The organism is Citricoccus sp. NPDC079358 (genome assembly GCF_040702545.1).
GTDB lineage: Bacteria > Actinomycetota > Actinomycetes > Actinomycetales > Micrococcaceae > Citricoccus.
The window spans coordinates 113,430-170,099 of the sequence record NZ_JBFBLI010000005.1; the positions used below are offsets into that span (position 1 = coordinate 113,430).

52 protein-coding genes and 1 tRNA gene (1 of these 53 cut by a window edge) are annotated in these 56,670 nt (G+C 69.2%); 24 read left to right on the forward strand and 29 right to left on the reverse strand.

Annotated features, from left to right (window positions below; genetic code table 11):
• Positions 1–13: 13 nt before the first annotated feature.
• Positions 14–664, reverse strand: coding sequence for a GtrA family protein (locus AB0333_RS08155; RefSeq protein ID WP_366218188.1), 651 nt, complete (start codon positions 662–664; stop codon positions 14–16).
• A 170-nt stretch (positions 665–834) separates the two neighbouring features.
• Here AB0333_RS08155 and AB0333_RS08160 point away from each other — a divergent pair, with 170 nt between their 5' ends.
• Genes AB0333_RS08160 through AB0333_RS08170 form a run of 3 tightly spaced genes read left to right on the forward strand, consistent with a single transcriptional unit; the run spans position 835 to position 4,267 of the window.
• Positions 835–2,064: a 5-(carboxyamino)imidazole ribonucleotide synthase gene (locus AB0333_RS08160; RefSeq protein WP_366218190.1), complete on the forward strand. Its 1,230-nt coding sequence runs from the start codon at positions 835–837 to the stop codon at positions 2,062–2,064.
• Positions 2,061–2,633, forward strand: coding sequence for a 5-(carboxyamino)imidazole ribonucleotide mutase (gene purE / locus AB0333_RS08165; protein WP_366218191.1), 573 nt, complete (start codon positions 2,061–2,063; stop codon positions 2,631–2,633). The genes AB0333_RS08160 and purE overlap by 4 nt, the downstream gene beginning before the upstream one ends.
• Entirely contained in the window at positions 2,633–4,267 is a 1,635-nt protein-coding gene (locus tag AB0333_RS08170; RefSeq protein WP_366218192.1) for an LCP family protein, read from the forward strand. Before purE ends, AB0333_RS08170 begins: the two co-directional genes overlap by 1 nt.
• Before the next feature lie 130 nt (positions 4,268–4,397).
• Here AB0333_RS08170 and lhgO read toward each other — a convergent pair whose 3' ends face one another.
• Positions 4,398–5,606: an L-2-hydroxyglutarate oxidase gene (gene lhgO, locus AB0333_RS08175; protein ID WP_366218193.1), complete on the reverse strand. Its 1,209-nt coding sequence runs from the start codon at positions 5,604–5,606 to the stop codon at positions 4,398–4,400.
• A gap of 110 nt (positions 5,607–5,716) precedes the next feature.
• Here lhgO and AB0333_RS08180 point away from each other — a divergent pair, with 110 nt between their 5' ends.
• Together AB0333_RS08180 and manA are read left to right on the forward strand one after the other, a co-directional pair.
• Positions 5,717–6,427 carry a GntR family transcriptional regulator gene (locus tag AB0333_RS08180; protein WP_366218194.1) on the forward strand — a complete coding sequence of 237 codons (711 nt, stop codon included), beginning with the start codon at positions 5,717–5,719 and terminating at the stop codon, positions 6,425–6,427.
• A gap of 158 nt (positions 6,428–6,585) precedes the next feature.
• Positions 6,586–7,929, forward strand: coding sequence for a mannose-6-phosphate isomerase, class I (gene manA, locus AB0333_RS08185; RefSeq protein WP_366218195.1), 1,344 nt, complete (start codon positions 6,586–6,588; stop codon positions 7,927–7,929).
• 116 nt (positions 7,930–8,045) lie between these two features.
• On the opposite strand, the gene glpX is transcribed toward manA, so the two are convergent.
• A complete protein-coding gene (gene glpX, locus AB0333_RS08190; RefSeq protein ID WP_366218344.1) occupies positions 8,046–9,011 on the reverse strand; it encodes a class II fructose-bisphosphatase in 966 nt (321 codons plus the stop codon).
• Between the two features lie 212 nt (positions 9,012–9,223).
• On the opposite strand from glpX, the gene AB0333_RS08195 reads away from it, so the two are divergent.
• From AB0333_RS08195 to AB0333_RS08205, 3 genes are all read left to right on the forward strand, one after another.
• Positions 9,224–9,850 (forward strand): DUF4245 domain-containing protein, encoded by a 627-nt coding sequence (locus AB0333_RS08195; protein ID WP_366218196.1) that lies wholly within the window; start codon positions 9,224–9,226, stop codon positions 9,848–9,850.
• A 30-nt stretch (positions 9,851–9,880) separates the two neighbouring features.
• Positions 9,881–10,552: a carbonic anhydrase gene (locus AB0333_RS08200; protein WP_366218197.1), complete on the forward strand. Its 672-nt coding sequence runs from the start codon at positions 9,881–9,883 to the stop codon at positions 10,550–10,552.
• 244 nt (positions 10,553–10,796) lie between these two features.
• Complete coding sequence (locus AB0333_RS08205) at positions 10,797–10,970, forward strand: hypothetical protein (RefSeq protein WP_366218198.1); 174 nt, start codon at positions 10,797–10,799, stop codon at positions 10,968–10,970.
• Positions 10,971–10,982: 12 nt separating this feature from the next.
• Here the strand turns inward: AB0333_RS08205 and AB0333_RS08210 are convergent, their stop codons facing one another.
• The gene (locus tag AB0333_RS08210; RefSeq protein WP_366218199.1) at positions 10,983–11,489 is read right to left on the reverse strand and encodes a MarR family transcriptional regulator; all 507 of its coding nucleotides are present in this window, start codon (positions 11,487–11,489) and stop codon (positions 10,983–10,985) included.
• Between the two features lie 138 nt (positions 11,490–11,627).
• Here AB0333_RS08210 and AB0333_RS08215 point away from each other — a divergent pair, with 138 nt between their 5' ends.
• From AB0333_RS08215 to AB0333_RS08225, 3 genes are all read left to right on the forward strand, one after another.
• Positions 11,628–11,765: a hypothetical protein gene (locus AB0333_RS08215; protein WP_366218200.1), complete on the forward strand. Its 138-nt coding sequence runs from the start codon at positions 11,628–11,630 to the stop codon at positions 11,763–11,765.
• Positions 11,766–11,767: 2 nt separating this feature from the next.
• Positions 11,768–12,436 carry an NAD(P)-binding domain-containing protein gene (locus AB0333_RS08220; RefSeq protein ID WP_366218201.1) on the forward strand — a complete coding sequence of 223 codons (669 nt, stop codon included), beginning with the start codon at positions 11,768–11,770 and terminating at the stop codon, positions 12,434–12,436.
• 67 nt (positions 12,437–12,503) lie between these two features.
• Entirely contained in the window at positions 12,504–13,547 is a 1,044-nt protein-coding gene (locus tag AB0333_RS08225; RefSeq protein ID WP_366218202.1) for an LLM class flavin-dependent oxidoreductase, read from the forward strand.
• Positions 13,548–13,590: 43 nt separating this feature from the next.
• Here the strand turns inward: AB0333_RS08225 and AB0333_RS08230 are convergent, their stop codons facing one another.
• The gene (locus tag AB0333_RS08230) at positions 13,591–14,343 is read right to left on the reverse strand and encodes a response regulator transcription factor (protein WP_366218203.1); all 753 of its coding nucleotides are present in this window, start codon (positions 14,341–14,343) and stop codon (positions 13,591–13,593) included.
• Entirely contained in the window at positions 14,340–15,749 is a 1,410-nt protein-coding gene (locus tag AB0333_RS08235; protein WP_366218204.1) for a histidine kinase, read from the reverse strand. The genes AB0333_RS08230 and AB0333_RS08235 overlap by 4 nt, the downstream gene beginning before the upstream one ends.
• A gap of 158 nt (positions 15,750–15,907) precedes the next feature.
• Here AB0333_RS08235 and AB0333_RS08240 point away from each other — a divergent pair, with 158 nt between their 5' ends.
• From AB0333_RS08240 to AB0333_RS08250, 3 genes are all read left to right on the forward strand, one after another.
• A complete protein-coding gene (locus tag AB0333_RS08240) occupies positions 15,908–17,065 on the forward strand; it encodes an ABC transporter permease (protein ID WP_366218206.1) in 1,158 nt (385 codons plus the stop codon).
• Positions 17,066–17,204: 139 nt separating this feature from the next.
• Entirely contained in the window at positions 17,205–17,885 is a 681-nt protein-coding gene (locus AB0333_RS08245; RefSeq protein WP_366218207.1) for an ABC transporter ATP-binding protein, read from the forward strand.
• Positions 17,886–17,896: 11 nt separating this feature from the next.
• Positions 17,897–19,333 (forward strand): class II fumarate hydratase, encoded by a 1,437-nt coding sequence (locus tag AB0333_RS08250; protein ID WP_366218208.1) that lies wholly within the window; start codon positions 17,897–17,899, stop codon positions 19,331–19,333.
• 168 nt (positions 19,334–19,501) lie between these two features.
• On the opposite strand, the gene AB0333_RS08255 is transcribed toward AB0333_RS08250, so the two are convergent.
• Positions 19,502–20,008: a prepilin peptidase gene (locus AB0333_RS08255; protein ID WP_366218209.1), complete on the reverse strand. Its 507-nt coding sequence runs from the start codon at positions 20,006–20,008 to the stop codon at positions 19,502–19,504.
• Positions 20,009–20,066: 58 nt separating this feature from the next.
• Between AB0333_RS08255 and AB0333_RS08260 the strand changes: the two genes are divergently transcribed.
• The gene (locus tag AB0333_RS08260) at positions 20,067–20,714 is read left to right on the forward strand and encodes a rhomboid family intramembrane serine protease (RefSeq protein ID WP_366218210.1); all 648 of its coding nucleotides are present in this window, start codon (positions 20,067–20,069) and stop codon (positions 20,712–20,714) included.
• Between the two features lie 790 nt (positions 20,715–21,504).
• On the opposite strand, the gene AB0333_RS08265 is transcribed toward AB0333_RS08260, so the two are convergent.
• Complete coding sequence (locus AB0333_RS08265; protein ID WP_366218211.1) at positions 21,505–22,620, reverse strand: AI-2E family transporter; 1,116 nt, start codon at positions 22,618–22,620, stop codon at positions 21,505–21,507.
• A gap of 115 nt (positions 22,621–22,735) precedes the next feature.
• Here AB0333_RS08265 and cls point away from each other — a divergent pair, with 115 nt between their 5' ends.
• Together cls and AB0333_RS08275 are read left to right on the forward strand one after the other, a co-directional pair.
• Positions 22,736–24,214, forward strand: a complete 1,479-nt coding sequence (cls, locus tag AB0333_RS08270; protein ID WP_366218212.1) for a cardiolipin synthase — start codon at positions 22,736–22,738, stop codon at positions 24,212–24,214.
• 2 nt (positions 24,215–24,216) lie between these two features.
• A complete protein-coding gene (locus tag AB0333_RS08275) occupies positions 24,217–24,873 on the forward strand; it encodes a GAP family protein (RefSeq protein ID WP_366218213.1) in 657 nt (218 codons plus the stop codon).
• 127 nt (positions 24,874–25,000) lie between these two features.
• On the opposite strand, the gene AB0333_RS08280 is transcribed toward AB0333_RS08275, so the two are convergent.
• Together AB0333_RS08280 and AB0333_RS08285 are read right to left on the reverse strand one after the other, a co-directional pair.
• A complete protein-coding gene (locus AB0333_RS08280) occupies positions 25,001–26,299 on the reverse strand; it encodes a PhoH family protein (RefSeq protein WP_366218345.1) in 1,299 nt (432 codons plus the stop codon).
• Between the two features lie 518 nt (positions 26,300–26,817).
• Positions 26,818–27,591, reverse strand: coding sequence for an isoprenyl transferase (locus tag AB0333_RS08285; RefSeq protein ID WP_366218214.1), 774 nt, complete (start codon positions 27,589–27,591; stop codon positions 26,818–26,820).
• 292 nt (positions 27,592–27,883) lie between these two features.
• On the opposite strand from AB0333_RS08285, the gene AB0333_RS08290 reads away from it, so the two are divergent.
• The 3 genes from AB0333_RS08290 (at position 27,884) to AB0333_RS08300 (ending at position 30,238) form a co-directional block, all read left to right on the forward strand.
• Entirely contained in the window at positions 27,884–28,531 is a 648-nt protein-coding gene (locus AB0333_RS08290) for a hemolysin III family protein (protein WP_366218215.1), read from the forward strand.
• Positions 28,532–28,621: 90 nt separating this feature from the next.
• Positions 28,622–29,437: an MOSC domain-containing protein gene (locus AB0333_RS08295; protein ID WP_366218216.1), complete on the forward strand. Its 816-nt coding sequence runs from the start codon at positions 28,622–28,624 to the stop codon at positions 29,435–29,437.
• Between the two features lie 135 nt (positions 29,438–29,572).
• The gene (locus AB0333_RS08300; RefSeq protein ID WP_366218217.1) at positions 29,573–30,238 is read left to right on the forward strand and encodes an NAD(P)-binding domain-containing protein; all 666 of its coding nucleotides are present in this window, start codon (positions 29,573–29,575) and stop codon (positions 30,236–30,238) included.
• A gap of 76 nt (positions 30,239–30,314) precedes the next feature.
• Here the strand turns inward: AB0333_RS08300 and AB0333_RS08305 are convergent, their stop codons facing one another.
• Positions 30,315–30,755: a hypothetical protein gene (locus tag AB0333_RS08305; protein WP_366218218.1), complete on the reverse strand. Its 441-nt coding sequence runs from the start codon at positions 30,753–30,755 to the stop codon at positions 30,315–30,317.
• A gap of 130 nt (positions 30,756–30,885) precedes the next feature.
• Positions 30,886–31,806: a mycothiol conjugate amidase Mca gene (mca, locus tag AB0333_RS08310; RefSeq protein ID WP_366218346.1), complete on the reverse strand. Its 921-nt coding sequence runs from the start codon at positions 31,804–31,806 to the stop codon at positions 30,886–30,888.
• Positions 31,807–32,112: 306 nt separating this feature from the next.
• Here mca and AB0333_RS08315 point away from each other — a divergent pair, with 306 nt between their 5' ends.
• The 4 genes from AB0333_RS08315 (at position 32,113) to AB0333_RS08330 (ending at position 36,740) form a co-directional block, all read left to right on the forward strand.
• Entirely contained in the window at positions 32,113–32,580 is a 468-nt protein-coding gene (locus AB0333_RS08315; protein WP_366218219.1) for a DUF4307 domain-containing protein, read from the forward strand.
• 266 nt (positions 32,581–32,846) lie between these two features.
• Positions 32,847–33,338 carry a transcription elongation factor GreA gene (gene greA / locus AB0333_RS08320; RefSeq protein WP_366218220.1) on the forward strand — a complete coding sequence of 164 codons (492 nt, stop codon included), beginning with the start codon at positions 32,847–32,849 and terminating at the stop codon, positions 33,336–33,338.
• A gap of 340 nt (positions 33,339–33,678) precedes the next feature.
• The gene (locus AB0333_RS08325; RefSeq protein WP_366218221.1) at positions 33,679–34,323 is read left to right on the forward strand and encodes a GPP34 family phosphoprotein; all 645 of its coding nucleotides are present in this window, start codon (positions 33,679–33,681) and stop codon (positions 34,321–34,323) included.
• A 386-nt stretch (positions 34,324–34,709) separates the two neighbouring features.
• Positions 34,710–36,740: an HNH endonuclease signature motif containing protein gene (locus AB0333_RS08330; RefSeq protein ID WP_366218222.1), complete on the forward strand. Its 2,031-nt coding sequence runs from the start codon at positions 34,710–34,712 to the stop codon at positions 36,738–36,740.
• Positions 36,741–36,788: 48 nt separating this feature from the next.
• Here AB0333_RS08330 and ilvA read toward each other — a convergent pair whose 3' ends face one another.
• From ilvA to AB0333_RS08415, 17 genes are all read right to left on the reverse strand, one after another.
• Entirely contained in the window at positions 36,789–38,009 is a 1,221-nt protein-coding gene (ilvA, locus tag AB0333_RS08335) for a threonine ammonia-lyase (RefSeq protein ID WP_366218347.1), read from the reverse strand.
• Between the two features lie 80 nt (positions 38,010–38,089).
• A complete protein-coding gene (locus AB0333_RS08340) occupies positions 38,090–39,910 on the reverse strand; it encodes an AI-2E family transporter (RefSeq protein WP_366218223.1) in 1,821 nt (606 codons plus the stop codon).
• Positions 39,907–41,025 carry an aldose 1-epimerase family protein gene (locus tag AB0333_RS08345; RefSeq protein ID WP_366218224.1) on the reverse strand — a complete coding sequence of 373 codons (1,119 nt, stop codon included), beginning with the start codon at positions 41,023–41,025 and terminating at the stop codon, positions 39,907–39,909. The genes AB0333_RS08340 and AB0333_RS08345 overlap by 4 nt, the downstream gene beginning before the upstream one ends.
• A gap of 89 nt (positions 41,026–41,114) precedes the next feature.
• The gene (locus AB0333_RS08350; RefSeq protein ID WP_366218225.1) at positions 41,115–42,029 is read right to left on the reverse strand and encodes a Bax inhibitor-1/YccA family protein; all 915 of its coding nucleotides are present in this window, start codon (positions 42,027–42,029) and stop codon (positions 41,115–41,117) included.
• Between the two features lie 191 nt (positions 42,030–42,220).
• Positions 42,221–42,294 (reverse strand) — tRNA-Leu (locus AB0333_RS08355).
• Positions 42,295–42,373: 79 nt separating this feature from the next.
• Entirely contained in the window at positions 42,374–43,795 is a 1,422-nt protein-coding gene (locus tag AB0333_RS08360; RefSeq protein ID WP_366218226.1) for an FAD-dependent oxidoreductase, read from the reverse strand.
• Between the two features lie 102 nt (positions 43,796–43,897).
• On the reverse strand, positions 43,898–45,436 hold the full coding sequence (locus AB0333_RS08365; RefSeq protein ID WP_366218227.1) for a S8 family serine peptidase: 1,539 nt from the start codon (positions 45,434–45,436) through the stop codon (positions 43,898–43,900).
• A complete protein-coding gene (locus AB0333_RS08370) occupies positions 45,433–47,154 on the reverse strand; it encodes a DUF501 domain-containing protein (RefSeq protein WP_366218228.1) in 1,722 nt (573 codons plus the stop codon). The genes AB0333_RS08365 and AB0333_RS08370 overlap by 4 nt, the downstream gene beginning before the upstream one ends.
• A gap of 53 nt (positions 47,155–47,207) precedes the next feature.
• Positions 47,208–48,188 (reverse strand): septum formation initiator family protein, encoded by a 981-nt coding sequence (locus AB0333_RS08375; RefSeq protein WP_366218229.1) that lies wholly within the window; start codon positions 48,186–48,188, stop codon positions 47,208–47,210.
• 230 nt (positions 48,189–48,418) lie between these two features.
• Positions 48,419–49,705: a phosphopyruvate hydratase gene (eno, locus tag AB0333_RS08380; RefSeq protein ID WP_115933066.1), complete on the reverse strand. Its 1,287-nt coding sequence runs from the start codon at positions 49,703–49,705 to the stop codon at positions 48,419–48,421.
• A 116-nt stretch (positions 49,706–49,821) separates the two neighbouring features.
• On the reverse strand, positions 49,822–50,625 hold the full coding sequence (locus tag AB0333_RS08385; RefSeq protein WP_366218230.1) for a MazG nucleotide pyrophosphohydrolase domain-containing protein: 804 nt from the start codon (positions 50,623–50,625) through the stop codon (positions 49,822–49,824).
• Positions 50,622–51,851, reverse strand: coding sequence for an adenosine deaminase (locus AB0333_RS08390; protein ID WP_366218231.1), 1,230 nt, complete (start codon positions 51,849–51,851; stop codon positions 50,622–50,624). The genes AB0333_RS08385 and AB0333_RS08390 overlap by 4 nt, the downstream gene beginning before the upstream one ends.
• Positions 51,844–52,500 (reverse strand): DedA family protein, encoded by a 657-nt coding sequence (locus tag AB0333_RS08395; protein WP_366218348.1) that lies wholly within the window; start codon positions 52,498–52,500, stop codon positions 51,844–51,846. The genes AB0333_RS08390 and AB0333_RS08395 overlap by 8 nt, the downstream gene beginning before the upstream one ends.
• A 183-nt stretch (positions 52,501–52,683) precedes the next feature.
• Complete coding sequence (locus AB0333_RS08400) at positions 52,684–54,072, reverse strand: thymidine phosphorylase (protein WP_366218232.1); 1,389 nt, start codon at positions 54,070–54,072, stop codon at positions 52,684–52,686.
• Entirely contained in the window at positions 54,069–54,509 is a 441-nt protein-coding gene (locus AB0333_RS08405) for a cytidine deaminase (RefSeq protein ID WP_366218349.1), read from the reverse strand. Before AB0333_RS08405 ends, AB0333_RS08400 begins: the two co-directional genes overlap by 4 nt.
• A gap of 157 nt (positions 54,510–54,666) precedes the next feature.
• The gene (locus tag AB0333_RS08410; RefSeq protein ID WP_366218234.1) at positions 54,667–55,986 is read right to left on the reverse strand and encodes an ABC transporter permease; all 1,320 of its coding nucleotides are present in this window, start codon (positions 55,984–55,986) and stop codon (positions 54,667–54,669) included.
• Positions 55,983–56,670, reverse strand: partial view of an ABC transporter permease gene (locus AB0333_RS08415; RefSeq protein ID WP_366218235.1) — the 3' end only. 752 nt of this gene lie beyond the right edge of the window; the window shows 688 of its 1,440 coding nt (coding positions 753–1,440); the start codon falls outside the window, past its right edge — the gene reads right to left on this strand; the stop codon is at positions 55,983–55,985. Before AB0333_RS08415 ends, AB0333_RS08410 begins: the two co-directional genes overlap by 4 nt.

Below are 56,670 nucleotides of genomic sequence, written 5' to 3' on the forward strand. Positions count from 1 at the left end.
TCTCAGTAAGGGGTCAGCGGGGCTCGGCGGGCGTGCGGGCCGACGGCGCGGACGGGCCCTGCAGCGCTGTCCGCGCCGGTGGCGCGGCCGGCCCCGAGACCGGCCCGACGGTCGACGAGGTGGCACCCCTGCGGTGGCGGCGCGGGGTGTCGGCCGTACGGATGACCGGCAGCTCACCGGTGAGCCGTTCGCGGTCGTCCTTGAACTTGGGATCCGCGTCCAGTTCCTCGGTGAACACCCAGAACCGGTAGGCGAAGAAACGGAAGATGGTGCCCAGGACCAGCCCGACCACGCTGCCGGCGATGAAGATTCCGGCGGTCGAGGTGACGCCCAGCCCGTACTGCGCCACGAACACGCAACCGGCCTGGATGCCCATGCCGATGACATTCATCACGGCGAACAACACGAACTCGCGCATGAGGTTGTTCTGCCGGCGGTGGCGGAACGTCCAGAGGCGGTTGGCCACATAGGAGAAGATCGTGGCGACCACGCTGGCCACGATCTTGGACTTGACGTTACTGCCCTCCATCGGGCCGTGCATGAGCCACAGGAAGATCGCCGAGTCCACCACGAAGGCGGCCGCACCGACCGCCCCGAACTTGGCGACCTCGCGCCAGAGCATGGCGACCAGGGCCACGAAACGCTGCCACAGGTTGCTGATCATGGGGGTGGGTGGACTCCTTGTGACGAGCAGACGTTGCGGGCAGAAGACGGGCCGAGAACCGGCAAATGTCTTTGCATACCCTAGACCGGTTTCCTCCCCGTTTCCTGACAACTGGAGGCTGCCGGGCGGTTCTGCCGGGTTGGGGCGGATCCGCTGGTTACCCTGGGTCCGTGAGTTTTCCTGTGATCGGAGTAGTGGGCGGCGGCCAATTGGCGCGCATGATGGCCCCGGCAGCAACGGCCCTAGGCGTGCGGCTGAGAGTCCTGGCCGAGGGCCCGGACGTCTCGGCCACCACGGCGGCCCCCTCCACGGTGGGCGACTACCGGGACCTCGAGGCACTGAAGGCCTTCGCGGCCGAGGTGGACGTGGTGACGTTCGATCATGAGCACGTGCCGCCGGAGCACCTGCGGGCCCTGGAGGCGGCCGGTGTGAACCTGCAGCCCGGGCCGGAGGCCCTGCAGTATGCCCAGGACAAGCTGCTCATGCGCCAGGCCTGTGACCGCCTGGGACTGCCGAACCCGGCATGGGCCGCCGTGTCCTCCGTAGCCGAGCTACTCGACTTCGGGGACCGGACCGGCTGGCCCGTGGTGCTCAAGACTCCCCGCGGCGGCTACGACGGCAAGGGTGTGCGGGTCCTGCGCTCGCCCGAGGCCGCCGAGTCCTGCGGCGACTGGTTCGAGCTGGGCTTCGAGGCATTGCTGGCCGAGGAGATGGTGGACTTCAACCGCGAGCTCTCCGCCCAGGTGGCCCGTAGCCCCTCGGGTGCGACGGCCCCTTACCCGGTGGTCGAGTCGATCCAGACGGACGGGGTGTGTGACGTGGTCACCGCCCCGGCCCCCGGTCTGGACTCCCGGACGGCCCGCGCGGCCCAGGAGGCCGCCGTGACCCTGGCCGAGGGACTCGGCGTGACCGGCATGCTGGCCGTGGAACTGTTCGAGACCCCCGGCATCGGTCCCGGCTTCATGGTCAACGAACTGGCCATGCGCCCCCACAACTCGGGCCACTGGTCCATGGACGGTGCCGTCACCGGCCAGTTCGAGCAGCATGTCCGTGCGGTGCTCGACCTGCCCCTGGGGTCCACGGCCCCTCTGGGCGCCTACACCGTGATGAAGAACTACCTCGGTGGAGCCAACGAGGACCTCTACGCGGCGTTCCCGAGCGCCATGACGGCCTTCCCCGAGGCCAAGATCCACGCCTACGGCAAGTCCGTTCGTCCCGGCCGCAAGATCGGTCACGTCAACGTCACCGCGGCCACCCCCGAGGACCTGGCCTCCGCCCGCGCAGCCGCCGAGGGAGCAGCCGCGATCATCAGCGAGGGACCGCAGACCGGTCCAGACACCGGTCCGGGCACCGGCGCTCCGGCCGGATCGCGGGCCGCCGATCAGCAGGAGCAGTCATGACCCCCAGCCCCGCACCCGCAACCACCGACCAAGCCGGCACGGCCCCCGCCCGGGTGGCCGTGATCATGGGTTCCGACTCCGACTGGCCCGTGATGGAGGCCGCCGCAGCGGCGCTGGAGGAATTCGGGATTCCCTACGAGGCCGGCGTTGTGTCCGCCCACCGCATGCCGCACGAGATGGTGGCCTTCGGCACCGAGGCGCACGAACGCGGGATCCGGGTGATCATCGCCGGTGCCGGTGGCGCCGCGCACCTGCCGGGCATGATCGCTTCCACCACTCCCCTGCCGGTCATCGGCGTGCCCGTGCCGCTCAAGACCCTCGACGGCATGGACTCCCTGCTGTCCATCGTGCAGATGCCCGCCGGCGTCCCGGTGGCCACCGTGTCCATTGGCGGCGCCCGCAATGCGGGACTGCTGGCCGTGCGGATCCTCGCGGCGGGAACCGACCCGGAGGCGGCGGAGCTGCGCGAGAAGCTGGTCCAGTTCGCCGGCGAACTGCGCAACACGGCCAGCGCCAAGGGTGAACGGTTGCAGGAGTCGCTGGCCGGCCGGCCCGGATACCGCCCGTGATGGCGGGCCAGGTTCCCCAGCGGCGCCCCTCCCTCCTGCACGGCCCGCAGGGCGCTGGCGCCGGAGGGCCCGACCCGGTCCGTGACCCGCAGAGCGCCCCGTCTCCTCAACGCACCAAGCGGGCCTGGATCCTGCTGCTGCTCACCCTGTTCGTCCCGGGCGGCGCCCAGGTGGTGGCCGGCAATCGTGCGCTCGGCCGTGCCGCGCTGCGGGTGACCCTGACCGTGTGGCTGCTGGTCGTCGTCGCGCTCGTGCTGCTGGTGGTCAATCGGGATCTGCTGGTCCAGGCCTTCGCCAACACGTGGGTGCAGCTGGCCGCCGTCGTGGTCCTGGCAGCCCTGGCCATCGGCTGGGTGGTGCTCTGGATCGACACCTTCCGGCTGCTGCGGATCAGGCTGGTGGCCCCCGGGATGAAGCCGCTGCTGGCCTTCTCCACGGTGCTGCTGCTCGTGGCCACGTCCGGCGTACTCGGTTACGGCTCCTTCGCCGTGAACGCGGGGCGCAACGCCCTGAACGAGATCTTCGCGCCCGGCCCCGCCATCGAGCCGGTGGCCGGCCGCTACAACTTCCTCCTCATGGGTGGCGACGCCGGTGAGGGCCGGGTCGGGCTGCGGCCGGACTCCATCCATGTGGCCTCTGTGAATGCCGAGACCGGCAGCACGATCCTGTTCTCGATCCCCCGCAACTTCCAGAACGCCCCCTTCTCCGAGGACTCCCCCCTGTGGGGCGCCTACCCGGAGGGCTTCAGCTGCGGCGACGAGTGCATCATCAACGCCCTCTACGTGGACGTCATGGAGAACCACCAGGACCTCTATCCCGGTGCGGAGGATCCCGGCGCGGAGGCGATGATGGATGCCGCCGGCGGCATCCTCGGCCTGGACATCCAGTCCTACGCGATGGTGGACATGGGCGGGTTCTCCCAGCTCATCGACTCCATGGGCGGCGTCACGATCACCTCCGGCGGCTGGACCACCTACCGCGGCCCCCGCCCGGACGGGGAATGGGGCAACGCCTGGTGGGGCCCCGGAACCTACGACTTCAGCGGCGAGGAGGCCCTGGCCTTCGCCCGCTCCCGCCACTTCTCCACGGACTATTCGCGCATCCGCCGCCAGCAGTGCATCCAGTCCGCCATGCTGGCCCAGTTCAACCCCCAGACCCTGGTGACCCGATTCCAGGGCATCCTGGACGCCGGCGAGCAGATCGTGGAGACCGACCTGCCGGGACAGCAGCTGGGCACGTTCGTGTCCCTGGCCACGAAGGGCCAGTCCCAGGGCATGGGTCGGCTGACCATCGGCCCCCCGGATTTCGAGGGCGAGGACGGCCGGTTCACCACCTACCCGGACTTCGACGAGATCCATACCCGGGTGGACGGCATGCTCGCCGAGGACGGCACCCCGAACGCCGCCGGCACGTCCCCCGCCCCGCTGCTGTTCGTGAATGCCACCGCCGCCCTGATGGCTTCCGCCTCGCAGGAGACCGGCACCAGCGACGATCCCGCTGACTGGCCGGCCCCGCCGACCCAGCCGGACGGATCCGAGATCACGCAGGAGTATCTGCAGCACCTGGAGGACACGGGCCAGACCGGTCTGCTCGAGGACGCCGCCTCCACCAACCACCTCTGTGCGGCTGGCTAGGGAAGCCGGCTAGCCAAACCGGCTAGTCAACCCGGCTAGTCGATGCAGGGGCCCGCCAGCACCGTGGTGCGGCGGGCCCCTGCATTGATCGGTCCCCGGCCGAGCGGGTCTCCCGGGGCGGAGGGAGCGCTTAGACCGAGGCCAGCCGATGCTTCGCGGCCATCTCGGAGACGATGTGCTCGGCGATGGCCAGGGAGGAGGTGGCCCCCGGGGACGGCGCATTGCGCAGGAGCGTGGCGCGTCCGATGTCCTCGATGACGAAGTCGTCCACGAGGTTGCCGTGGGCATCCATCGACTGGGCGCGGATGCCGCGGGTGATGGGCGTGGACTCCGCCCCGTCCAGGGAGGGCACGTAGCGTGCGGCTCCGGCCAGGAACTTCTGGCGGGAGACCACCGCGCCGAACTCCTGGACGGCCGCCGCCATGTTGCGGCTGGCAAACTTCCAGAATCCCGGTTGGGCCACCACGTCCAGGCTGTCCTTGATGCCGATGCGGCGCCCGGAGTAGTTCTCCCGGCCGAAGGAGAGGAAGGCGTTGGGACCCACGAGCATCTCCCCGTCCACCCGCTTGGTCAGGTGGACGCCGAGGAAGGGGTAGGCGGGGTCCGGCACCGGGTAGACCAGTCCGTTGAGCACGGTCCGGTACTCCGCGGCCAGCTTCGAGTACTGGCCGAAGAACGGCACGATCTTCGGGAAGTCGCCGCCCCCGGCCATCCGGGCGATGCGATCCGATTGGAGTCCGGCACAGGCGATGACGAAGTCGTAGGACTCGGTGCCCTCCGGGGTGCTGATGCTGCATCCGTCCGCCGTGTTGGTGATCCCGGTGACCTCCGCGCCGAGGCGAACGGTCCCGCCCGCCGACCGGACGTCGTCGATCAGCGCGCGGGTCACCGCCGCGTAGTCGATGATCGCCGTGTGCGGGGAGTGCAGCGCGAGGCGCCCGATGGCGTTGGGCTCGATCTCGAGAATTCGTTCCGGACCGATCAGCTCGACTCCCGGCACCCCGTTGGCGAGGGCCTTTTCATGGATGGTCCGCAGCCGGTCCTCTTCGGCCTGCTCCAGGGCCACGACCAGCTTGCCGCACTCCTCGTAGGGCACGCCCCGGTCCAGGGCGAAGTCCCGCAGCAGGTTGACCCCCCGGCGGCACAACCGGGCCTTCAGGCTGCCCGGCTGGTAATAGAGGCCGGCGTGGACCACGCCGGAGTTGTGGCCGGTCTGGTGGGAGGCCACACTGTCCGCCTTGTCATACACGGTGACGTGGTCGTCGGGAAACCGTTGGGTCAGCTCCCGGGCGACCGCGGCACCGATGATTCCGGCTCCGATGACGGCGAATGAGGTCATGACTGGACCGTCGCTTTCTGTGGGTTGGGTGGGGACGCAGCGCACCAGGGCACCGTTGCCCCGTGGGGTCTATGGGGATGGCGGGCTGGGTGGATTGGCATACTGGAGGGATGAGATCTGTCCATCGGCCTTCGAGCCTGACCGACCAGGCCGTGGAATCGATTCGGGTGGCGATCATCAGCGGTGATCTGGTTCCCGGTGAGCTGTACACGGCGACTGAGCTGGGCAATCAGCTCAACGTCTCCCGCACCCCGATTCGCGAGGCCCTGCAGGAGCTCGCCCGCCGCGGACTCGTCCAGATCGAGCGGAATCGCGGCGTGCGCATCCTCAGCACCTCGCTCCAGAGCCTGATCGAGGTGTTCCAAATCAGGCTCATGCTGGAGGTGCCGTTGGCCCGCCGCGCGACCCAGCTGAAGACGGTGGCCACGGCGGCCGCCGTGGAGGAGGCCTACGAGGCCTTTCGACGCGCGGCGGAGAACGGCGACCCGGAACTGGTGCTCCGGGCCGACCGGGACTTCCACCGCACCCTGCTGGCCGGGGCAGGCAATGACAAGGCCACCCAGTTGCTCAGCGAGCAGCGTGACTTCGTGCTGCAGACCGGCGTGGGGACGGTGCCCACCTCGCGCACCGCTCAGGAGTGCTTCGAGGACCACCGGGACATCATGGAGGCGTTCCGCCAGGGGCGTGACGCCGAGGTCGGCTCCGCCCTGGCGCGGCACATCAGCCACACCGCGACCATGCTGATCACCCAGGAGACCAGAGACCGGCCCGAGTTCGCGGACGCGCGGAGCGCCGAGGCCATCGACTGGCTGGTTCACTAGCGGCTCCTCTCGTGCCCGGGGCGTGCCCGGCGCGATGGTGGCCACCAGGCCACCGCGCCCTCACAGTGTGGTGTGGACAACAGTCAGCATAGTGGGTTGCATGCAACATGCAAGAACGGTGCACCAGGCCGGCTGCGTCGGGTGGATAGGCTGGGAGCATGTTCCTGTTGCGCACCCCCATCCGTGACTACGCGTGGGGTTCCGCCACCCTGCTGGCTGAGCTCCAGGGCCGGACTCCCACCGGCCGGCCGGAGGCGGAGATGTGGATGGGCGCCCATCCCGCCGCACCCGCGGCAGCGGTCCCGGCGAGCGATCCCGACTCCGCGCCGGTGCCCCTCGACGAGCTGCTGGCCGCTGATCCGGAGGTCCTGCTGGGTGAGGCCGCGCGCTTCGGCCGCCTGCCTTTCCTCGTGAAGCTGTTGGCGGCGGGCCGCCCCCTGTCCATCCAGGCGCATCCGACCCGTGAGCAGGCGCGCGCCGGCTTCGCCGCCGAGGAGGCCACGGACGTCCCGGCGTCAGCGCCGCATCGCAACTACCGGGATGACAACCACAAGCCCGAGATGCTCGTGGCCCTGACCCCGTTCGCCGCCCTGTGCGGATTTCGCTCGGCCCAGGATGCCGGCACCTCGTTCTCCCGGCTGGCCCAGGTGCTGGCCGAGAACTTGGACGAGCACGACGCCGGCCCGGCCGGTCCTGCAGACGCCGCACCTGGCGTATCCGGAGCGTCAGCATCTGAAGTCTCGGCGGCCCAGACGGTGGCCGGCTACGCCGACCTCCTCCTGCACGGCGGAGAGGAATCCGATGGCGATGATGTCGACGGTGGCGGCAGCTCGGCGCTGGAGCGCGTCTTCGCCGACCTGCTCGACCCCGCCGGGGACTGGTCCTCCGGCACCTGGGTGACGGCCGTCGTCGACGCCCTGACGAAGGCTCCGCGGGCCCTAGACGAGGATCTGAACCTGGCCACGGCCGTGGGGATCGCCGAGCACTACCCGGCTGACCCGGGGGTGCTGGTCTCGATCCTGCTCAACCGCGTGGACCTGGCCCCGGGCCAGGCGATCCACCTGCCGGCCGGCAATGTCCACGCCTACCTGCACGGCCTGGGGGTGGAGGTCATGGCCGCCTCGGACAACGTGCTGCGCGGCGGGCTGACACCCAAGCACGTGGACGTCCCGGAGCTGCGCCGGATCGTCGCCTTCGAGTCCGTGCCGGTGCCGTACTGCGCCCCCCTCTCGAAGGGGGACGGTCATCTGGTGTTCCGTCCGCCGCTCGAGGAGTTCCAGGTCGAACGGCTGGACCTGCCCGCCGCCGACGGCACCACCCTGGCCGCCCGCGGACCGGTCCTGGCGGTGTGTACCGCCGGACGGGTCCGCGTGGAGGCCGGGGCCGAGGCGGCCGTGCTGGCCTCCGGGGAGTCGGTGTTCCTGACGGCGGCCGATGCCGCCGCAATCGTCCACGGCGACGGTGGGGAGCCGGCCACCCTCTTCTCCGTCACCCTCCCCTGACCACAGGGCACTGGTGGCCGATGTCGCCCCGCTTCAGCCGGTGATCCGTCAGAAGAGGGGCTGCATCGACCGCCAGTGGTGATGGTGTGGTGGCAGCTCAGCGCCAGGGTGGCAGCTCAGCGCACCGGCAGGGCATCCGGGCCGATCCAGGGCTCCCACTTGCGGGCCTGGTGCTCGGCCTCGATCACGCGCACGGTGCCGGACTTGGAACGCATGACCATGGACTGCGTGGTCACGCGGTCGTTGTAGTAGCGCACGCCGCGCAGCAGGTCACCGTCGGTGATGCCGGTGGCGGCGAAGTACGCGTTGTCGGTCTTCACCAGGTCGTCGGTGGTGAGGACCGCGTCCAGGTCATGGCCGGCGTCAATGGCCCGCTGGCGCTCGGCGTCGTCGACCGGGGCCAGGCGGCCCTGGATGACGCCGCCGATGGCCTTGATGGCGCAGGCGGTGATGATGCCCTCCGGCGTGCCACCGATCCCGAGCAGCATGTCCACATCCGTGTCATGGCGGGCCGCGGCAATGCCCCCGGCCACGTCGCCGTCCATGATGAACTTCACGCGGGCACCGGCGGCGCGGATCTCGGCGACCAGCTTCTCGTGGCGCGGACGGTCCAGCACGCACACGTTCAGTTGGCTGACGGGCTTGCCCAGGGCCTTGGCGACCAGGTGGATGTTCTGCTTGATGGGCAGGCGCAGATCGACGAAGTCGGCTGCCTCCGGCCCCACCACGAGTTTGTCCATGTAGAACACCGCCGAGGGGTCGAACATGGCCCCGCGCTCGGCGACGGCGAACACGGACAGGGCGTTGGGGTAGCCCATGGCGGTCAGGCGGGTGCCGTCGATCGGGTCCACGGCGACGTCCACCTCGGGCCCGGTACCGTCACCGACGTGCTCACCGTTGTAGAGCATGGGCGCCTCGTCCTTTTCGCCCTCGCCGATGACCACCACACCGTTCATCGCCACGGTGTCCATGAAGGCGCGCATGGCGTCCACGGCGGCGCCATCGGCAGTGTTCTTGTCTCCGTAGCCCACCCAGTGGCCGGCGGCGATGGCGGCAGCCTCGGTCACCCGGACCAGCTCCATGGCCAGGTTGCGGTCCGGCTTGGTCCCGGACACAGCCAGGCTCGGGCTGAGGATGCTGCGATCCGTGTGCCGCGGCTCCGCGGTGGGCGACTGTGCCGTGTCGGTCCGAACGCCATTGTTCTCGGGCTGGTCAGTGGTCACCGAAATACTCCGTCTGTGGGGGAACGTCTCGGAATCCATCCTAGTGTCCCGGCTGGTGGCAGAATGGACCGGTGACTTCCCCTCAGCCCGAGGCCGATCCGGCCGCCAGCTCGGCCACCACCCCGGCCCCCAAGCCACGACTCACGCAGAAGCAGGCCCAGCGGGCCGGACAGTCGGCGCGGGCCATGGTGATCACCGTGCTGGCCACCCTGGCCATCGCGCTGCTGGTGGTGCTGCTGAACCCCAGCAGCACCGACGAAACCTACGAGCGCACCGTGGATGTGGCAGCCACCGCCGAACAGGCCTCGGCCACCGCCGGCTTCCCCGCCGTCGCCCCGCGCGTCCCCGCGGACTGGAACGCCAACTTCGCCCGGTGGAACGGCGCCGGCGTGGACCAGGTGGAGTTCTGGGAGGCCGGGTACGTCACCGCCGGTGACGACTTCGCCGGGTTCAAGCAGACCGTCCAGTCCAATCCCACGTGGCTGTCCCAGCAGATGGACAACGCGCCCCTGACCGGGACGCGCTCCGTGGACGGGACCACGTGGGACTTGTACGAGCCGGCCGACGGTGACCGGCATATGGTGGCCGAACTGGACGGAACCACGATCCTCATCAGCGGCTCCGGTGATCTGGCCGCGCTGGACACCCTGGCTGCCGCCATCCAGGACTCGATCCACAATTCCGCCGAGGACAACTGACAGCAGTTCAACTATTAGGAAGCAGAGCCGATGCCTGACAGTGCCGACCTGAAGACCGCCACCTCTCCGTCCTCCTCCCCCCTGACCCCCTCGGCCGCGTGGGACTTGCTGCGAGTCGGCAACGAGCGCTTCGTGACGGATTCTTCCAACCACCCCAACCAGGACGCCGCGCGCCGCGCCTCCCTGACGCACGAGCAGCATCCGGTGGCCGTGATCTTCGGCTGCTCGGACTCCCGGCTCGCGGCGGAGATCATCTTCGACGTGGGTCTGGGCGATGTCTTCGTGGTCCGCACGGCCGGCCAGGTCATCGACGACGCCGTCCTCGGTTCCCTCGAGTACTCCGTGGATGTCCTCGACATCCCGCTGATCGTGGTCCTCGGCCATGACAGCTGTGGCGCGGTGACCGCCGCCGTGGAGTCCTACGTGTCCGGGGAGATGCCGCCCGGGTTCATCCGCTCCCTCGTGGAACGCATCATCCCCTCCGTGATCTCCGCCCGGCGTGCCGGGGTCAAGGATGTCAACGGCACCGTGGCGGAGAACGTGCGCCAGATCAGCTCCCGCCTGATGGAGTCCTCCATGTCCGTGGCCAAGGCCGTCAACGAGGGCCGCACGGCCATCATCGGCGTGACCTACTCCCTGGACAACGGCACCGCCAATCCGGTCAAGATCATCGGCGATCTGGATCCGGACGAGGTCGGCTGAGGCCCGCGGGGACTTGGAGATACCGGTCTACGCCGGGTCCTACGGGCGGCGATGGCGAACGGGGAACCGTTCTGATCGCCTCGTGCACCAGGATGTCCGTTTCCGCGGCCAGCTCGATGAGGTTCTCGCTCCTCCTGGTGGCGCCCGAGAACGTGCTGGATCCGTGGTCGGTGTCGAACTGAAACGCGAAGGAGGGGTAGACAGCATCGTGCATCAAGACCTGGGGGCTGTCGGCGTAGGCGGCATGGAGGCTGTTGGTCATCTCGGCAAGTCCGTGGACCAGGCCATGAAAGACGCCGTCACCACGGCCATCCGCACCCAGGTCTCCCCCCGCTACGTCCCTGACGAGATCATCGAGGCCCCCACCGTCCTGGACTGGTACACCGCCCAAGCGGAGGCCTTCCGGAAGGAACAGTAGTGACACCCAACGTCACGGCAGGTGGTCCATGGCCTCGCACGGGTTGGAGCCGGGTTGCGCGCGGTGAACGTCCATGGCCAGGCGCCCGACGAGGCTGACGAGGGTCTTCGCCTCTTCGGGTGCGAGCCCGGCCAGCAAGGTGGATTCAGCTGCACCGACGCGCTGTTCGTACCGGGAGAGCAGTTCGCGTCCATGGTCGGTGGGCACGACCTTGCGGGCCCGGCGGTCGGAGGGGGCCGGGATTCGTTCGACGACCCCGTCCCGTTCGAGGCCATCGAGCAAGTAGGTCAGCACAGTGCGGTCAATACCCAGGTGAGCACCGAGGGCCTGCTGGTTCGCGGGGTCACGGTGAATCACCGCAGAGAGGATCTGGAATCCCCGGATTCCTCCCGGCATGCCCTCCACCGCCTCCTCGAAGCGGGACTGATAGCCGCGCAACACCATCCCCAGATGCCAGCCAAGGTCTCCTGGCGGCGCGCTGATCGGGGTGGTGTCGAGAGTCCTGTTACCTGCAGCCATGCACCCAGAGTACTCCAAAGCACGAGGTTGCACAGATGTTCTGTTGAACATATGATCTGTTGAGCAACATACTTTGGAGACGGGAAGTTGATCATGGAGCCAGGCGTCTACAGCTTTGGCGACGTACAGAAGGATCCGGTGACCGGGCAGCTGGGATCGACCGCTCAAGCGATGCGCAACCTGGTCGAGGTCATCCAGGTTGCGGACGAACTGGGCACCACCGACTCCCCCGTCCCCGACCCTGCCGGCACCGTTTCGGCCCCTGAAGGAGTCTGACCATGATCATCCACACCACCGCTGCACCACGCTCGATCGGCGTCCTCGGCGCCGGTCGAGTTGGCACCGCTGTCGCCCGCCAGGCCCTAGCTGCCGGGTTCGAGGTGAAGATCGCCACCGCCAAACCGGCCGAGGAGATCGCGATGATCGTGGAGATCGTCACCCCCGGTGCCCTCGCCGTGGACGCAACCGAGGCGGCCGCCGCGGACCTCGTCATCCTCGCCGTGCCCTTACACCAGTACCGCGCCCTGGATGCGGGCCTCCTGACCGGCAAGACCATCATCGACGCGATGAACTACTGGGCCCCCACGGACGGCGAGATCGACGACTTCGAACACGACCCCCGCACCAGCAGCGAGATCGTCCAGGAGTTCCTGGCCGGGGCCAGGCTGGTGAAGTCGCTTAACCACATCGGCTACCACGAACTCGAAGAAGACGGCCGGCCGACCGGAGCAGTGGACCGTCGTGCCCTGGCTCTGGCCGGGGACCACGAGGACGCCAAGGCACTGGTCGCCGGATTCATCCATCGCCTCGGCTACGACCCGGTCGACGCCGGCCCCCTGGCCGCCGGACGGGCCTTCCAACCCGGCACCAAGATTTTCAACGGGTCTCACACAGCCCCGGTGCTCCACGCCGCGCTAACGGCAGCGCTCGTCTCCACTCTGCACTGATCGGGTCTTTCGTTCTCTGACCACCACACCTGACCACCACATCTGACACCAGCAAGGGATATCACCCATGGAAATCGGCGCCTACAGCTTCGGCGACACCCCCCTGAACCCCGACGGCTCCCCGCGGGCCACCGCGGAGGCCATCCGCAACCTCCACGCGGCCATCGTCCACGCCGATGCCGTCGGCCTGGACTACTTCGGGGTCGGCGAGCACCACACCGTGTCCATGCCCGCATCCTCCCCCGGCGCCGTGATCGCCGCGGCGGCCGCGGCCACGGACCGGATCATCCTCGGCAGCGCCGCCAGCATCATCTCGACCGACGACCCGGTCCGCATCTTCCAGCAGTTCGCCACCGCCGACGCCATCTCCGGCGGCGGCCGGATCGAGATCACCGCCGGCCGCGGTTCCTCCGTGGAGACCTTTCCGCTGTTCGGTCACGACCTGGCCGACTACGACGAGCTCTACGCCGACAAGCTCGACCTGCTGATGACCCTCAACGACAGCGCCGCCGAGCAGGTCAGCTGGTCCGGTCAACGACGCCCGGCCATCCCCGGCCTGGCCGTCGTGCCCCGCCCCGTGGAAGAGAAGCTGCCGATCTGGCTGGCCACCGGCGGGAACGCGGGCTCCTCGGCCCGGGCCGGACAACTGGGCCTGCCGGTCTCCTACGGCATCATCGGCGGGGCGCCCCAGCGGTTCGCGCCCCTGGCCGAGCTGTACCGCCGTTCGGCCGCACAGTCCGGCCACGCGCCAGGGGCCACCAAGGTGTCCGTGGCCGCTCTCGGGCTGGTCGCCCCGACGAAGAAGGAGGCCCTCGAGCGCATGTACCCCGGGTGGCACAACCTCAACGTCGAGATGGGCCGGCTGCGCGGCTGGCCGGCCCCGGACAGGAACGCCTACCTCGCCCAGGCCGACGCTCCCGGGGCGTACTACGTCGGCGATCCGGACGACGTCGCCGAACGCATCGTGCACCTGCACGGGTACCTGGGCCATATGCGCCACTTCCTTCAGATGGACATCGGCGGCCTGCCCCAGGAGCACTTCCTGGAGTCCCTCACCCTTCTGGCCACCGAGGTCAAACCCCGCGTCGAGCGTCTCCTGGCCCGAGACTGATCACCGGCCGAAGCCAGGACATCTTCCCTCAGAGTCCGGCGTCTCAGCCGCGGATGAGACGCCGGGCCCGAGCCACGGTGACCGCCTCGGTACGGTTGCCCACCCCGAGCTTGGCGAAGATGTGATGCAGATGCGTCTTCACGGTGGCCTGTGAGATGAACAGTCCCGCGGCAATCTGCTGATTGGTGTGGCCCAGGGCCAACTGCTCGAGGATGTCGGTCTCCCGCGGGCTGAGCGCTGGTTCCCTTCCGGATCCCGCCCCCAGCGCCCGGCGCGCGAGGTCCGCCGGGAGGATCCAGTTCCCCGCTGCCGCCTGGCGGACGGCGTCGCGCAGCTCCTCCGGTGAGGCGTCCTTGAGCAGGTACCCCAGGGCCCCGGCAGCGACGGCGGCCTGGACGTCGGACACCGCACCATAGGTGGAGACGATGAGCACGGGCAGCCCCGGATGGCTCCGGCCCAATCGCTCGGTGGCCTCGATTCCCGTGGGCCCGTCTCCGAGTTCAATGTCCATGATGACGACGTCCGGGCCTTCGTCGTTGGCCGTCATGCGCTCGACGGCGGCGAGCGCCTCGGCTGCGCCGGCCGCCTCCGCCACCACCGTGAGGTCCACGGCTTCGTTCCCGGATCGCGACGGCGTCCGGGGCCTCGATCGTCCCGGCTCAGGGGGTTCTCGCACAGCGCTGGCGGCTCCCGCGACCCCCGCGGAGGACGCGCGGGACTCCAGGACCGCCCGCAGTCCGGCACGCACCACGGGATGGTCGTCCACGAGCAGGATGCGGAGAGGCTCACGGGTCATGAGGTCCCCCACCGTGGCAGGCTGAGGACCACCACGGTCCCGCTGGACCGCCCCCGGCCTCGTCCGTCCTCCGGCTCGTCGTTCAGGGCGTCCTCCGGCTCGTCGTTCAAGGCGTCCTCCACGGTGAGGGTGCCGCCGGCCCGGGCCGCCCGGTCCCGCATGGTGGCGATACCGAACCCCTCGGGTCGGCCGCCACGGCCGGTGCCGTCGTCGAACACGTCCACCGTGACCTCATGCCGGTGCACGGCGAAGGTGACCACGCAGTGGGTGGCCTGTGCGTGCTGCAGGACGTTGGCCAGGGCCGACTGCGTCACCCGCAGCACGGTGGTGGCCGCGTCGGCACCCAGGGCCGGGTCGGCGTCGGGTCCGCGGAAGTCCACGGTGAGCGCCGCACCGGCTGATCGCGCGGTCTCCTGGGTGTTTCGGCAGGCGACCTCCAGCTCGGCGGTCAGCCCGGCCCCGGGATTCCGCTGCTCCACCAGGGCCCTGGCCTGGGCGAGGTTGTCCACGGCCGAGCGCTCGATCTGGTGCAGCTGGCCGGCCAGGGGCTCGCCCGGCTGCTGCTCCTGCGCGGCGCGGGACAGCAGCACCACGGAGGCCAGCCCCTGCGCCAGGGTGTCATGCAGGTCCTGGGCCCACCGTTCCCGTTCACGCATGGCGCCAGCATGCCGCTCCGCGCGGGCCAGGTCATCCCGGGTGGCCTGCAGTTCGGCCGCGATACGCCGCTGGGTGCGGGCCTCGGCGTAGAACAGCGCGTAGGCGGCGGACATGGCCACGGCCACCACCGCCCCGATGACGGGACCCACCACGGCACCGATGCCGAGCGTTCCCTCATGCCACCAGAATCCGAGGAACACCGCCACGGTCAGCAGGACGACCAGGCTGATCGCCAGCGGGACGGACTTCGGCCCCACCACGTGCAGGTGCAGGAAGAAGAGAGGGAACACGAGCCAGGCGAAATCCACGTGCACGGCCATCAGGCCCAGCCACGTGAGGGTGACGACGGCCAACCAGAGCAGCTGCCCCCGGACAACGATCTGCCCGTCGGCTCGTCCTGCCGGTGGCCCTGCTGTTCGTCCTGCCGGTGGCCCTGCTGTTCGCCCCGCAGCCGGTCCCCTGGTGCCAGGGGCCCGGCGGTCGCTGTACCGCTTCTCCACCACGGTTCCGGCGAGATAGACCGTCGCGAACACCGCGGAGAGGGCGACGATCTGCCACACCAGTCCGTGCTGACCCGAGCGCAGCGCCGGGACCAGGGAGCGGACGAGGCCGATGACCAGCAGGGCCGCCACGGTGACGTGCAGGATGAGGCGCATGGCCGCGAGCAGGGCCGGGATGCGGGTATCCGAGAGCCATGACGGCTCAGGGGGCGGCGCTATCGCCGGAGGTGTCGTGCGCTCGGATGCCATGGCTGCAGGGTAGCCCGGACCGGCCACTGGTGGCCGTCCCGGAATCAACCGAAGGATGGAGTCACCAGTAGCCGGGTGGGCGATGCGCGCGGCGGAGACGGGCGGAAGGCTGGAGAGCAGCCACACCAGCCCACTCTCTCCGCCCAAGGAGCCCCTCCATGTCTTCTCCCACGTTCCTGTCCCTGAGGGACGTCCGCTTCTCCTCCGGCCGCTTCGCCCTGATGGGCTCCGTGGTGGGTCTGATCAGCCTGTTGCTCGTCTTCCTCACGGCCCTCACCAACGGGCTGGCCCATCAGAACATCTCCGCTGTCACCGCCTGGGAGGATGCGGCCACCGACTCTGCCCAGGTCACGGTGGCCTTCGGCGCCGCCCACGCCACCACGGTGGAGGACGTGGAGGCGGACTTCACCGCCTCCACCGTCACCACGGGCCAACTCGACGACTGGCGCCAGGACGCCCAGGTCGAATGGGCCGAGCCGGTGGGCGTGGGCCAGGCCCGGGCCGATTCGGGCAGCGCCGTGACCGCCGTGACGCTGATGGGCCTCCAGCCCGGCTCCCGCCTGGTCCCGGGGTCCTCGGGCGCCGCAACCGGCACCGACCGCCCCGCCGACACCAGCGGTTCGCTGGAGGACGGGGCCCTGATCAGTACGAGCGCCGCCGAGCAACTCGGCGTCTCCGCTGGGGACGAGGTGACCGTCAACGGGCAATCCGTGCCGATTGCGCAGACCATCGAGGACAGCTGGTACTCCCACACCCCGGTGCTCTACGTGCCCTTGTCCACGTGGACCGGCCTCACGCATGCGCCGGACGGAACCGCCTCGGTCCTGGTCGCCGGAACGGCGCCCGACGCCGGCCACCAGCCGAGCGCGGCCGCCGAGACCACCACGGTGGCCACGGACGTGGACGGCGCCCTGGGCGCCCTGCCCGCCTTCACGTCCGAGAACGGCTCGCTCGTGATGATGCAGGCGTTCCTCTACGGCATCTCCGCCCTGGTGATCGCCGCCTTCATGGCCGTGTTCACGCTGCAGCGCACCCGGGACATCGCGGTGCTCAAAGCTCTGGGCGCCACCACCCGGTGGGTCGTCAGCGACGCCCTCACCCAGGCCGGGATCGTGCTGCTGACCGGGGCCGCCCTCGGCGGGGCCCTGGGCCTCGCCGGGATCGCGCTGGCAGCCGGCACGGTCCCGGTCCAGGTGGATGCTGCCGCCGTCGCCATCCCGGTGCTGGTCACCGTGGTGCTCGGGCTGGCGGCCTCCGTGGCGGCCGTCTGGCGCACGTGCCGCGTGGACCCGCTCGTCGCCCTCGGCGGCAGCTGAGCCCTGTTGCCGACCCCTTCATCATGCGAATTTTCGGGTGTCACACCTCCGATCCGGCGCGACACCCGGAAATCCGCATGACGAGAGCTCAGACCCTCACCCGTTACCCGTTACCCGTTACCCGTCAAAGGAACCTCCCATGCTGCACCTGTCCGACGTCACCCTGACCTACTCCGACGGCGACTCCGGCACCCTCAACGCGCTGGACTCCGTGGACCTCACCGTCCCGGCCGGTCAGATGCTCGCCCTCGTGGGCCCCTCCGGGTCCGGCAAGTCCTCCCTGCTGGCCGTGGCCGGCGCACTGGTCACCCCCACCTCCGGCACGGTCCACATCGGCGCCACGGAGATCACCGGGGCCAGCGAGTCTGAGCGGGCCCGGCTGCGGCTCCACCAGATCGGACTGGTCTTCCAGCAACCGCAGTTGATGGCCTCCCTGACGGCCGTCGAGCAACTCCAGCTGGTCGGGGTGCTGCGCGGCAGCCGGCCCCGCGCGGTCCGGGACGCGGCGCTGGACGCGCTGGCCGCCGTCGGGATGGCCGCGGCAGCCCGACGGCGGCCGCACCAGCTCTCCGGCGGCCAGCGGCAGCGGGTGAACATCGCCCGGGCACTCATGGGTGAGCCCTCGGTGCTGTTGGTCGATGAGCCCACCTCGGCGCTGGACCAGCACCGCTCGGCGGAGGTCATGGAGCTGCTGGCCACCCTGACGAGGGACCGGGACACCGCCACGGTGGTCGTCACCCATGATCTGGAGTTCGTGGCAGTGGCGGACCGCACGGTCACCCTGCGTGATGGGCGGCTGACCGAGCACGCGACGGTCTAAAGTGGGGAACCATGACCGATCTGACTTCTTCGCAGCAATCTTCCGAACAGCAGTTCCGCATCGAGCACGACACCATGGGTGAGGTCAAGGTCCCGGTTGACGCCCTGTACCGTGCCCAGACCCAGCGTGCCGTGGAGAACTTCCCGATCTCCGGCAAGACCCTGGAGCCGGCTCACGTCCACGCCCTGGCCCAGGTCAAGAAGGCCGCGGCGCAGGCCAATGCCGAGCTCGGCGTGATCGACGAGGAGCGCCGTGACGCGATCGTCGCCGCCGCGGACGAGGTCATCTCCGGCCAGCATGATGACCAATACCCGATCGACGTGTTCCAGACCGGTTCCGGCACCTCCTCGAACATGAACACCAACGAGGTCCTCGCCAACCTGGCCACCCAGGCCCTGAAGGCCGCCGGCTCGGACGCCGAGGTCCACCCGAACGACCACGTCAACGCCTCGCAGTCCTCCAACGACGTCTTCCCGACCTCCGTGCACGTCGCCGTGACCGGAGCCCTCATCAACGACCTGAAGCCGGCCCTGGACCACCTGGCCGTCTCTTTGGAGAAGAAGGCGCAGGCCTTCGAGAACGTCGTCAAGTCCGGCCGCACCCACCTCATGGACGCCACCCCGGTGACCCTGGGCCAGGAGTTCGGCGGCTACGCCGCACAGGTCCGCTACGGCATCGAGCGCATCGACGCCTCCCTGCCACGCGTGGCCGAGGTTCCCCTGGGCGGCACCGCCGTGGGCACCGGCATCAACACCCCGAAGGGCTTCTCCGCCCGTGTCATCGAGCTGCTCGCCACGGAGACCGGCCTGCCGCTGACCGAGGCCCGCAACCACTTCGAGGCCCAGGCCAACCGCGACGGTCTCGTGGAGGCCTCCGGCCAGCTGCGCAACATCGCGTACTCGTTCATGAAGATCAACAACGACCTGCGCTGGATGGGTTCCGGCCCGAACACCGGCCTCGGCGAGATCGCCATCCCGGACCTGCAGCCGGGCTCCTCGATCATGCCGGGCAAGGTCAACCCCGTGATCTGCGAGGCCGCCATCATGGTCTCCGCCCAGGTCATCGGCAATGACACCACCATCTCGCTGTCCTCCACCAACGGCGCCTTCGAGCTGAACGTGGGCATCCCGGTGATGGCCGCGAACCTGCTCGAGTCCATCCGCCTGCTGGCCAACACCGCGCGCGTCATGGCGGACAAGATGATCGACGGCATCGAGGCCAACGTGGAGCGCTGCTCCTTCCTCGCCGGTGCCTCCCCCTCGATCGTGACCCCGCTGAACAAGGTCATCGGCTACGAGGCGGCAGCCAAGATCGCCAAGCACTCCGTGGCCCAGAAGATGACCGTCCGCGAGGCCGTCATCGATCTCGGCTACGTGGAGCGCGGCGAGGTCACCGAGGAGCAGTTGGACGCGGCCCTGGACACCATGTCCATGACGCACCCCGCCTGACCTTCCAGGAATCACGGGCCCCGGCACCTGGCCGCTGTTCGTTGTTCGCTGGTCGCTGGTCGCTGGCCGCTGGCCGCTGGTCGTTGACACCGGCGCCAGCACCCTGACACCGCTCACTTTGCGGGCAAAGACACGGAGTGTCTTTGCCCGCAAAGTGCGTTGAGGCGGTCAGAGGAGCAGGGCCACGACCGTGCCCAGCAGCATGGCCGGACCGAAGGGCAGGTGCGTGGAACCCGTGGCCCGACGGGCCAGCACCAGCACCAGGGCCACCACTCCCCCGGCCACGAAACCCAGGACGATGGCCCCGCCCAGATGGTCCCAGCCGAGCCACCCGGCATACAGGCCCAGACCGCCGGCCAGCTTGACGTCCCCCAAGCCCATGCCGGTGCGGCTGATCAGGTGCAGGAGCAGGATCAGCCCGAGGTAGGCCACGCCTCCGCCGAGCATGGACCAGAAACGCGACCAGCCGGCGTCGTCCGCGAGGCAGGCCAGCCCGAGCGTGACGGCGCCCCCGGCGGCCAAGGTGCCGGTCCACCGGTTGGGCAGGCGGTGCTCACGCAGGTCAGTGCCGGTCAGGACGACAGCGCACACGCTGAAGACGGCCAGGGACGCCAGGACGGTTGCCAGGAGCAGCCAGTTCCCGTCACGGGCCGCCTCGGCCAGGATCGTCGGCATCCTCTCAGACTAGAGCGGCCTGCGCCCGCCGTGGGGTTCGGCTCACTAGGCTGTGGACATGTCCGATCCCGTGCAGCGACCCTCCTCACGCCACCACATCCTCGACCGCGTGCGGTCCTACCCCGGGTGGATCCAGCGCGCCCTGCCCGTGCTCGGGCTCGTCGTGGTCATGTGGGTCCTCGAGATCATCGACCTGTTCCTCGGGGGCCGGCTCAACCAGTTCGGGGTCCAGCCCCTCGACCCCGCGGGGCTGCCCGGCATCCTGTTTGCGCCGCTGCTGCACTCGGGCTTCGGCCACCTGCTCTCCAACACCCTGCCTTTCCTGGTGATGGGCGCCATGATCGCCTGGCTGACCCACAAGTGGTGGCTGATCACGGCCGGCATCTGGCTCCTGGGTGGTGTCGGCACCTGGTTGATCGGGGGCATCGGGACCAACCACATCGGCGCGTCCGTCATCGTTTACGGCTATGCCGCCTTCCTGGTGACTTACGGGATCCTGTCCCGGCGATTCACGGCGATCGCGGCCGCCGTCGTGGTGGTGCTGCTCTACGGAGGCATTGTCTGGGGCTTTCTGCCGATCAATCCGCGGGTCTCCTGGCAGGGACACCTCGCCGGTGCAGCTGCGGGGGTGGTGGTGGCGTTCGCCGATACCCGCCAGGCTCGACGTGACCTGCGCGAACGCCGCAACGACGCCCTGGCCCCCTAGGCAGGACGCTCGCGGCAGTCCCCGGAAAGACTGACCGATAGTCCCGGTCAAGACTGACCAGAAGTCGATGGTGTGATTTTCAACAAAGTGGTAGTCAACCAAGCCAAACGCCGGTATGCTGAAATCGCTTCCATCCGTGCGACACCGACTCATCATTCGTGAACCGTCGTGGAAGCGCTCTAAACTCCATGGCCTCCATCCCGTTTCAAGGGGCCATGGCTGCGGTGGATCATCCCCGGTCCCCTCATCCCCCCTCCGCGGGGACCCGGACGGATTCACCCTCAGGGGCCGCTGCACTCGTGCAGCGGCCCCTGTTTCTTTGGCCTTTGTCTCATCGACTACTTCAATTGGCTCTTCACCATGCCGGGTGTCATTGGGGTCTGAATCCGCCGGATTCCACTGGGGGTTCGCGCTCAGCAGTTGGCGATGTTCACGGGAGAGCTCGATCTTCGAGGCTCGAGAATCGGGCGTGCACTCACTGGCCGGCAGGCAGCTGACGGTGCCGACGCACAACGGATCCAATGCCGGGGCGCAAGTAACGGCCCTGGTAGCCGGGATGTGAGTACGAACGCGCCCGGGCTTTCAACGGGCTCCTCCTCCACCACTACCATCACCACCGCGGCCACACCGCACTGGCAGGAGCCTCACCAGCCGACCACGTACCCAACCTGGCGAGACAGATCACCTAGGCTCCAACACCATCCAGGGGCGGTCGCGCCGAGGCGAGTTGGGCGCACTGTCGTCCTGAGGGGATGAGGCGGATCCCGGGCCTATGGTGCAGGCGCGGTGGCTAATCCCGTTTCGATTTCCGGGCCGTCTTCGCCGCGGATTCGTCAGATTTCAGGAGGCCCCTCGTTTCTGCCGTGGGTCCGAGCACCGGGCGCCACCAGTGGGCACCCGGATCGGCATCCACCAGCACGGTCTTCACCAGGAGTGTGAGCGGGATGGCGAGGATCGCGCCGATCGGGCCGATCAACACGGCCCAGAGCAGTACGGAGAAGAAGGTGAGGGTTTGGCTGAGAGAGACGGCGTGCCCGACGACCCGGGGTTGGATGATCGACTGCACCACGGCGTTGACGATTCCGTACACCACGACGACGGCGATCATGGTCGGCCAGCCACCCACGAGATAGCCGAAGACGATCGGCGGGATAATCGCGAAGAAGTACCCGATGTTGGGGATGAAACTGCAGAGGAAGGCCAGGAGCCCCCAGAGCAGGGCGGCGGGCACCCCCATGATGTACAGCGCGATCGCATTAATCGCCCCCTGCACCACGCCCAGCACTGTGGTGACCACCATGTACCGGCGTACATTCGTGGCGTATTCCCCCAGCGCCTGAACGAGATGGGGCCGCCGCTCGCTGAGCTGGCGCAGAATCGTCCGAGCGTATACGGCGTCGGCGGCCATCAGGATCATCATGGTCAGCACGATCACAAGCGCTCCGGTGATACTCGCGACACTTCCGATAGCGCCGGTGATCGCTGCGGCGATGCTGCCCGGATCCATGCCGCCGACGATGGACTGGATCTGGCCCTGCCCGACGCCGAGCCTGGTGAATTGGGCGGCGATCTGCGCGCCGATCTCCTGAAACTGGGCAGAGTACGTCGGTAGCATGGCCACGAATTGGGCGAACGCGATGAGGACCGTGTACGTGAACACGGCGAGCAACGCGAACACGACGAGAATGACAGACCCGGTGGCAAACCCCGATGGCACTCCGTGTTTCTCGAGGCGCCCGCGTACGGGGCTGGCGCAGATGACCAGCACCAGGGTGAGCAACACGGGCGCCAGGATGTCGCGAATGCCACTGATCCCGGCGCCCACGACGACGGCCGCAGCGGCGCCGACGAGGATAACGGTTCCCCGCGGGTAGCGGCCGTTGAGGTGCCGGTCTGTGCTGGTCATCGCGCCCTCGTCTCCTGCTCGGTTGTCTTCGCCAGAGTAGGGCGAGCCGCTCCACCCTGGCATCACCCTGTTCGGGTGATGTGGCGATCCGGTGCCCGCGGCTATCGTCGGTCGCATGGAGACGCAACAGGGCACGGTGCTGATCTGGGTGATCGTCTTCGCGGTCGACCTGGCCATCCGGATTGCAGCTCTCATCGTCGTCCCGCGCCACCGCAAGCCGAGTTCTGCCATGGCGTGGCTCTTGGCGATCTTTTTGATCCCCTACATCGGAATCCTGTTCTTCCTGCTGATCGGCAGCTCGAAACTGCCCAAGAAGCGGCGCGCGAGGCAAGCCGAGATCAACCGGATGATCGCCGCCGGGGCGCGCGACGTGCCCTCGGTTCCCGCAGTCGACAGAGCCAGATGGCCGGAGTGGTTCGACCGGGTGGTGAACCTCAACCAGACGCTCGGCGCCATGCCGGCCTTGGGAGGCAATCGTGCGGAGCTTGTCAGCGACTACGCCGGGTCGATCGCCGGCATGACTTCCGACATCGATACCGCCACCACCTTCGTTCACGTCGAGTTCTACATCGTGTCATTCGATGTCACGACAAAGGACTTCTTCCGGGCGATGGAGCAGGCCGTCGCCCGTGGGGTCATGGTGCGTCTGCTCTTGGACCACATCGCCTCCATCCGCACAGCCGGGCACAAGGAGACCCTCGAGGAGCTCGACCGGATCGGGGTGCAGTGGTCGTTCATGCTGCCCGTACAACCCATGAAGGGAAGATGGCAGCGGCCCGATCTGCGCAATCATCGCAAGCTGGTCGTGGTCGACGGCCGGGTCGGCTGGATGGGGTCACAGAACCTGATCGATCGCAGTTACAACTCGGCGAAGAACCTCAAGCGCGGCCTGCAATGGCAGGACTTGATGACCAGGGTCCTCGGGCCTGTGGTCAGCGGGCTCAACACGGTCTTCCTCTCCGATTGGTACAGCGAGACCGACGAGATCCTCAGCTCTGAGCATGTCCCTCCGTCCAAAGCTCTGTTCGACGATTCACAGGCGGCGCTGGAATGCCAAGTTGTACCGAGCGGGCCCGGATTCGAGGCCGAGAACAATCTGCGCCTCTTCCTGACGTTGCTCTACTCGGCTCAGCATCGCGTGATCATCACCAGCCCCTACTTCGTGCCCGATGAGGCCATGATGTACGCCATCACCTCCTCCTGTCAGCGCGGTCTAGACGTCCAGCTGTTCGTCTCGGAGGAGGGTGACCAGGGGCCGGTCTTCCACGCCCAGCGCTCGTACTACAGCGAGCTGCTGCGGGCCGGGGTGCGGATCTTCATGTACCCCGGCCCGTTCATCTTGCACGCCAAGCACCTGTCGATTGATGACGACACCGCGGTCATCGGTTCCAGCAACATGGACATCCGCTCCTTTGCACTCGATCTCGAGGTGTCACTCCTGGTGCGGGGAGCCGGTTTCGTCGAGCAGATGCGCGCCGTCGAAGCCGGCTACCGCGAAAGGGGCCGAGAATTGACCCTGGACGAGTGGGAGAGGGAACCGTTGCGCGCCACCGCCCTCGACGGACTCGCCCGACTCACCTCAGCCCTGCAGTGAGCATGTGGCAGACCATCGGGCACGTCCTCCCCATCGCCGTCGCCGTTGCCCTCAGCTCCGTGCCGATCATGGCGACCGTGCTCATCCTGCTCTCACCCAACCGGGTCCGTTCGGCGGTGCCCTTCATGGTCGGCTGGTTGCTGGGACTGGTTGCCGTCGTCACCGCCTTCGCACTGCTGGCACAGACCGTCCCGAAGCCGCGACATCCGCAGGTGGCCCTCGCCGTCGCTGAGTTCCTGATAGGCGCGGCGATCCTGACCCTGGCGGTCATCACCTGGCGACAGGCTCCGACGGCCGCAGTCCGGGAGTCACGCTGGCGGCGAGCCGTCAGTTCGTTCGGTCCTGGGGCGTCATTCGGATTCGCCGTGGTGTTGAACCTCCGCCCGAAGGCTCTTCTGCTGGCAGCAGCGACCGGCTTGATCATCCGCGCGGACGGCCTGAGCGTCACCGAGAGCGCGATCGTGATCGGCGTCTACACAACCGTCGCGGCCACTACCGTCGCAGGGCCGATCGTCGCCACGCTGGTGGCACCGGAAAAGGCGAGGGGCTGGCTGCTATCGACACGGCACTGGATCGACGAAAACAGTAGCGTCGTCGCCGTCGTGATCCTGCTGATAGTCGGTGTCGTTCTGGTCGGCAACGGCCTCACCCGGCTGTGATTCCACCACTGAATTGCCACGGATCCGGCTGCCAACCGTAGTCCTCGGCTGTTGGCCGCAACTCACCGTGGCCGCCGACGACGCACACCCGGCCCCACGATGATCGTTGAGCCAGGCGCCACCCGCCTCAGATGCTGGCGTCCTCCAACAGCTCCGTCACGAGCGCGGCGATCCGCGAGCGCTCCGAACGGTTCAGCGTGACATGACCGAACAGCGGCTGGCCCTTCAAGGTCTCGACCACCGCGGCGATCCCGTCATGGCGGCCCACCCGGAGGTTGTCCCGCTGCGCCACGTCATGGGTGAGGATGATCTTGGAGTTCTGCCCCATCCGGCTCATCACCGTCAGCAGGACGTTCTTCTCCAGGGACTGTGCCTCGTCCACGATCACCCAGGAATCGTGCAGGGAGCGACCACGGATGTGGGTCAGCGGCAGGACCTCGAGCATGCCGCGGTCCACCACCTCGTCCAGGACCTCCGTGGAGACCAGCGCGCCGAGGGTGTCATAGACCGCCTGGCCCCACGGGTTCATCTTCTCGTTCTCGGACCCGGGCAGGTAGCCGAGCTCCTGGCCGCCGACGGCATACAGCGGGCGGAACACCACGACCTTGCGGTGCTCCCGCCGTTCCATCACGGCCTCCAGCCCGGCGCACAGGGCCAGGGCCGATTTGCCGGTGCCGGCCCGTCCGCCGAGGGAGACGATCCCGACCTCAGGGTCCAACAACAGGTCGATGGCCAGCCGCTGCTCGGCCGACCGTCCGTGCAGCCCGAAGACGTCCCGGTCCCCGCGCACCACCTGGGTGTTGCCGTGCCGGTCCACACGCCCCAGTGCCGATCCCCGGGGAGAGGTGATCACCAGGCCGGTGTTGACGGGCAGCCCCGCCGTCGCCGCCAGGGCCACCGGCTCGTTGTCATACAGGGCGCTGATCTCCTGCTCCGTGGCCATGACCTCGGCCGTGCCGGACCAGCCGGAGTCCTTCACCAGCTCATTGCGGTACTCATCGGCCTGCAAGCCCATGGCGGAGGCCTTCACGCGCATCGGCAGGTCCTTGGAGACCACCGTGACGTCCCGGCCCTCGTCCGCGAAGTTCTTGGCGACGGCGAGGATCCGGGAATCGTTGTCAGCATTCCGGAAACCATGGGGCAGCACGTCCACGGAGATGTGGTTGAGTTCCACACGCAGGCATCCACCCTCCGTGCCGAGGGGAATCGGCGTGTTCAGGGAGCCGTGCTCGATCCGCAGTTCGTCCAGCAGCCTCAGCGCCTTCCGGGCGTAATACCCCAGATCAGGGTCGTCCCTCTTCTTCTCCAGCTCGGAGATGACCACGATCGGCAGGATGACCTCGTGCTCGGCGAAGCGCAGGACGGCGCGCGGATCGGACAACAGCACAGAGGTGTCCAGCAGGTAGGACTTCTCCCCCACGCTCATCCGGTCGGCAGGCTGCGTGATGGCCGGGGTGACGGTGGCCGGGGCGGCGATCAGGTTCTCCACGGTGGACTCCAGACCGGGGCACACGCCCCGATGATCGAGGGTGGGATGGGACGGTCCGGCCCCGGGGCCGGAACGGCCCCCGCTGCGTGCTGTCTGGAGTGACGGCATACGGCCTGGCCTTTCCGATCAATCCACGGGATGCGGATGCGGAACCAGGTGGCCCGTTCGCTCCCGCCGGTGACTGATACCACTACCGTAGGCCCACAGCAGGGAAAATGCCGAGAGGATTCCAGAGTGGCGCATGAACTCTGGGGTGAGGCGATGAACACCGCATGAACCAGGAGGACCGTCCTCCCCCACCGTTTCACGCATAGACCCTGATTCAGTAGGAGAGACGGATCCCCCGGCTCAGGACGCCCGCCCCGACCCTGCCCCAGTTCGCGGTGACGATGTTGTCCGCCGCCGACGCGGTCACCCGGGGTGACCGCGGACCGTCACCGGGCCGGCGTCGTCCGTCAGGAACCGAAGCGGCGCTGACGGGAGGCGAAGTCCCGGAGGGCGCGGATGAAGTCCACGCGGCGGAAGTCCGGCCAGAGGGCCTCGCAGAAATAGAACTCGGAGTAGGCGGACTGCCACATCAGGAACCCGGACAGCCGTTGCTCGCCCGAGGTGCGGATCACCAGGTCCGGATCCGGTTGGCCGCGGGTGTAGAGCCGGCCGGAGATCTGCTCATCACTGAGTTCACCGGCCACCTCGGAAGCCGAGCGGCCCGCGGAATCCGCCTCCAGCAGGAGCTCCTTGACGGCGTCCACGATCTCACGGCGCCCGCCGTAGCCCACGGCCACGTTCACGTGGACCCCCTCGGCGTCCGCGGTCCGCGCCTGGAGGTCGGCCAGGGTCTCGGCCAGCCCGGCCGGCAGCAGGTCCGGGGCGCCGACGGCCTGGACGCGGACCCGGTTCCCGTTGGCAAGCCCGTCTCCGAGGCGTTTCAGGGTGTTCCCGATGATCCCGACCAGCTGGGACAGCTCCTCCGGAGGCCGGCCCATGTTGTCCGTGGACAGCATGTACAGGGTGACGACCTTGATGCCGAACTCATCACACCAGCCGAGGAACTCGTGGATCTTCTCCGCTCCGGCCTGGTGACCGTCCGCCGTGGTGGCCCCGGAGGCTTTGGCCCAGCGGCGGTTGCCGTCCAGCACCACCCCGATGTGCCGGGGCAGCTTCTCGCGGTCGAGACTGGAGGCCAGGCGGCGCTCATAGAAGCTGTAGAGGACGTTCGGGAGGTTCATGGGCGTCCCCTGTCTGGCCGATGGACGTGCCGCAGATCCGAGCGGCACCTGAAACGTCGTGATGTGGGTGGTACGTACGTTCCTACGGTAGCGAACCGCCAGCCCTGCGGTGCACCGGCGGCGCTCCCCGCCCCGCGCACCAATCAGATCTACCCACGGGTAACCCTCAGATTCCGGGAGTAGTCTGGGAGCCATGGCTCATTCCCCCTCGGGCAAACCGCCCGCAGGCAGCGCGCCTGCCGCGCCCCCGCCTCGTTCCACCCCGGCACGGACGTGGCGGCTGGACCGGATCATGGATCCCGAGCATCCCGAGTTCAAGCCCCGGCTCCGAGGCATGAGCCACGCCGTCATGGCGCCGCTCACCCTGATCGCCGGAATCGTCCTGGTGGTCCTGGCCCCCACGGCCGGCCTGAAATGGGCCAGCGCGATCTATGCGGTGACCGGCTTACTGCTGTTCTCCGTTTCGGCCGTCTACCACCTCGTGCAGTGGTCACCGCAGGTCGCCCTCGTACTGAAGCGCATCGACCACACGAACATCATGCTCGTCATCGCCGGCACCTACACGCCCCTGGCCGTGGCCCTGCTGCCGGAGGACAAGGCCATGCTCCTGCTGGCCGGCGTCTGGATCGGCGCCCTGGCCGGCGTCGCGTTCCGTGTCTTCTGGACCTCCGCTCCGCGCTGGCTGTACACCCCGGTCTACATCCTGCTGGGCCTGGCGGCCCTGCTGTACATCGGCGACTTCTTCGCGGCCCAGGCCGCTGCCGCCGTCCTGGTCTGCGTGGGCGGTGCCTGCTACATCATCGGTGCCGTGTTCTACGCGCTCAAGAAGCCCAACTTCCACCGCGAGTGGTTCGGCTTCCACGAGTTGTTCCATGCCTTCACCATCGGTGGCTTCGTCTGCCACTACGTCGCGATCGTGCTGGCGGTCCTGCAGGTCTGATGTCCTCCGCGCCTGACGCGCAGGCGCCCGCCATCCACCAGCCAGCGGGCTGTTCCACCGCGAGACGGACGGGGGTGGTTGGATGGGTCCATGCCCACCGGACTCCCCTCGCCCCGGCCCTCCGGCCTCCCCCGCATCCCCACCACCTCCACCACCGGCACCGGAACGGCGGTCCCCGTCCTCACCGGCACGATCACCGCCGTGCGCGTGGGCCGGGTCCGCACGGTGCGATGGCGGGACGAGGACGTACTCACGGGCTCCTTCAAGGACGCCCTGGACGGACCCGTTGCCCTCGGCATCACGGGCCTGGCGGGCGATGAGCAGGGGGATGTGGTCCACCACGGTGGCCCCGAGAAGGCCCTGTTGTGCTACGGACGGGCTCACTACGACGCCTGGCGGGCCGAGGGACTCGAGCTGCCGGAGGGGGCCCTCTTCGAGAACCTCACCGTGGAGGGGGTGACGGAGTCCGAGGTCTGTCTGGGGGACGTCTGGGGCGTGGGGGAGGTCCGGCTGCAGGTGACGCAGTCACGGCGCCCCTGCTGGAAGCTGTCCTCCCGGTGGGGCGTCCCCGACCTGTCCCGCCGCGTGCAGTCCACCGGCCGCACCGGATGGTATCTGCGGGTGCTGACACCGGGCACGTTGCAGGCCGGGCAGGAGATGAGGCTGCTCGAGCGTTCCCCGGGCACGGTAGACCTGGCCGAGCTGTCCCGCGTGATGAACGTGGACCAGGGTGATATCCCCGCCATCGAACGGATCCTGGACTCCCCCGGCGTGCCGGCACGCTGGCGCACCACGCTGCAACGTCGCCTGGACCGGCGCCGGGTTCGAATGGACGACTCCGGCGAAACGGACGGCTCCGGCGGCCCGTCCACCGACCCGGAGGACGTCGACCGACTGCGGGAGTGAGGTCAGCCACGGCAGGAATACCGGCACCTCCCGGGCTTGTTTCCTCAGTGAACTCTTACTCGAGAACTATTCGGCCTCGTACGCCTCATCTCAGCGCGCGTGACGCCCTGTGCGCCACCCACAGCAAAGGAATCCATGACGACCACGGCAGTCTCCCCTGGCAGCATCGGCATCCTCGGCGCAGGCCGAGTCGGGGCGGCAGTGGCCCGGCGGGCGGTGGAATCGGGCTACGAGGTCCGGATCGCCACGGCCAAACCCGCGGGGGAGATCGCGCTGCTGGCCGAGATCGTCACCCCGGGTGCCATCGCCGTCGATGCAGCGGAGCTGGCGGAGACGGACCTGACCGTCATCGCCATCCCGTTGCGGAGGTACCGTGACCTGGACCCGGCACGCTTCGCCGGCCGGACCGTCGTCGACGTCATGAATTACTGGGCCCCCACCGACGGTGAGCAGCCGGATTTCGAGCGGGATGCCCGCTCCACCAGCGAGGCCATCCAGGACCACCTGCACGGCGCCCTGCTGGTCAAGTCGCTGAACCACATCGGCTACCACGACCTGGAGGCCGACCACCGGTCTCCGGGCGCCGCGGACCGCCGCGCCCTGGCCGTCGCCAGCGACCACGAGCAGTCGCGCGACTTGGTCGCCGCCTTCATCGACCGGATCGGTTTCGATGCCGTCGACGCCGGCCCGCTCGCCGCCGGGCGTGTCTTCCAACCGGGGACAGAGATCTTCAACGGCAGCCACTCAGCCGTGCAGTTGCGCGGCCTGCTGGCCGATGCCTGCGCGGGCGCCCGCGTCTGACCGACGCCCCCGTCTTCACCAGGGCGCAGCCCGGCACGGACCTCGGTCCCAGCCGGGCTTCAGCACCAACGGGAGATCAGTCGCGACCGGAATCCGGGGCCTTCGGCTCGGGCACCGGGCTGTCGAGGTAGCCCGGATACTTCTTCTGGAGCCGGGCCCGCTGGAGATCGACGTCGGACGCGGCTCGAGAGTCCGGGTCCACCTCGTCGTGGGGATGGCGCACATCTTCCGGCAGGTGCCCCTGATAGCGCTCCACGAGCATGTCCTCGGCCTGCGAGGACCGGTACTGCACCCGCCGCACTGAGCGGACCATGAGGCGGATGACCACGATGGCCATGGCCACCATCAGCGCCGTGAACAGGAAACCCTCGATGCCGGGCGTGACCTGGGTCTGGTCGAGTCCGGGACGCAGCGTCGGCTCCTGCACCCCGGGCAGCGGCTGTTCCGACGCCTCCCCACCACTGCTGGACGCGGGGGCGGCAGAAGGGGATACGGCAAGGGGAAGGAAGGCGATCACGGTCACCCAGTCTACCGTCCCCACACGACGGGCCGGCCCGCGCCGGCGGTGCGCCGCCCTGCGGCCACCGCGCGGCCACTATTCCGAGACCGGGCGCCGGCCGTCAGGATGGCCGGCGGCCGGCGTCGGGTCAGCGCAGGCCGGTGAAGAGGTCCGTCTCCGGCAGTGTGGTCTCCACACGGGAATCGATCAGCACGTAGTCCTCCCACGGCCAGGTCCGTCGCAGCAGGGCGTTCGGCGTGGCGAAGAATTGGCCCTCCGGATCGATCTGCGTGCGGTGGGCACGCAGGGCGTTGTCACGGTGCTCAAAGTAGTCGGCCACGTGGATCTGGGTGGTGACCTGGTGGCTGGTCAGGCGGAACCGCACCGGGGCGGTGGCGGACGGCACGTCCGGCTCCACCTCCTGCGCCTCGGCCTGTTCCTGCTCCTCCATGAGCTTGCGGTACCACGCCAACCGGTCCGTGTACGGGGACTCCTCGCCGGCCTCCAGGTAGGCCTCGTGCAGGGCCCGGAACTTGTCCGGGTTGAACGCACGGTCGTAGTAGAGCTTGGACGGGGTCCACGCCTCGCCGGTCCCGGGGTACCGCTCCGGGTCCCCGGCGGCCCGGTAGGCCTCCACCGTGACCTCGTGTGACTTGATGTGGTCCGGGTGCGGGTAGCCGCCGATCTCGTCGTAGCTGATCAACACGTGCGGACGGAACTCTCGGATGACCCGGACCAACGGAGCGGCCGCCTGTTCCAGGGGCACCGTCCCGAAGCTGCCGAACGGCAGTGGCGGCATCGGATCACCCTCCGGGAGTCCCGAGTCCATGAAGCCCAGCCACCGGTGCTCGATCTCGAGTGCGGCCCCGGCCTCCTGCATCTCGGTGCGCCGGACACCGGTGAGGTCCCGGTCCAGACGCACGGTGTCCCCGTAGCCGGGATTGAGCAGGTCACCGCGTTCGCCGCCGGTGCACGTGACGACCATGACCTCGGCGCCGGCGGCCTCGTAGGCGGCCATCATGGCAGCGCCCTTGGAGGACTCGTCATCCGGGTGCGCGTGGACGGCCATCAGCCGCAGCCCCTGGGACGCCGGCACTCCCCCGGCCTCGGGAACGGCGTGGTGCACCTCGGGTTCGACGGAGCCGTACGACGTCTGCCCCACGGACACCCCGAATTCCGGCGCGACGGTGCCGTCCCGGTGGTCCAGGTCATCCAGGTTGCTGGGGTTCGTACTGCTCACGTGGCCTCGGCTGCTTTCCCGTCCCGGGGCCGCCCGCCGGTGTCTGCGGGGGTTCGGGACGGCATATTCGGGGACCTGTTGGTCCGGGGAATGAACGGCGGTGGACGGTGGCGCGCCGGGATACCATGGAGTGATATGACTTCTACACCCCAGACCTCGGCGGAGCCTGCTCCGATGGACAGCCTAGCGAACCGGTATGGGCGCCCCCAACGGACTCGCCCCTCGTTCGCTCAGCGCTGGGGAAAGTGGATCGCCGCCGCAGCCCTGGCCCTGGCCGTGGGGGTCACCGTGTGGTTCACCGCCTCAACCCACGCCCAGACGCTGGACTGGAAGGACGTCGGTTTCACGATCGAGTCCCCCACGCAGGCCGCGGTGCGCTTCCAGCTCACCAAGGACCCGGAGGACACGGTCCAGTGCGCCATCCAGGTGCTCTCGGAGGAGAAGGCCGTGGTCGGCTGGCGTACCGTCACCATCGGTCCCGAGCCGGCGTCCGAGGACTCCAGGCCAGCGGGCACCCCGACGTACTACGACGTCGACCTGCGCAGCGATGCGCTCGGCGTCAATGGCGGCGTGAACGTGTGCTGGTTCCCCGAGGACTCGTGATTGGCTCTCCGGGGACTCGTGAGACGCACATCACCTCCAATATGACGTTTCTGAAGCACATCCGTTAGAATCAGGACCAGTACGTTTTAACCCCGCCTGTCGGGGGCTTCCCGTGGAACACCGGGTGGCTCCGCTGGCGGGGTTCTTGCATGATCGCCCCCCGGGCCGCAATCGGCGGCTCAGCATCATGCGCGCGGCAGCACCGGCAGTCCCTCAGCGGCGTACCGGAGTGCCGCTGACGAGCATTTCGAAGGAGACACGCGTCCATGAGCAACACCGATAGCGCTCCCTGGCTGACCCAGGAGGCCTACGACCGCCTGAAGCTGGAACTGGATCAGATCTCTGGACCCGGCCGTCAGGAGATCATCGACCGCATTGAGCAGGCGCGCGAAGAGGGTGACCTCAAGGAGAACGGCGGTTACCACGCCGCCCGCGAGGAGCAGTCCAAGAACGAGGGCCGCATCATCGAGCTCAAGCGACTGCTCGAGACCGCCCAGGTCGGCGCCGCCCCGGAGGACAACGGTGTGGTGGAGCCCGGCATGGTCGTCGAGGCCAAGATCGCCGGCGACCTGGAAGCCTTCCTCTTCGGCAACCGCGAGATCGCCGATGACAAGGACTCCATCACCGTCTACTCCGAGCGCTCCCCGCTGGGTGCCGCCATCCAGGGCTCCAAGGTCGGCGACAAGCTGACCTACGCCGCCCCGAACGGCAAGGACATCGCGGTGGAGATCGTCTCCGCCAAGCCGTACAAGCCCTGATCTTCACAGGGGCGGACCAGGCGCTGACAGCCCGGTCCGCCCGGCAGGGCTCCTTCCCTGCACACCGCTTTCCCGACGGCGGCGCACCGGTTTTCCGGTGCGCCGCCGTTCTCGTGGGTGAGACGAACCATCAGCGAGACCGCCGGTGTGTGAGACCGCCGGCGTGTGAGACCGCTGGGGGACGGAGGGCCTACCGGCGGATCGGAGGGCCTGCCGGCGGACCGGAGGGCCTGCCAGAGGAGGCGGGGGGCCCGCCAGGGGAGGCAGCAAGTGTAGTGGTGGTTGACCTCTCGGCCAGCGGGACGCGACGGCCAGCCCGTCCCCTTGTTAGGTTGGTGGCATGCTCATCGTCGAAGAGATGTTCCTGCTGCTGACCAAGGACCACGGCACGGCCGGGCGAGCGCGGGGATACCGCCGCTACGGACTCGCAGCGGCCGCCCTCGCCGATCTCGCCGACCTCGGCACGATCGAGATCGCCCGGGAGGGCAAGGACCCGCAGGTGACCGTGGTGCGGGCCGGGATGACCGGCCAGGGCCCGCTGGATGCCATTTTGCCGGCCTTGGACGCGATGTCGGGACAGAAGATCTCCACCCTGGTGGGCCGTTCCCAGCTCAATCCGGACACGGCGGTGGGTCGGAGCCTGGCACGGCAGGGCATCGTCTCCGAGGAGTCCAGGATCCTCCGCGGACCCCGTTTCATCACCACCAGCCCCGCCCAGGAGATCGCTCTGCGTGAGCGGCTAGGTCAAGTCCTGGCAGGCGACCGCCAGGCGACCCGCGCCGAGGCGACGGAACTCGGCCTCCTCAAGGCCCTCAACGTGGCCCACGGCCTGCTGGGACCGGCCCGCGGCCAGTTGGACCGTCGCGAGTTGCCCCGGCGCATCGAGGAGATCGCCCAGGGGATTCCGTTCGTGGAGGCCGTCGAACGCCGGGTGGACCCCTTCACCGCGTCCACCATGGCCACGGTCGCCACCAACGCCGGCTGAGAATCCACAGACCCCGAGCCCATCCCGCCTCGGTCCTCATTCAGTCCCGAGCCCATCCCGCCTCGGTCCTCATTCAGTCCCGAGCCCATCCCGCCTCGGTCCTCATTCAGTCCTGACTCCAGCCCTCGCCCCAGTTCTGGCCGCAGCCCTCATTCGGTTCTCCCTCCAGCTTTCGCCCCATTCCCGGGCAACCGCGTACGCATCTCTTGGCCTGCCTCGTCCTCAACGCTGTTCTCCACGCTGTCCTCCACACCGCCCAGCTTGAGGCGCGCCAACCACATCTCGAGCCTTCAGCGCCTAACTCGTCCGCCACTCGTGTTCGAATACCAGTACTAGTCCATCATGGCTGGTGGAAAACGGTTCAAGGGCACAGGACGGGAGGAGCCATGGCAGATAGTGATGAGCTGGCTGAGCTGCCCCTGCCCGAGCTATTGGCGCAATCCCGCGCCTTGGCCGCCGAACTCTCCTCTCGATTGGCTGACCCAAGACTGGCGGACCGATTGCCCCGCCTCCGGCGGGACCCGGCAGAAGACCGTAGCGCTGACTGGGGCCTCTACGCCCATGCGGACCGTCCCACCCCTGAGGTAGACGGTTTCGGGGACTCGGACGATTCCGACAGAGCCGGGGCGCGGGGCGGGGATATGCACATCGGCAGAGCTTCAGACTCCGGGGACGCCTCGGTCATCGACGATGAACCGGGCAATCATGATGATGCGGACTCCCCCTGCCGCGAGAATGTGGCCGGGTCCTTGCCGGAGTTGCACGTAGGCGTGGAGTCACTGGCGCGCGCCATCGACTCCGCGCGGACTGCCCTGGCCGGGCACACTGACCGGATTTTCGAGGCACATCAACTTCGGGAGGAAGTGTTGGGCATCCCGCCCGGAAAGTGTGCCTTCAGGAATGGCGCCGAATACCTGCGCGATCTCTTGCGGATCGACCGTCGCGAGGCGAAGGCCCGGCTGGCCCGGGCCACCCACACCATGGCGTCGCTGACACTGGACCGAACCACCGTGATACCCGCCGGTATGCCGGTCCTGTCCGAGGCGGTGCAGAAAGCCGAGCTGGGCGAAGCCGCGGTGGACATGATCGTGGGAACGATCGCCTCCGCCCAACGCGAGGCCGTCCTGGCAGACACGGCTCCCGGAACGGTAGACGGCCTTCTCGCGGACGGTGAACGGCTGCTCGTCGCCCAGGCCCGGGATCTGGATCCGGACACGCTGAGAAAGGTATGCACGCACTGGCGGCAGCGATTCGAAGCCGTGGTCAATCCAGACGGTTCCGAACCGACCGACGCCCAGCTCAAGGCCATGCAGGGCCTGTTCTACCGCGGTCCGGGCAAGGGGCTGCATCAGTGGACACTGCTGGCCAGCGACGCCCAGCATGAGGTCCTCACAACGGTGGTCTCCGCTTCATCCAGTCCTCGGAAGACACACTCAGACTGCAGGATGGACGCGAAGGGTCAAACCCATGACCGCAGCGGCACGAGTATTGGCACCGACACCGGCACCGTTGACACGATTGATGTGGATGGTTCAACTGAACTGGCCGCGAATGAGGCCCTCGACGGACGCAGCCGGGCTCAGCGAGAACTCGACGGGCTCGTCAGTGCTTTGACGGGCGCGCTGGCCCTGGTCGGCATCGGTCCTGAGACGGGGAGCGACGCTGACGGCCGCAGCATCGGGAACACCAACTCGACGGGCAACGCCCACCCTGGACCAAGGGGTCGGGCCCGGCCCCAGATCATTGCGGTCATCGACTACGAAACCCTGTTCGCCCGATTCGGCGCTGCGGACGACGTGCATTTCGACGAACGGACTCCACGAAGCGGCTCGAACGAATCATCCGGACTCCTCGGTCCACCCGGTCCATCGGGGCCATCCGGGCCATCTGGTCCCCCGGATTCCCCGGGTCCACCGGGTCCACCGGGTCCACCGGGTCCACCGGGTCCACCGGGTCCACCGGGTCCACCGGGACTCCATGATCGGATGATCTCGACCATGTCCTACGTGGGAGACGTCAATCCAGAGACGATCCGACAGCTCGCGTGCGAGGCCGATCTGATCCCGGTCGTGCTGGGCGGCAGCGGCGAGGTCCTGGACGTGGGCCGATCCAAACGGTTGTTCACGCCTCAACTCAGGCGCGCCATCACCGCTCGGGACGGAGGTTGCACGGCACCCGGCTGTTCGATTCCAGCACCGTGGTGCGAGGCCCACCACATCCACCACTGGGAGGACGGCGGTCCGACGTCGGTGGAGAACGGGGCGCTGCTGTGCTCACACCACCACCACGCCGTTCACGCCGGAGCCTGGGAGATCTCCGTCCGCCGGGGCATCCCGTGGTTCGTCCCGGCCCGGTACCTCGACCCCGAACGCCGGCCCCGCCGCAACTTCTATTGGCGTCCCGGCCGGGCGGCCTAGACATGATGCCCCAGGGTCAGGATGCGTGAGCCGCTCAGCGAGACCCGGCTAGTGCTGCACGATCGGCTGGTAGCCGGAGGAGCGCAGCCGGCCCAGGACCTGCTCGGAGTGCTCGGGCCCCCGGGTCTCCATGTCGATCGTGATCGTCACGTCCCCCATGCTGAGGGAGCCGCCGATGCGACTGTGGTCCACCCGGGTGACGTTGGCCTCGGTCTCGGAGATGATCCGGGAGATGTTGGACAACTCGCCGGGACGGTCTCGCAGGGAGATCTTGACGGTCAGGTAGCGGCCGCCCGCGGCCAGGCCGGACTGGATGACCTTGAGCATCAGCATCGGGTCCACGTTGCCGCCGGAGAGCAGCGCCACGGTGTGCTGGGACTCGATCCCGAGTTCGGCCAGCTTGCCCTCCAGCAACGCGGCCACGCCCACCACGCCGGCGGGCTCGACCACCATCTTGGACCGCTCCAGCAGGAACACGAGAGCGTTGGCGATCGCGTCCTCGGACACGGTGACGACTCCGTCCACGAGTTCCTTGATGATCTGGAAGGGAATCTGACCGGGCTTGCCCACGGCGATGCCGTCCGCGATGGTCGACACATGGGAGAGGGGCACCACGGCGTCTGCGGCCAGCGACGGCGGGTATGCCGCGGCGTTCTCCGCCTGGACGCCGATGATGTTGATGTGCCGGCCCTGACGGCGGGCCATCTCCTTGACGGCCACGGCCACGCCAGCGAGCAGGCCGCCGCCGCCGATGCCCATCACCAGCGTGTCCACCTCCGGATCCTGTTCGAGGATCTCCAGACCGATCGTGCCCTGGCCGGCTACCACGTCGGCATTGTCGAAGGGATGGATGAACACGGATCCGGACTCGTCCGCATACCGCTGCGCCTCGGACAGGGCCTCATCCACATTGTTGCCGTGCAGCTTCACCTCGGCGCCGTGGTCCTTCGTGGCCTGCAACTTCGGCAGGGCGACGCCGCGTGGCATGAAGATCGTCGCCTTGATCCCCAACTTGGACGCCGCCAGGGCCACCCCTTGAGCGTGGTTGCCGGCGGAGGCCGCCACCACGCCGCGGGCGCGCTCGTTCTCGGAGAGCTTAGCCATCCGGACGTAGGCACCGCGCACCTTGAATGAGCCGGCGCGCTGCAGGTTCTCGCACTTGAGGTGGACCACCGAGCCGGTGAGCCGGCCCAGGGCCCGGGAGTGGTCCAACGGTGTGGGCACGATGACCCCGTCCAGCAGTCGCCGAGCCTCCTCGATGTCCGCCAGGGTGACGGGAAGTTCCGGGAGTTCCGCGCGGTCGGCAGCCGTACCCGTCGCGGTCTCTGCACTGCTCTGGGGGGTGGTGGTCACTGTGGTCCTCCGTTTCGGTCCGGCCGGCGGCCGGAGTGGTCCATCCCCGTATTGTCCTCCCCCGCGGGGCCTCTGCCGCGAAGATTGCCCGAGGTGCCGGTTCCGGGGTCGGCAGCGGCACCGGTACCGGTATCGATTTCGGTCTCGGGGCCACTTCCGCCACCACCAGCGCCGGCATTGGGACGACTTCCGGCGCCGAGTCCAGCCTCGGAGCCGGGGCTCGCGTCGGGATCGGGGCCGGGGCTGGGGCCGGAGCGGGCATGGGGACCGGTGCCGGGGCCGGCGTCGGGACCGGCATCGGGGTCGGTGCGAACACCCGCGGCTCGATCCTGGCGGAAACGGCGGGGCAGGAAGCGCGAGCGGGACTGTGACCGCTTGAGTTGGCGGCGGGCTTGACGCCGATGCTTGGCGGACAGGGCATTCTCGGCTGCGCTGGGAGAGCCACCCTCGTCGCTGCCGTGCGCTCTGCTGCCGCCGATTCCGCCGGATCCGCCGGTGCCGCTCGTGGCCCGGCGGACCACGCCGTCGATGGTCACATAGGCCCGGCCCCAGGGCCCCTCGAGACCGGCGGCCCGGTCCTTGAGCCCCGCGGCGCGTTCCTTGAGCCGGGTATCGCGGTAGTCCGAGGCCGCCGCGGGTTCGGGTTCGTTCTCGAGCCACGGCTTGGCGTGGAGGTACTTGATGGTGGAGTTCAGGAAAGCCATCAGCGGCACGGCGAAGATCGCGCCGACCAGGCCCATCACCGCGGTCCCCCCGGCCACGGCCAGGAACACGGCCAGCGGGTGCAGGCTGACCGCACGCCCCATGACCAGCGGCTGCAGGACGTTGCCCTCGATCTGCTGGACCAGGAGCACCACACCGAGCATGATCAGCGCGTTCACCCAGCCATTGGCCACGAGGGCCAGCGTCACGGCCACCGCCCCGGTCAGGAAGGCACCCACGAGCGGGATGAACGAGCCGAAGAACACCAGCACACCCAGGGGCAGCGCCAGCGGCACGCCGAGGATCCAGGCGCCTAGGCCGATACCCATGGCATCGACGAACGCCACGAAGATCTGGACGCGGACATAGCTGCCGAGGGAGGTCCAGCCGACCTCGCCGGCGCCGTCGATGGCGATGCGATGGCGGGCGGGGACGAAGTTCAGGCAGAATCGCCAAATCCTCTTGCCGTCATAGAGGAAGAAGATCAGCGCGAAGACGGCCAGCACCGTGCCGGCGGCAATATTGCCGGCGGTGGAGCCGAAGCCCAGGGCACCCGAGAGGATGGTCTGGCTGTTGGCCCGGACCGCCTCGCCGATGTCCGCGAAGATGTCGTTCCACTGATCCGTGGTGACGCCGAAGGTCTCCAGCCAGGCGACGATGCCCTGGACACCCACCACGATCTGGTCCCGCATGTCCGTGAAGCCCACGGCCAGTTGCTGGCCGACGAGGGTCAGCAGGCCCAGGACGAGGACGATGAACCCGAGGATGACGCCAGTCACGGACAGTCCCCGCGGGAGGCCCCACCCCACGAACCGCTTGTGGATCGGCGCGAGGAGAGTGGACAACAGGGCCGCCACAATCAGGGGGATGACCAGGAGCGAGACGTGACTCAGCAGCCAGATGCCGGCCCCGGCCATCGCCAGCACCAGCAGCACCCGCCACGACCAGGCGGCGGCCACCGTGAGCCCGTAGGGCACGTCGGCGGCCACCCGGTTGGCCTGGTCGGGCGCGGTCAGGAGGGGGTCCGGCACCCGGGTCTCGTGCCGCGGGCCCGGGACTTCGGGCAGCCCGGGAACCGGGGCGTCCGGCGCCCCGGACTCTGGGCGAATGCTCAACGGACTGCCTCCTCATCGTCGGGACGGTCGGGTGAAAGGTGGGAGGAACGGTGCAGTGGACGGCGGTGGGACAGACCCCAGGCGGCGCCCAGTCGCTCCCCCGGTCCGATCCACACCAGTCCGTCACCACTGTTCAGGGCGTTGGCCGGAGCCGTCATCGGTTCCACCGCCACCGCCCGGTGACGGCCGGGAAACCGGTCCGTGAAGAAGACATGGACGTAGCCGAAGGCCGGGTCCGCCCAGAGCTCCACGCTACGCCCATCCGGCGCGGACAGCGCGTGATGGTGGCGGCCGTCGTCGCCAGGCTGCAGATCGGTGAAGGCAGCGTCGAGCAGTCCGGTGCCCACCTGCCGGCCTTGGCGGAAGTCCTCCGCCGTGTCCTGGACCGGGGCCGTCCCAGTGGGGATGAGCTGGTCGTCGGAGAGCACGCGGGTGGCCGCCCTCAGGGTCAGCACCAGTTCCTCGCTGGGCACGTCCCCGATCCGCAGGAAGGGGTGAGCGCCGAAGGCGGCCGGGGCCGGCTGGCCGGAATGGTTGGTGAGCTGCTGGTGGACGGTGAGGGCGCCGTCGTCGGCCAAGGTGTAGGTGACCTGGTGGGTGAGGCGGAACGGGTAGCCGTGCTGGGGGTGGATCTCGCCGCGCAGGACCACCCGGCGGCCCGTCTGCTCGACCGGGACGAACGCGGTGTTGCGCAGCAGCCCGTGGCTGGCGTTCGAGCGGGACGGTTCGGTGAGGTCCAGCTGCTGGGTGGCGCCATCCAGCGTCCAGCGCCCGTCCCGTACGCGGTTGGGCCACGGGGACAGCTGGATGCCGCAGGCCGAGGGCGGGACCTCGTTCGCGCCGTAGGTCTCCACCAACGCCGTCCCGTCCACCTCATAACGGCGCAGGGCACCGGCCAGCGAGGTGATCGTGGCCTCGGCCCCGCCGTGGCGCAGCACATACTGGGTGCCCGTCACAGCCGGATCGCCGAACGGCAGCCCGGCAGCCTGCCCGGAGGGCTCACCGGAGGGCTCACCGGAGGGCTCACCGGAGGGCTCGCGGAACGGCTCGTGGTTGGACTGACGGGAGGGCTCCGCGGCGGGCCGGCCGGCAAGACGGTTCTCGGGCTCGTTCATGACTCCATTAACCCAGAATCGGCTGGCCCCGTCCGGGTGAGACCTCCCGGACGGGGCCAGCCGATGGCTGTGGACGGTTCAGTGGGTGGTCAGTCGTTGCCGCGCAGGATCGCCAGGATGCGCAGGATCTCGACGTAGAGCCAGATCAGGGTCACGGTGAGGCCGAAGGCGGCGGACCAGGAGTACTTCTGCGGGGCGCCGGCCTGGACGCCCTGGGTGATGGCGGTGAAGTCCATGATCAGCGAAAACGCGGCCAGGAAGACGGCGAGGAGACCGATGCCTAGGCCCAGCAGCGGGAACTCGCCGCGCAGGCCGAACATGGCGTCGGTGACGCCGAAGAGCATCAGGAAGAGGTTGACCACGGAGAACAGCGCGTAGCCGATCATCGCGACCATGAAGATCTTCACGGACTTCTTGGAGACGCGCCACTTTCCGGAGGAAAAGAGCGCCAGGGTCACGGCGAATACGCAGAGTGTGGCGAGCACGGCCTGGACGGCGATGCCGGGCCACATCTGCTCGAAGACGCCGGAGATACCACCGAGGAACAGGCCCTGTGCGGCGGCGTAGATCAGGATGAGCACGGGCGAGGGCTCGCGCTTGAAAGCGTTGACGAGTCCCAGGACCAGGCCGACGATGGCGCCGGGCAGCATGAGGGCCGGCATGTTCCACCCGACGGCGGCACCCACCACGACGAGCAGCAGGGTGATGACGGTCTTGGCGATGACGTCGTTGTAGCTCATCCGCCCCGTGTCAGCGGGACCCGCGGCGGGCTGGGCGTACATCTGCTCCAGCTGCTCCGGGGTGTACTGCTGGCTCGGCTGGCCCTGCGCCGCCTTCTGGCCCTGCTGGCCGAAATATCCCTGCTGGGTCTGGCCCTGCGGAGCCTGGCTCCGGGAACCGCCCTGGTACCAGCCCGGCGCCTGCTGCGTGGCGGCGCCGCCCCGGCCGTCACCGGAGTGCATCTGTTCCTGGAAGTTCTTGCTGTTGAAGACGGGGTTGGCCACTGGCCATCTCCTCTGCTGGTCGCGTGCGGTCCACGGTCGTGCTCTCCGGCCCGGGTGGCCCGGCATGGACGTGATGGGGACTGCTGTCAGTCTATCTGCCGAACCTGAAAAGCAACCTGACAACGGACGAGGAGCTCTCCCCTCCGCTGACGGCTTAACGGTCCGGCCGGCCGGACCGTTAATCCGGACAGTGCCCCCAGTGGGACTCGAACCCACAACACAGAGATTTTAAGTCTCCTGCCTCTGCCAATTGGGCTATGGGGGCCGGACGCGACGGCGGCCCGGAACCCCTCAAGGTTACCGGGCCGCCGTCAAGCCGAAGCGTACTTCGAGCCCGTTGAAACCTACTGCGAGGACTTCGCGGACTCCAGCACCTTCGGGTGGTCGAAGCGGCCCGGCTTGAGCTCGGCGCCGGCGGCCTCGAGGAAGGGGTTGTGCGGGTTCTCGAGGCCCTCGATCGGCGTGGTGTCCCGGCCGAACACCACGGACAGGAGCCAGTCGGAGACCACGCGGGCCTTGCGCTCGTACGTGGGCATGGCCAGGCCGTGGTAGCCGCGGTGGGCCAGCCACGCGGGGACGCCGCTGAGCTTGAGGCCCATCGGGTTGCCGACGCCCTTGCCGAAGCCGAGGCCGGCCACGGCACCGAGGGACTTGTGCACGTACTCCTCCACGGCGCCCTCGCCGAAGCGCACGGCCAGCAGGTTGGCGGCGAGGCGCTTGGCCTGGCGCACGGCGTGCTGGGCGTTGGGGACGCAGTTGCCGCCCGGGCCGTCACCGGTCAGGTCCGGCACGGCGCACACGTCGCCGGCACCCCAGGCACCCTCGAGGACCCCGCCGTCACCGTCGGAGATCTGCAGGGTCGGGGTGACCTCGATGCGGCCACGCTGCTCGACCGGGAAATCGGTCTGCTTGGCCACGGCATTGGCCGCCACCCCGGCGGTCCAGACGAGGGTGTCGGTCTCGAAGGAGCCGGCGTCGGACTTGTCCTGCATGTTGATGAGCTTGAGGACGCCGCCCTCGGCGCCGGCCAGCGAGGTGTTGAGCAGGACCTCGATGCCGCGGGACTTCAGGTGCTCGACGACCTCGACGGCCTGGTCCTCGCCGACCTCCGGCATGATCTTGCCCATGGCCTCGATCAGGACGATGCGCGCATCGGACTGGGCCAGGCGGGGGTTCTTCTTGATGACGGACCGGATCAGGTCTTCCATCTCGGAGATGGTCTCGACGCCGTTGAAGCCGCCGCCGACGACGGCGAAGGTCAGGGCGCGGCTGCGGGCCGCGGCGTCGGTCATGGTGGAGGCGGCCTCGAGGCGGTCCAGGATCTGGTTCCGCAGCTGCACGGCCTCCTGCACGGTCTTCATGCCGATGCCGGCCTCGCCCAGGCCCGGGATAGGGAACACGCGGGTGGTGGCACCGGCGGTCATGACGACGTCCTGGTAGGGGATCTCGAACTCGGAGCCGTCCTGGGTCTGGACGGTGGCGGTCTTGCGGGCGTGCTCGACCTTGATGATCTTGCCCTGGACGATCTCGGAGTTCTTCAGGTGGGTGCGGTGGTCCACCACGATGTGCCGGGGTTCGATGTTCCCGCCGACGACCTCCGGCAGGAACGGCTGGTACGTCATGTAGGGGTTCGGGTCCACGAGGGTGACGACGCCGCCACGCTCCTTGACCTTCTTCTCCAGGTTCTTGGCGACGTACAGGCCGGCGTAACCGCCGCCGACGATGAGGACACGGGGCTTCGGGGACAGCTGCGGAGTGATTGCCATGACACTCAGCCTAGACCCGCCCAGCACACTTCGTGAAATTTTTCACAAAGTCACAAAGTCTCGCTCACCGGCGGCCGTGCCGGACGGGGCCGTTGACCTGGCTCAACGCTCGGATGACCTGCGTTGCCGCAGATACAGCACCACGGCGGTGGCCGCCAGTCCGGCGACCACCAGACCTGTGCCGATCACGAGCACCGGCTGCAGTCCCGGAGCAGGGTCGGCCGGGGCGGTCGCCTGCGGCAGCTCCGTGGACAGCGGATCCGGGGCCGACGTCGGCTCGGCCGGCTCCTCGCTCGGGGTCGCGGTGGGCGTTGGCGCACCGGAAGACTCGGCGCGACGGTGCACGCGGATCCAGTCGGCGAGGGTGTCCATGGGATTGCGGTCCACGGCACCGACCTCCGCCGTCACGGCCGCCGCGGCGTCGATGATGCCGTGTCCGTAGACCGGATCCTCGCCGGGGACCCCGGCGTCCTCGGCCGTGGCCAGGATGCGGTGGATGACCTGGTGGGCCGGCATCTCCGGGTACTCGGACCGGATCAGGGCGGCCAGGCCCGCCACGAGCGGGGCGGCCCCCGAGGTGCCCGCCCACTCCTTCCGGTCTCCCCCCGGAACGGCGCCGACCAGCGGGTCGGCCGGTGCGGCCACCCCGATCGAGATCCCCTCCGTGGAGGAGTCCCAGCTGGCCGTTCCATCCGGGTTGAGTCCCGCCACAGTCAGCACACCGGGAATGGTGGCCGGGGCCCCGGCGGTCAGGGTTCCGGAGGCGCGGTTGCCGGCGGCGGCCACCACCACCACGTCGTTCTGCTCGGCGTGCAGGAAGGCCCTGTCCCAGCTTTCCGGCCAGTCCTGACGGGTGGAGCCGAGGGACATGTTGATGACGTCCGCCCCGTGGTCCACGGCCCAGGTGACGGCCTCGGCGATCTGGTCCTCCGGGGACGGGCCGTCCGGGTTGCTGGCACCGAGGTGCACCGAGATGGACAGCAGTTCGGCCCGGGGCGCCACGCCCACGATGCCGTCCGGCCAGGCACCGGTGGCCTCGTCCGGAGTCGGCGTGGAGGTGGCGGAGGGACTCGGGCCGGGCGCAGCCTCACCGGAGGGCAGCGTCGAGGGCGTCGGTGTGGCCTTCGCGGAGCGGCGTTCCTCCTCGGCCCGGCGCAGCGCGGCCTCGTTGTTCCCGCGGCCGGCGAGGACCGAGGCCACCAGGGTGCCGTGCTCGGACATCTCCCCGACCGGCTCAGTGCCGGACTCGTTGCCCGCACCGGAGACGTCGATGCCGCCGACCACCTGGCCGCCCAGGTCGGGATGGTCCGCATCGATGCCGGTGTCGATCACCGCGACCGTGACGCCTTCGCCCTGGCTGGTCCCCCACGCGTCGCGGAATCCGTACTCGTCCAGCCAGTACTGCCGGTCCCGCCACTCATCCGCGGAGGCGGCGGGCAGGGCCGACCAGCCCACGGCACCGGGCGCGCCGGACGCGTCGAATCCGGCCGAGCCTCCTACCGGCGGCGGCAGCAGTACGGGCCCCGCGACGAGGGCCGCGGTGAGCACGGGGACGGCGAGCAGGGAGCCCGTGGTCAGGTGGGGAGGGCGGCCCCGGTGGCTCCGAGTTGTCCCCCGCCGGCCGGACCGGTGGTCGCTCATGCCGTCTGGGACAGGGCGATCCCGTCCAGGATGTCGTGCTCGGACGTGGTGGCCGTGGTGACCTTGCCATGGCCGGCCTGGGCCACCCGGCGCAGGATCATCGACCAGATGAGGGCGCCTGCCCCGATCACGTCGACGCGGCCCGGGTGCATGTAGGGCAGCGCGGCCCGTTCGTCCCGGGTCGCCGCCAGCAGTCGGCCGGCGGTGTCACCGATGACGTCCACGTCCAACTCGGTGGCGTGGATGACCTCGGGCTCGTAGGCGGTCAGTCCCAGCGCGGCGGCAGTCACGGTGGTCACCGTCCCGGCCACACCGACGACGGCGGCCACCTCCCCCAGCGGAATGCTCGCCTCGACCTCGTCCAGGACGGCCGCGATGTCCTGCATCGCCGCCTGGATCTCGGCATCGGTGGGTGGATCGGTCCGCAGATGGCGCTCGGTGAACCGGACGCAGCCCATCTTGACGCTGAGGGCGTGGGTGACCTGCGGTCCCCCACTCTCCGGGTCGTCCAGCGTGCCGAGGACGAATTCGGTGGATCCGCCCCCCAGGTCCACCACCAGCACGGGACCGGTGGCCGCATGGCTGGAGGCCGCTCCGGCGAAGGACAGTGCCGCTTCCTCGTCCCCCGTCACGATCTCGGGCTCCACGCCCAGGCGTTCACGGATTCCGGCGGTGAAGTCGGCGGCGTTGGCGGCATCGCGGCTGGCGGAGGTGGCGACGAACCGGACGGAGGTGGCCCCGAGGTCGCGGATGATCGCGGCGTAGTCCTCCGTGGCGGCGAAGGTGCGCTGCATGGCCGCCTCGGACAACCGGCCGGTGGCGTCGACCCCTTCGCCCAGGCGGACCACGCGCATCTCGCGGTGCAGGTCCACGAGCCGGGGGGCAGCGGTGCTGCCGGTGCCGGGCCGGAGGTCGTCGGATTCAAGGCGTGCCACGAGCAGGCGGATGGAGTTGGTCCCGCAGTCGATGGCGGCGACGGTCCGGCCCGGGCCGGGGAGACCGCTGTCCCGCCGAGTGTGGGCTTCGGAGTCCTCACTGGCCGGGCGGCGTGGCGCTGCGCCACGGAGGGGGTCCTGCACCGGGTTCTGCACCGGGTTCTGCACCGGGTTCTGCACCGGGTTCTGCTCTCCCGCGAGCCGCTTGACGTGGCGGCTGAGGTCCCTGCTGGGCACGGCGGCCCCGGGGTCCCACGCGCCGGCACACCAGCAGGTCTCCGCGGTCCAGTCCTCCCGGATGCGTTCGAGCGCCTCGTCCCCGAGGGGGTTCACGCCGGGCCCGGCGGCCAGCGAATGACCCACCAGGACGTGCAGGCACTTGACCCGTTCGGGCATGCCGCCGGCGGAGATGCCGGTGATCTCGGGAACCTCATCCGTTCCGGCCACCCGGCCGACCCGGTCACGCTCGGCCAGATAGGCCTCGTGCGCGCTCCGGTAACGGGCGGACAGTTCCCCGTCCTGCTGCAGCCGTTCGGACATCTCGGCCATCGCACCGGACGCCTCCAGTCGGGAGACGGCGGCCGTCACCACGGGGTGGGTCAGGTAGAACGTGGTGGGAAAGGGGATGCCGTTGGACAGCCGCGGGGCGGTGGTGGCCACCAGCGGATTCCCGCACACGCACCGGGCCCCGATCTCGACCACGTCACGCGCAGGCCGGTTCAGTTGCAGGCTGATGGTGTCCAGGTCCTGCGGCGTGGGGGTGCGGTCCAGGTTCTGCGTCATGGTGATGATCTTGCCTCAGTCGGTGCGTTGATGCCGGTGACAAGTGCTCCAGCCTAGTCGGTGCCGGCACGCACCACGGAGTCCAGCAGGGCATCCGCCCACGGCATGTCCTGGTTGACCTGGCTCGGGCTGGCCGGCGGCGGCACGGGATCCTCCACGGCCTCGTCGCCGCCGATGACCATGTAGGTCTGCTCACCGGGCATCACGAGGTTGAAGCGTTCACGCGCTTGCTGCTGGATGTAGGCCGGATCCTCCCAGCGGGCGATCTCACTCGTGAGGTCCTGCTGCAGCTGCTGCTCGGCGGCGATGTCCTCCTGGACGGCCCGGAGCTCGGCCTGCTGGTCCAGGAACACTCGCAGAGTCGGGGCCAGGAGGACTGCGGCCACGAACAGCACCACCAGGAAGGCCACGGAGCGGCCGGTCAGGTTGCGGGCCGGAACGGGTTCGACCGGGGCCAGGACCGGGCCCGGCGTCGGCGCTGCGGCCGAGCCAGAGGAGCCAGCACCCGAGGAGGCGCCCGAGGAGGCGCCCGCGGACCGGGTCCATGACGGGACCGCCACGGCACCGCTGGAGGCGCGGCCCGGTGCACCGTCCGAGCTCCGCGCCCGGCCACGGGGCACGGACCGGCGCAACAGGTTGCGGCGTTCGTCGGCTCGGCGCTGTCCCGGGGTCGGCACCGGCGTCGGCTCCGGTGACGGACCGGCCGAGGCGTCCTCTGCGGCCGTCTCGGCATCCAGGTCCACGGCGGTTCCCCCGGAGGCCGTCGCGTCGGCGGGCGCCAGAGAGCCGTTCAGTGCCTGGCCGGTGTGCGGCCGGTCGGCAGACTCCCGGTCCGCCGATTCCAGGGATGCGCGGGCGTCGAGGGATTGGCGCGACGGTGCCGCGTCGAGGGGGATGACCTTGGCGGAGTGGCCGCCCACCAGGTGCGGGGTCCCGCCGGACCCGGCAGTGCGCGAGCGCTGGGCGGCCCCGGATCCCACCTCGGCCAGCTGACGCTGGGACGTTTTGGGGACGCGCGGACGACGAGTTGCCACCTGTACCTCCGTGCCCATCCTGAACAAGACCTGTCGTGAGACCGGGCCATCTTCCCGGGTCCCTCTGACGATAACGGCTGAGCGGCCCGGCGTCGGGACAGCGCGCCGGGCGGTTTCCCGGGCGTTTGCCGAACATTCGCCGTTAACCGCGGCAACCCCGCCCCGTCGAAGCCGACGGGGCGGGGTTGCGTGGGTCCGCGCTTGCGGGTCCGCGGTTGCGGGTCGGCCGGTCAGGCGCGGGCGGTGAACCGCGGGAAGGCCGAGGCGCCCGCATAGATCGCGGAGTCGCCCAGCTCCTCCTCGATGCGCAGCAACTGGTTGTACTTGGCCACCCGGTCCGAGCGGGCCGGGGCGCCGGTCTTGATCTGGCCGGCGTTGGTGGCCACGGACAGGTCGGCGATGAAGGTGTCCTCGGTCTCGCCGGAGCGATGGGAGATCATGCAGTGGAACTGGTGGCGCTGGGCCAGCGAGATCGCGTCGAACGTCTCGGTCAGGGAGCCGATCTGGTTGACCTTGACCAGCAGGGCGTTGCCCGACTGCTCGTCGATGCCCCGCTGCAGGCGCTCCGGGTTGGTGACGAACAGGTCGTCGCCCACGAGCTGGACCGTGGCGCCCAGGGAGGTGGTGAGCTGCTGCCAGCCCTCCCAGTCGTTCTCGTCCAGCGGGTCCTCGATGGAGATCAGCGGGTAGTTCGCGGCCAGCTCCTCGTAGTACGCGATCATGTCCGCGGCACTCTTCTGCTCGCCCTCGAAGGTGTAGGCGGCGTTCGAGCAGAACTCGGAGGAGGCCACGTCCAGGGCCAGGGCGATGTCCGTGCCCGGGGTGTAGCCGGCCTGCGTGATGGCCTCGGTGATGAGGTCCAGGGCGGCGCGGTTGGACGGCAGGGACGGGGCGAAGCCGCCCTCGTCTCCCAGCCCGGTCCCCAGCCCGCGCTCCTGCAGCACCTTCTTGAGCGTGTGGTAGACCTCGGCGCCCCAGCGCAGGGCCTCGGAGAAGCTCGGGGCACCGATCGGGGCGATCATGAACTCCTGGATGTCCACGTTCGAATCGGCGTGGGCGCCGCCGTTGAGGATGTTCATCATCGGCACGGGGAGCACGTGGGCGTTCGGGCCGCCCAGGTACTTGAACAGGGAGAGGTCCGAGGAGGCGGCGGCGGCGTTGGCCACGGCCAGCGAGACCCCGAGAATGGCGTTGGCGCCCAGGGTGCCCTTGTTCTCGGTGCCGTCCAGGTCGATCATCAGGGTGTCGATGAGACGCTGGTCCGTGGCGTCCTCGCCCTCCAGCTCGTCCGCGATGTTCTCGATAACGGCGTTGACAGCACCCAGCACGCCCTTGCCGAGGTAGCGGCCCTGGTCACCATCGCGGCGCTCGACGGCTTCGAACTCTCCCGTGGAGGCGCCGGAGGGCACGGCGGCGCGGCCCAGGGAGCCGTCGGTCAGCAGGACTTCCACCTCAACGGTGGGGTTACCGCGGGAATCGAGGATTTCACGGGCATGGATGGCGTCGATCAGGGCCATGTGCGGTCTCCTTTGAAGACTGTCGGTGGGTAGACCGTCAGGGCCGGTGTGGCTTGACGGTCCGGGTGGGCGCCGTGGCGCAGGTTGCGGTACCGCGGGGGCGATGCGGGTTCAGCCTAGCCCGTCGGGTCCGTCCCCGAGAGGTCGTGACGGAGCGCGGCCAGGTGTTGGCGCAGCGCTCGCTCGGGATCGAGCCCTGCGGCGCGGGAGCGCTGGACCAGCCGGAACAGCTCTGCGCCCAGCTCCCCCTCGTCCTGCAGCACCCGCGGGTCCAGGCCCGACGGCGGCGGGCCGGGTTCCGGCAGCGGGTCCACCGGCTGCCGGGCGGCCCGGTCCACGACCTTCGCGGCGGCCGCCAGGGCGGGCAGATGGGCGGGGACGTCGGTGAAGGCCACCGGTGAGATGGCAGGCGAGGTGGCAGCGCCGGGCAACGGGCCGGCGTCGGGCCCCTCCCCCGGGGCCCCGGCACCCGCCTCGGCGGCCCCGGCGGCACGCTCCGCCTGCTTGATGCGTTCCCAGTTCTTCTCGAGGTCCTCCAGTCTGGCCGCAGCCAGGTCCTGCGGCTCGCGCAGGGTCCCGTCGGGGTGGAAGACGTGGGGGTTCCGGCGGATCATCTTGTCCGTGATGGCCTGTGCCGTGCCGTCGAAGGTGAAGCCGCCGGCCCCCTCGGCGATCGCCGCGTGCAACACGACCTGGAAGAGCACGTCCCCCATCTCGAGCCGCAGCCGCTCGTACGTGCCGTCGGCCAGCGCCCCTTCGGGCCAGTTGGCCGGTGGCACGGACTCGATCACCTCGACGGCCTCGTACGCCTCCTCGATCAGGTACTCGGTCAGCACGGCGTGGGTCAGCCGCCGCGTCCACGGGCAGTGCTCCCGCAACTGGGCGACCACCCAGACGAGCCGGTCGACGGCGACGCTCACGCGTCCTCGTCGTCGAGGGCCTCCAGGCGTACCGGGCCGTCCCCCGTCCCGCCGCTGGAGATGACCTCGCCCCAGGTCTCGACGAGCAGCTCGGCCAGGGCCTCGCGGTCCTCGAGGGGCAGGAAGGCGGCCTCGGCGGCGTTGAGCTGGAAGTCCAGCAGCTCCTCCAGCGAGTAGCTGAAGACCTCCGCGATCAGGTACAGCTCGTCGGTGAGGGAGACCCCGCTCATCAGGCGGTTGTCCGGATTGATGGTCACGCGGAAGCCCAGCTGAGCCAGCATGTCGATCGGGTGGGTGGAGACCGTGCCGCCGTAGGCGGCCACGGCGCCGGTCTGCAGGTTCGAGGACGGGCAGATCTCCAGCGCGATGCCGCGGTCACGGACCCAGGCGGCAGTGGCACCGAGGTCCACGAGGGCGTTGTCCTCGCCGACCTGCTCACCGTTCTCGTCCACGGCGTTGAACTCCACCGTGATGTCGTCGGCGATCCGCACGCCGTGGCCGAGGCGCAGGGCGCGGCCGTTGACGAGGGCGTCATTGATGGACTCGAGGCCGTCCGACTCACCGGCGTGGACGGTGGCCGGGAAACGCTGGCCGGCCAGCCAGGTGAAGGCCTCGGTGAAGCGCGAAGGTGGGAATCCGGCCTCCGGTCCGGCAATGTCAAAGCCGACTGCAACGGAGCCTCCGGAGCCACCGGCGCCACGGTGGCGGACGGCCAGCTCGGCGATCTCCTGGGAGCGGTCGTTCTGGCGCATGGCCGTGATGAGCTGGCCGACGCGGATCGGGGCTCCCGCGTTCTCAGCATTCTCCACGCCCTCGTCGAGTCCGGCCTGGACCGATTCAACGGCCTGATCCAGGGTCAGCCCGCCGGCAGTGTGCTGTTCGGGGGCCCAGCGGACCTCGGCATAGACGATGCCGTCCTCCACGAGGTCTTCCACGAACTCGCGGGCCACCCGCTGCAGCCCCTCGGCCGTCTGCATGACGGCGATCGTGTGGTCGAAGGTCTCGAGGTAGCGCTCAAGGGTGCCGGAGTTCGCGGACTCGGCGAACCACTCCGCCAGCGCGTCGGCGGTGTCGGCGGGCAGTTCGTGGCCGATCTGGCCGGCGAGGTCGAGGATGGTGGCCGGTCGCAGGCCCCCATCGAGGTGGTCGTGGAGGCTGATCTTGGGCAACGCTGCCAGATCGACGTCGAGGGGCGAGGGGGCGGAGAATTCGATCGCGTCAGTCACGTGGCGAGTCTACGGTAGCGGCCTCGGCCCGCGGTCCCCCGCCGGCCGCCTGCTTCCGCTCCGCCAGCCGGAGCAGGATCCTCTTCAGGACGAGGTCCACCACCCAGCCGACGGCGGCCGCTGCGACCAGCGCCACGATGATCTGCAGCAGCGTGTTGTCCAGCCAGCCGGCGGTCGCCCGGGCGATCCCGATCGAGTACGCCGACCAGAGGAACGCGGCGAAGATGTCCAGCAGGGTGAACCTCAGCCGCGGGTACCCGGTGGCCCCGGCGGTGTAGTTCACCGCCACCCGTCCGCCCGGGATGTACCGGGCCGTGCAGATCACCAGCGCGCCGTGTCCGTCCAGGGCGGTGCGGGCGGTGGCGACGGCCCGGACCACGCTGCGGCTGCGCATCCAGCGGAACCGGGTGATGCCGATCCCCCGGCCGAGGGAATAGGCGATCTGGTCACCGGTGATCGCCCCGAGGGCACCGACGAGCCAGACCCACCACAGGGAGACGGTGTCCTCGGTGCCGGAGATGGAGGCCAGTGCCACCAGTACAGACTCCGAGGGCACCACGGGGAAGAACCCGTCGATCGTGCACAGCAGGTAGACCGCGAGCAGGATCCACCACTGCCCGGCGGCATGGAGGACCATGTCTTCGATCATCTGGAGCACCCGTTCAGCCTAGGCGACGGCAAGGCCCGGAACCGCACTTTTCTCGGCGGTTCCGGGCCTGCTCAGGGCCTGCTCAGGGTTGTCTTCAGGGTGCTCCGGGACCGGCTTCAGACGGGGACGGGGCTGCCATGGGGACGACGGGGACGACAGGGAAGCAGCCGAAGAGCGGCGCCGTCAGTCGATGCGGTCGATGATGAGCGGGCGCGGCACGAACGATCCGGCCTCCGCCGATCCCTCCGGGGCGATGGAGTGGCCGTCCTCGAGCGCGGACAGGGCGCGGTCGAACTGCTCCGGGGTGTCCGTCAGCAGGGTGAGCAGGGGCTGTCCGGCCTGCACGGTGTCTCCCGGCTTGGCGTGCAGTCGCACTCCGGCCGCGTCCTGGACAGGGTCCTCCTTGCGGGCCCGTCCGGCGCCGAGACGCCAGGCGGCCAGGCCCACGGCCATGGCGTCCAAGCGGGTCAGCACGCCGGACTCGCCGGCCGTGACCACGTGGGACTCCCGTGCGGTTGCCATCGGGGCGTCCGGGTCACCACCCTGGGCGGCGATCATCCGGCGCCACACGTCCATGGCCCGGCCGTCGGCCAAGGCCTCGGCCGGGTCCACCCCGGTGATCCCGGCACCGGCCAGCATGCGACGGGCCAGCTCCACGGTCAGGTCCACGACGTCGGCCGGCCCCCCGCCGGCGAGGACCTCCACCGATTCGGCAACCTCGATGGCATTGCCGGCGGTCAGTCCGAGCGGGGTGTCCATGTCCGTCAACAGGGCGGAGGTGTTCACCCCGGCGTCCCGGCCCAGGTCCACCATGGTCCGGGCGAGTTCGAGGGCGTCGGATTCGGTCTTCATGAAGGCGCCGGAGCCGCACTTGACGTCCAGCACCAGCGTGCCGGTGCCCTCGGCGATCTTCTTGGACATGATCGAGGAGGCGATCAGCGGGATGGCCTCCACCGTGCCGGTGACGTCCCGCAACGCGTAGAGCTTCTTGTCCGCGGGGGCCAGCCCCGAACCGGCGGCACAGATGACGGCGCCCAGGGAGGAGAGCTGGTCCATCATGGCCTCGTTGGACAGGTTGGCCTGCCAGCCGGGGATGGCCTCGAGCTTGTCCAGGGTGCCGCCCGTGTGGCCGAGGCCGCGGCCGGACAACTGGGGTACGGCCACGCCGTACACCGCAACGAGCGGTGCCAGCGGAAGGGTGATCTTGTCCCCCACGCCACCGGTACTGTGCTTGTCCGCGGTCGGCTTGACGCCGCCGTCGGGCCCACGAAGCTGTGAGAAGTCCATCCGCTCGCCCGAGGCGATCATCGCGTTCGTCCAGCGGGCGATCTCCGGCCGGTCCATGCCGTTGAGCAGGATGGCCATGGCCAGCGCGGACATCTGCTCGTCCGCCACCACACCGCGGGTGTAGGCATCCACGACCCAGTCGATCTGCCCGTCCGAGAGCTGTTGGCGATCCCGCTTGGCCCGGATCACCTCGATCGCGTCGAACGGCTCGGCGCGACGGCCGGTCTGGAAGGTGGCTGAGGAAGCGGAGGTCGAGGGGGCGGTGGAGGTGGGCTGCGGGGTCATCGGGTCCCTCCCGGGTTATCGGTCGAAGCCGCACTGTCACGCAGGTGCCTCATGTCGGCCGGGCCGAAGGCCTGCGGCAGGACTTCTTCCATGGTCAATTCGCCGTCCGGGCCCATGAGGCGCATGCCGGGGGCGTGGAACTCGTAGAGCAGCTGGCGGCAGCGGCCGCACGGCATGAGGACCTCACCGTTGCCGTCGACGCAGTAGAACGCCACGATCCTGCCGCCCCCGCTCATCTGCAGATTGGACACCAGGGAGCACTCGGCGCAGAGCGTCAGGCCCAGGGAGGCGTTCTCGATGTTGCAGCCGACCACCACGCGGCCGTCTTCCACCAGGGCGGCGGCACCCACGGGGAAACGGGAGTACGGCACGTAGGCGCGGGTCATCGCGGCGCGGGCGGTGGATTCCAGGCGCTGCCAGTCGATACCCGATCCGATGCCGGTGATGCGCGGCAGGGATGCGGTCAGCGGGATGTCGTCCTCGAACGGGTCGCTGAACGCACCGCTGGTTCCGTGGTCGTGGTGTTCCACGCTCACTCCTTCACTCTTCCTTGGCTGTTCCAGGCTGTTCCTGGCTATGCCGGGCAGTTCCTGGCTATTCCTTCACATAGGGGGACCCGGCGGCCGCCGGGCCCCGGGACCTGCCGACCAAGCCGGCCACCACCAGGACGGTGACGAGGTAGGGCAGCATCGCCATGAACTGGCTGGGGACCGGTGTGCCCAGGATGGCCAAAACGTACTGCATGTTGGTGGTGAACCCGAACAGGAGCGCCGCGAAGAAGGCTCCGACCGGGTTCCAGCGGCCGAAGATCACGGCGGCGAGGGCGATGAACCCCTGGCCGGCGGTCATCTCCTTCGAGAAGGAGGAGGAGGACACGAGCGTGAAGAAGGCGCCGCCCATGCCGGCGACGGCACCGCCGAGCAGCACGTTGATGTACCGGGTGCGGATCACGTTGATGCCCACGGTGTCCGCGGCCTTGGGGTGTTCGCCGACGGCCCGCACGCGCAGGCCCCACTTGGTGTGGAACAGACCGATGTACAGGGCGATGACGATCACGTACATGCCGTAGCCCAGAATCGTCTGGTCGAAGAGGATGGGGCCAATGATCGGGATGTCAGCCAACAACGGGATCCGGATGCTCGGGAAGTGCGGCGGGGAGTTCAACGCCGAGGAGTTCGAGGACAGCACGGTGCTGAACAGGAAGCTGGTCAAACCAGCCACCAGGACGTTGAGCACCACGCCGACGATGATCTGGTTGACCAGATAGCGGATGGCGAATACCGCCAGCAGCACGGACACCAGCACACCGGCCACGACGGCGGCCACGAGGCCCGCCCAGACCGATCCGGTCACGGAACCGGTGACGGCGGCCGTGAAGGCACCCGCCAGCAGCTGGCCCTCGATGGCGATGTTCACGACGCCGGCCCGCTCCGAGAGCACTCCGGCCATGGAACCGAAGATCAGCGGGATCGCCAGGGTCACGGAGCCGGCGATGAGGCCGGTGAGGAACACCGTGGTGGTGTTGGCCGCGCCGACCACCCACACCAGGAATCCGGCCACGAACAGGGCCGCGAAGACGACCGAGACCCAGCCACTGACCGTGCCGGAACGGCGGACCTGCAGGAAGCCCCACACCGCGAGGGCGGCGAGCAGGAGGGTGATCGTCCAGCCGGCGGCAATGGTCGGGACCACGATGTCCGGGATATGGATGGCATCGGCATCGGTGGAGATGCGGAACGTGGCCGACGTGCCCGAGGCGGTCAGGGCGAAGACGGCCAGGGAGACCGCCGCCAGCACCGCGAGCGCGATCGGCGTGGTCCAGTGCCGGACGATGTCCGTGGTGGGCCTCTCCGTCGTCGGGGCGGCTGGAGCGGGGCCGGCAGGGCCGTGGGGAACGGTCGCGGTGGTGCTCATCGCTGGTCGCCTTCCGCCGGGGTGGTGGTACTGGGGTCTGCGTCATCCGGGTCAGGCGGTCCCGCGTCTCCGGCCGCCACCCCCACGGCATCGCCGATGGTGGCCGAGTCGGCCGGGGCGGCGTGGCCGTCGGCGGACGCGGTGGTCGCCGCGACGGCTCCGGCGAGGGCCGGCTGGGTGACCGGATCCGCCGTCGTGCGGGCCTGCAGGGCACCGGGAGCCGGCAGGCGGAAGATCATCCGCACCAGCGGCGGTGCGGCGATGAACAGCACGATCAGCGACTGGATGATGAGCACGATGTCGATCGGCACCCCGGTCTCGGTCTGCATCGTCACGCCACCGGCGCGCAGCGCCCCGAACAACAGTCCGGCCGCGAACACGCCCCACGGGTTGGAGCGGCCGAGCAGGGCCACGGTGATGGCGTCGAAGCCGAAGGACCCGGCGACGTCGGTGTTGAGCATCTTCTCGGTGCCGGACACCTGGCTCATGCCGGCCAGGCCGGCGAGGCCGCCGGAGATCGCCATGGCGACCACGTACATGCGCTTCACGGACACGCCTGCGGTCCGGGCGACATCGGGATTGGCACCCACGGCACGCAGCTGGAAGCCGACGGACGAGCGCTTCATGAGCCACCAGGCGAACACGGTGGCCACGAGGGCGACGACGAAGCCCCAGTTCAGGCGG

What these genes read in the sequence shown, in the direction of transcription:
- AB0333_RS08155 (WP_366218188.1), bottom strand. Translation starts at nt 664, where the DNA reads ATGATCAGCAACCTGTGGCAGCGTTTCGTGGCCCTGGTCGCCATGCTC.
- purE (WP_366218191.1), top strand. Translation starts at nt 2,061, where the DNA reads ATGACCCCCAGCCCCGCACCCGCAACCACCGACCAAGCCGGCACGGCC.
- AB0333_RS08170 (WP_366218192.1), top strand. Translation starts at nt 2,633, where the DNA reads ATGGCGGGCCAGGTTCCCCAGCGGCGCCCCTCCCTCCTGCACGGCCCG.
- lhgO (WP_366218193.1), bottom strand. Translation starts at nt 5,606, where the DNA reads ATGACCTCATTCGCCGTCATCGGAGCCGGAATCATCGGTGCCGCGGTC.
- AB0333_RS08180 (WP_366218194.1), top strand. Translation starts at nt 5,717, where the DNA reads ATGAGATCTGTCCATCGGCCTTCGAGCCTGACCGACCAGGCCGTGGAA.
- manA (WP_366218195.1), top strand. Translation starts at nt 6,586, where the DNA reads ATGTTCCTGTTGCGCACCCCCATCCGTGACTACGCGTGGGGTTCCGCC.
- glpX (WP_366218344.1), bottom strand. Translation starts at nt 9,011, where the DNA reads ATGGAGCTGGTCCGGGTGACCGAGGCTGCCGCCATCGCCGCCGGCCAC.
- AB0333_RS08200 (WP_366218197.1), top strand. Translation starts at nt 9,881, where the DNA reads ATGCCTGACAGTGCCGACCTGAAGACCGCCACCTCTCCGTCCTCCTCC.
- AB0333_RS08205 (WP_366218198.1), top strand. Translation starts at nt 10,797, where the DNA reads ATGGAGGCTGTTGGTCATCTCGGCAAGTCCGTGGACCAGGCCATGAAA.
- AB0333_RS08210 (WP_366218199.1), bottom strand. Translation starts at nt 11,489, where the DNA reads ATGGCTGCAGGTAACAGGACTCTCGACACCACCCCGATCAGCGCGCCG.
- AB0333_RS08220 (WP_366218201.1), top strand. Translation starts at nt 11,768, where the DNA reads ATGATCATCCACACCACCGCTGCACCACGCTCGATCGGCGTCCTCGGC.
- AB0333_RS08225 (WP_366218202.1), top strand. Translation starts at nt 12,504, where the DNA reads ATGGAAATCGGCGCCTACAGCTTCGGCGACACCCCCCTGAACCCCGAC.
- AB0333_RS08230 (WP_366218203.1), bottom strand. Translation starts at nt 14,343, where the DNA reads ATGACCCGTGAGCCTCTCCGCATCCTGCTCGTGGACGACCATCCCGTG.
- AB0333_RS08235 (WP_366218204.1), bottom strand. Translation starts at nt 15,749, where the DNA reads ATGGCATCCGAGCGCACGACACCTCCGGCGATAGCGCCGCCCCCTGAG.
- AB0333_RS08240 (WP_366218206.1), top strand. Translation starts at nt 15,908, where the DNA reads ATGTCTTCTCCCACGTTCCTGTCCCTGAGGGACGTCCGCTTCTCCTCC.
- AB0333_RS08245 (WP_366218207.1), top strand. Translation starts at nt 17,205, where the DNA reads ATGCTGCACCTGTCCGACGTCACCCTGACCTACTCCGACGGCGACTCC.
- AB0333_RS08250 (WP_366218208.1), top strand. Translation starts at nt 17,897, where the DNA reads ATGACCGATCTGACTTCTTCGCAGCAATCTTCCGAACAGCAGTTCCGC.
- AB0333_RS08255 (WP_366218209.1), bottom strand. Translation starts at nt 20,008, where the DNA reads ATGCCGACGATCCTGGCCGAGGCGGCCCGTGACGGGAACTGGCTGCTC.
- AB0333_RS08260 (WP_366218210.1), top strand. Translation starts at nt 20,067, where the DNA reads ATGTCCGATCCCGTGCAGCGACCCTCCTCACGCCACCACATCCTCGAC.
- AB0333_RS08265 (WP_366218211.1), bottom strand. Translation starts at nt 22,620, where the DNA reads ATGACCAGCACAGACCGGCACCTCAACGGCCGCTACCCGCGGGGAACC.
- cls (WP_366218212.1), top strand. Translation starts at nt 22,736, where the DNA reads ATGGAGACGCAACAGGGCACGGTGCTGATCTGGGTGATCGTCTTCGCG.
- AB0333_RS08275 (WP_366218213.1), top strand. Translation starts at nt 24,217, where the DNA reads ATGTGGCAGACCATCGGGCACGTCCTCCCCATCGCCGTCGCCGTTGCC.
- AB0333_RS08280 (WP_366218345.1), bottom strand. Translation starts at nt 26,299, where the DNA reads ATGAGCGTGGGGGAGAAGTCCTACCTGCTGGACACCTCTGTGCTGTTG.
- AB0333_RS08285 (WP_366218214.1), bottom strand. Translation starts at nt 27,591, where the DNA reads ATGAACCTCCCGAACGTCCTCTACAGCTTCTATGAGCGCCGCCTGGCC.
- AB0333_RS08290 (WP_366218215.1), top strand. Translation starts at nt 27,884, where the DNA reads ATGGATCCCGAGCATCCCGAGTTCAAGCCCCGGCTCCGAGGCATGAGC.
- AB0333_RS08295 (WP_366218216.1), top strand. Translation starts at nt 28,622, where the DNA reads ATGCCCACCGGACTCCCCTCGCCCCGGCCCTCCGGCCTCCCCCGCATC.
- AB0333_RS08300 (WP_366218217.1), top strand. Translation starts at nt 29,573, where the DNA reads ATGACGACCACGGCAGTCTCCCCTGGCAGCATCGGCATCCTCGGCGCA.
- mca (WP_366218346.1), bottom strand. Translation starts at nt 31,806, where the DNA reads ATGGCCGTCCACGCGCACCCGGATGACGAGTCCTCCAAGGGCGCTGCC.
- AB0333_RS08315 (WP_366218219.1), top strand. Translation starts at nt 32,113, where the DNA reads ATGACTTCTACACCCCAGACCTCGGCGGAGCCTGCTCCGATGGACAGC.
- greA (WP_366218220.1), top strand. Translation starts at nt 32,847, where the DNA reads ATGAGCAACACCGATAGCGCTCCCTGGCTGACCCAGGAGGCCTACGAC.
- AB0333_RS08325 (WP_366218221.1), top strand. Translation starts at nt 33,679, where the DNA reads ATGCTCATCGTCGAAGAGATGTTCCTGCTGCTGACCAAGGACCACGGC.
- AB0333_RS08330 (WP_366218222.1), top strand. Translation starts at nt 34,710, where the DNA reads ATGGCAGATAGTGATGAGCTGGCTGAGCTGCCCCTGCCCGAGCTATTG.
- AB0333_RS08345 (WP_366218224.1), bottom strand. Translation starts at nt 41,025, where the DNA reads ATGAACGAGCCCGAGAACCGTCTTGCCGGCCGGCCCGCCGCGGAGCCC.
- AB0333_RS08360 (WP_366218226.1), bottom strand. Translation starts at nt 43,795, where the DNA reads ATGGCAATCACTCCGCAGCTGTCCCCGAAGCCCCGTGTCCTCATCGTC.
- AB0333_RS08365 (WP_366218227.1), bottom strand. Translation starts at nt 45,436, where the DNA reads ATGAGCGACCACCGGTCCGGCCGGCGGGGGACAACTCGGAGCCACCGG.
- AB0333_RS08370 (WP_366218228.1), bottom strand. Translation starts at nt 47,154, where the DNA reads ATGACGCAGAACCTGGACCGCACCCCCACGCCGCAGGACCTGGACACC.
- eno (WP_115933066.1), bottom strand. Translation starts at nt 49,705, where the DNA reads ATGGCCCTGATCGACGCCATCCATGCCCGTGAAATCCTCGATTCCCGC.
- AB0333_RS08395 (WP_366218348.1), bottom strand. Translation starts at nt 52,500, where the DNA reads ATGATCGAAGACATGGTCCTCCATGCCGCCGGGCAGTGGTGGATCCTG.
- AB0333_RS08400 (WP_366218232.1), bottom strand. Translation starts at nt 54,072, where the DNA reads ATGACCCCGCAGCCCACCTCCACCGCCCCCTCGACCTCCGCTTCCTCA.
- AB0333_RS08410 (WP_366218234.1), bottom strand. Translation starts at nt 55,986, where the DNA reads ATGAGCACCACCGCGACCGTTCCCCACGGCCCTGCCGGCCCCGCTCCA.